48 protein-coding genes, 1 pseudogene and 1 riboswitch (1 of these 50 running past the window's edge) are annotated in these 57,671 nt (G+C 35.9%); of the genes and pseudogenes, 41 read left to right on the top strand and 8 right to left on the bottom strand.

Going from position 1 to position 57,671, the window contains the following annotated elements:
* Nucleotides 1-392, top strand: the 3' end of a protein-coding gene (locus tag QVA17_RS03900) for a Gfo/Idh/MocA family protein (protein ID WP_287386582.1). Its footprint begins 601 nt before the window's first position; 392 of the gene's 993 nt are visible here — the last part of the coding sequence; the start codon falls outside the window, past its left edge; its stop codon occupies nt 390-392.
* Between the two features lie 63 nt (nt 393-455).
* Nucleotides 456-1,844: a transglutaminase domain-containing protein gene (locus tag QVA17_RS03895; protein ID WP_287386580.1), complete on the top strand. Its 1,389-nt coding sequence runs from the start codon at nt 456-458 to the stop codon at nt 1,842-1,844.
* A gap of 68 nt (nt 1,845-1,912) precedes the next feature.
* Here QVA17_RS03895 and QVA17_RS03890 read toward each other — a convergent pair whose 3' ends face one another.
* Nucleotides 1,913-3,385 carry a sensor domain-containing diguanylate cyclase gene (locus QVA17_RS03890; RefSeq protein ID WP_287386579.1) on the bottom strand — a complete coding sequence of 491 codons (1,473 nt, stop codon included), beginning with the start codon at nt 3,383-3,385 and terminating at the stop codon, nt 1,913-1,915.
* An 815-nt stretch (nt 3,386-4,200) separates the two neighbouring features.
* Here QVA17_RS03890 and QVA17_RS03885 point away from each other — a divergent pair.
* Both QVA17_RS03885 and QVA17_RS03880 read left to right on the top strand, forming a co-directional pair.
* Nucleotides 4,201-4,374 carry a hypothetical protein gene (locus QVA17_RS03885; protein WP_155885902.1) on the top strand — a complete coding sequence of 58 codons (174 nt, stop codon included), beginning with the start codon at nt 4,201-4,203 and terminating at the stop codon, nt 4,372-4,374.
* Nucleotides 4,371-5,477, top strand: coding sequence for a cation diffusion facilitator family transporter (locus tag QVA17_RS03880; RefSeq protein ID WP_287386577.1), 1,107 nt, complete (start codon nt 4,371-4,373; stop codon nt 5,475-5,477). Before QVA17_RS03885 ends, QVA17_RS03880 begins: the two co-directional genes overlap by 4 nt.
* A gap of 72 nt (nt 5,478-5,549) precedes the next feature.
* Here the strand turns inward: QVA17_RS03880 and QVA17_RS03875 are convergent, their stop codons facing one another.
* On the bottom strand, nt 5,550-6,653 hold the full coding sequence (locus QVA17_RS03875; RefSeq protein WP_287386576.1) for a J domain-containing protein: 1,104 nt from the start codon (nt 6,651-6,653) through the stop codon (nt 5,550-5,552).
* Between the two features lie 196 nt (nt 6,654-6,849).
* On the opposite strand from QVA17_RS03875, the gene QVA17_RS03870 reads away from it, so the two are divergent.
* The gene (locus QVA17_RS03870; RefSeq protein ID WP_287386574.1) at nt 6,850-7,626 is read left to right on the top strand and encodes a hypothetical protein; all 777 of its coding nucleotides are present in this window, start codon (nt 6,850-6,852) and stop codon (nt 7,624-7,626) included.
* Nucleotides 7,627-7,642: 16 nt separating this feature from the next.
* On the opposite strand, the gene QVA17_RS03865 is transcribed toward QVA17_RS03870, so the two are convergent.
* On the bottom strand, nt 7,643-8,092 hold the full coding sequence (locus QVA17_RS03865) for a hypothetical protein (RefSeq protein ID WP_287386572.1): 450 nt from the start codon (nt 8,090-8,092) through the stop codon (nt 7,643-7,645).
* The gene (locus QVA17_RS03860) at nt 8,067-9,020 is read right to left on the bottom strand and encodes a phosphodiester glycosidase family protein (RefSeq protein WP_287386570.1); all 954 of its coding nucleotides are present in this window, start codon (nt 9,018-9,020) and stop codon (nt 8,067-8,069) included. Before QVA17_RS03860 ends, QVA17_RS03865 begins: the two co-directional genes overlap by 26 nt.
* A gap of 228 nt (nt 9,021-9,248) precedes the next feature.
* Here QVA17_RS03860 and QVA17_RS03855 point away from each other — a divergent pair, with 228 nt between their 5' ends.
* The 22 genes from QVA17_RS03855 (at nt 9,249) to QVA17_RS03750 (ending at nt 33,993) form a co-directional block, all read left to right on the top strand.
* Nucleotides 9,249-10,169: a hypothetical protein gene (locus QVA17_RS03855; protein ID WP_287386568.1), complete on the top strand. Its 921-nt coding sequence runs from the start codon at nt 9,249-9,251 to the stop codon at nt 10,167-10,169.
* A gap of 53 nt (nt 10,170-10,222) precedes the next feature.
* Nucleotides 10,223-10,624 carry a hypothetical protein gene (locus tag QVA17_RS03850; protein WP_242826335.1) on the top strand — a complete coding sequence of 134 codons (402 nt, stop codon included), beginning with the start codon at nt 10,223-10,225 and terminating at the stop codon, nt 10,622-10,624.
* Nucleotides 10,625-10,638: 14 nt separating this feature from the next.
* Nucleotides 10,639-11,673, top strand: a complete 1,035-nt coding sequence (locus QVA17_RS03845; protein WP_027430217.1) for a hypothetical protein — start codon at nt 10,639-10,641, stop codon at nt 11,671-11,673.
* Between the two features lie 85 nt (nt 11,674-11,758).
* Complete coding sequence (gene cdaA / locus QVA17_RS03840; protein WP_287386566.1) at nt 11,759-12,619, top strand: diadenylate cyclase CdaA; 861 nt, start codon at nt 11,759-11,761, stop codon at nt 12,617-12,619.
* Entirely contained in the window at nt 12,600-13,859 is a 1,260-nt protein-coding gene (locus QVA17_RS03835) for a CdaR family protein (RefSeq protein ID WP_287386565.1), read from the top strand. Before cdaA ends, QVA17_RS03835 begins: the two co-directional genes overlap by 20 nt.
* Nucleotides 13,860-13,877: 18 nt before the next feature.
* Complete coding sequence (locus QVA17_RS03830; RefSeq protein ID WP_027430220.1) at nt 13,878-14,150, top strand: HPr family phosphocarrier protein; 273 nt, start codon at nt 13,878-13,880, stop codon at nt 14,148-14,150.
* A gap of 178 nt (nt 14,151-14,328) precedes the next feature.
* The gene (locus tag QVA17_RS03825) at nt 14,329-16,059 is read left to right on the top strand and encodes a phospho-sugar mutase (protein ID WP_027430221.1); all 1,731 of its coding nucleotides are present in this window, start codon (nt 14,329-14,331) and stop codon (nt 16,057-16,059) included.
* A gap of 216 nt (nt 16,060-16,275) precedes the next feature.
* A complete protein-coding gene (locus tag QVA17_RS03820; protein WP_287386563.1) occupies nt 16,276-17,796 on the top strand; it encodes a S1C family serine protease in 1,521 nt (506 codons plus the stop codon).
* Nucleotides 17,797-17,945: 149 nt separating this feature from the next.
* Nucleotides 17,946-19,373 (top strand): ATP-dependent Clp protease ATP-binding subunit ClpX, encoded by a 1,428-nt coding sequence (gene clpX, locus QVA17_RS03815; RefSeq protein ID WP_287386561.1) that lies wholly within the window; start codon nt 17,946-17,948, stop codon nt 19,371-19,373.
* 73 nt (nt 19,374-19,446) lie between these two features.
* Nucleotides 19,447-20,253 (top strand): Cof-type HAD-IIB family hydrolase, encoded by an 807-nt coding sequence (locus tag QVA17_RS03810; RefSeq protein ID WP_103952405.1) that lies wholly within the window; start codon nt 19,447-19,449, stop codon nt 20,251-20,253.
* Between the two features lie 52 nt (nt 20,254-20,305).
* Entirely contained in the window at nt 20,306-21,055 is a 750-nt protein-coding gene (locus QVA17_RS03805; protein ID WP_027430225.1) for a CpsB/CapC family capsule biosynthesis tyrosine phosphatase, read from the top strand.
* A gap of 11 nt (nt 21,056-21,066) precedes the next feature.
* On the top strand, nt 21,067-21,807 hold the full coding sequence (locus QVA17_RS03800) for a YveK family protein (protein ID WP_287386558.1): 741 nt from the start codon (nt 21,067-21,069) through the stop codon (nt 21,805-21,807).
* A gap of 2 nt (nt 21,808-21,809) precedes the next feature.
* Nucleotides 21,810-22,508: a polysaccharide biosynthesis tyrosine autokinase gene (locus QVA17_RS03795; RefSeq protein WP_027430227.1), complete on the top strand. Its 699-nt coding sequence runs from the start codon at nt 21,810-21,812 to the stop codon at nt 22,506-22,508.
* A gap of 172 nt (nt 22,509-22,680) precedes the next feature.
* Nucleotides 22,681-24,273: an LCP family protein gene (locus QVA17_RS03790; protein WP_287386556.1), complete on the top strand. Its 1,593-nt coding sequence runs from the start codon at nt 22,681-22,683 to the stop codon at nt 24,271-24,273.
* A gap of 101 nt (nt 24,274-24,374) precedes the next feature.
* Nucleotides 24,375-25,952, top strand: coding sequence for an LCP family protein (locus QVA17_RS03785; RefSeq protein WP_287386554.1), 1,578 nt, complete (start codon nt 24,375-24,377; stop codon nt 25,950-25,952).
* Between the two features lie 513 nt (nt 25,953-26,465).
* Nucleotides 26,466-27,812 carry an NADP-specific glutamate dehydrogenase gene (gene gdhA / locus QVA17_RS03780; protein ID WP_287386552.1) on the top strand — a complete coding sequence of 449 codons (1,347 nt, stop codon included), beginning with the start codon at nt 26,466-26,468 and terminating at the stop codon, nt 27,810-27,812.
* A 243-nt stretch (nt 27,813-28,055) separates the two neighbouring features.
* Complete coding sequence (locus QVA17_RS03775) at nt 28,056-28,673, top strand: hypothetical protein (RefSeq protein ID WP_287386551.1); 618 nt, start codon at nt 28,056-28,058, stop codon at nt 28,671-28,673.
* 43 nt (nt 28,674-28,716) lie between these two features.
* Nucleotides 28,717-30,243, top strand: a complete 1,527-nt coding sequence (locus QVA17_RS03770; protein ID WP_287386549.1) for a hypothetical protein — start codon at nt 28,717-28,719, stop codon at nt 30,241-30,243.
* Between the two features lie 77 nt (nt 30,244-30,320).
* Complete coding sequence (locus tag QVA17_RS03765) at nt 30,321-31,613, top strand: bifunctional folylpolyglutamate synthase/dihydrofolate synthase (RefSeq protein WP_287386548.1); 1,293 nt, start codon at nt 30,321-30,323, stop codon at nt 31,611-31,613.
* An 18-nt stretch (nt 31,614-31,631) separates the two neighbouring features.
* Nucleotides 31,632-31,775 carry a hypothetical protein gene (locus tag QVA17_RS03760; RefSeq protein WP_169449133.1) on the top strand — a complete coding sequence of 48 codons (144 nt, stop codon included), beginning with the start codon at nt 31,632-31,634 and terminating at the stop codon, nt 31,773-31,775.
* 5 nt (nt 31,776-31,780) lie between these two features.
* Nucleotides 31,781-33,181: a tetratricopeptide repeat protein gene (locus QVA17_RS03755; RefSeq protein ID WP_287386546.1), complete on the top strand. Its 1,401-nt coding sequence runs from the start codon at nt 31,781-31,783 to the stop codon at nt 33,179-33,181.
* Between the two features lie 20 nt (nt 33,182-33,201).
* Nucleotides 33,202-33,993 (top strand): class I SAM-dependent methyltransferase, encoded by a 792-nt coding sequence (locus tag QVA17_RS03750; RefSeq protein ID WP_287386595.1) that lies wholly within the window; start codon nt 33,202-33,204, stop codon nt 33,991-33,993.
* Between the two features lie 70 nt (nt 33,994-34,063).
* On the opposite strand, the gene QVA17_RS03745 is transcribed toward QVA17_RS03750, so the two are convergent.
* Nucleotides 34,064-36,829, bottom strand: a complete 2,766-nt coding sequence (locus tag QVA17_RS03745) for a transglycosylase domain-containing protein (protein WP_287386545.1) — start codon at nt 36,827-36,829, stop codon at nt 34,064-34,066.
* Between the two features lie 252 nt (nt 36,830-37,081).
* Here QVA17_RS03745 and QVA17_RS03740 point away from each other — a divergent pair, with 252 nt between their 5' ends.
* The 8 genes from QVA17_RS03740 to QVA17_RS03705 all read left to right on the top strand — a co-directional run bounded on the left by QVA17_RS03740 (nt 37,082) and on the right by QVA17_RS03705 (nt 48,740).
* Nucleotides 37,082-37,702, top strand: a complete 621-nt coding sequence (locus QVA17_RS03740; RefSeq protein ID WP_287386543.1) for a YigZ family protein — start codon at nt 37,082-37,084, stop codon at nt 37,700-37,702.
* A gap of 407 nt (nt 37,703-38,109) precedes the next feature.
* Nucleotides 38,110-39,726: an ABC transporter substrate-binding protein gene (locus tag QVA17_RS03735; RefSeq protein WP_287386541.1), complete on the top strand. Its 1,617-nt coding sequence runs from the start codon at nt 38,110-38,112 to the stop codon at nt 39,724-39,726.
* Nucleotides 39,727-39,881: 155 nt separating this feature from the next.
* Complete coding sequence (locus QVA17_RS03730; RefSeq protein ID WP_287386539.1) at nt 39,882-41,378, top strand: ABC transporter permease subunit; 1,497 nt, start codon at nt 39,882-39,884, stop codon at nt 41,376-41,378.
* Between the two features lie 12 nt (nt 41,379-41,390).
* The gene (locus tag QVA17_RS03725; RefSeq protein ID WP_034245082.1) at nt 41,391-42,254 is read left to right on the top strand and encodes a carbohydrate ABC transporter permease; all 864 of its coding nucleotides are present in this window, start codon (nt 41,391-41,393) and stop codon (nt 42,252-42,254) included.
* Between the two features lie 168 nt (nt 42,255-42,422).
* Entirely contained in the window at nt 42,423-44,375 is a 1,953-nt protein-coding gene (locus QVA17_RS03720) for a family 43 glycosylhydrolase (protein WP_287386536.1), read from the top strand.
* A gap of 20 nt (nt 44,376-44,395) precedes the next feature.
* Entirely contained in the window at nt 44,396-45,322 is a 927-nt protein-coding gene (locus QVA17_RS03715; protein WP_287386534.1) for a hypothetical protein, read from the top strand.
* The gene (locus QVA17_RS03710) at nt 45,313-46,869 is read left to right on the top strand and encodes a glycoside hydrolase family 28 protein (RefSeq protein ID WP_074520750.1); all 1,557 of its coding nucleotides are present in this window, start codon (nt 45,313-45,315) and stop codon (nt 46,867-46,869) included. The genes QVA17_RS03715 and QVA17_RS03710 overlap by 10 nt, the downstream gene beginning before the upstream one ends.
* Nucleotides 46,870-46,949: 80 nt before the next feature.
* Nucleotides 46,950-48,740 carry an ABC transporter ATP-binding protein gene (locus QVA17_RS03705; protein WP_027430243.1) on the top strand — a complete coding sequence of 597 codons (1,791 nt, stop codon included), beginning with the start codon at nt 46,950-46,952 and terminating at the stop codon, nt 48,738-48,740.
* A 159-nt stretch (nt 48,741-48,899) separates the two neighbouring features.
* Here QVA17_RS03705 and QVA17_RS03700 read toward each other — a convergent pair whose 3' ends face one another.
* Together QVA17_RS03700 and typA are read right to left on the bottom strand one after the other, a co-directional pair.
* Complete coding sequence (locus tag QVA17_RS03700) at nt 48,900-49,211, bottom strand: helix-turn-helix domain-containing protein (protein WP_027430244.1); 312 nt, start codon at nt 49,209-49,211, stop codon at nt 48,900-48,902.
* Nucleotides 49,212-49,544: 333 nt separating this feature from the next.
* Nucleotides 49,545-51,374, bottom strand: coding sequence for a translational GTPase TypA (gene typA / locus QVA17_RS03695; RefSeq protein WP_027430245.1), 1,830 nt, complete (start codon nt 51,372-51,374; stop codon nt 49,545-49,547).
* A 397-nt stretch (nt 51,375-51,771) separates the two neighbouring features.
* Here typA and QVA17_RS03690 point away from each other — a divergent pair, with 397 nt between their 5' ends.
* The 3 genes from QVA17_RS03690 (at nt 51,772) to dapB (ending at nt 54,595) form a co-directional block, all read left to right on the top strand.
* Nucleotides 51,772-52,494, top strand: a complete 723-nt coding sequence (locus QVA17_RS03690; protein ID WP_287386528.1) for a single-stranded DNA-binding protein — start codon at nt 51,772-51,774, stop codon at nt 52,492-52,494.
* A 120-nt stretch (nt 52,495-52,614) separates the two neighbouring features.
* A riboswitch (Lysine riboswitch) is annotated at nt 52,615-52,785 on the top strand.
* Nucleotides 52,786-52,920: 135 nt separating this feature from the next.
* Nucleotides 52,921-53,805, top strand: a complete 885-nt coding sequence (dapA, locus tag QVA17_RS03685) for a 4-hydroxy-tetrahydrodipicolinate synthase (RefSeq protein ID WP_287386527.1) — start codon at nt 52,921-52,923, stop codon at nt 53,803-53,805.
* Between the two features lie 34 nt (nt 53,806-53,839).
* Nucleotides 53,840-54,595: a 4-hydroxy-tetrahydrodipicolinate reductase gene (gene dapB, locus QVA17_RS03680; RefSeq protein WP_287386526.1), complete on the top strand. Its 756-nt coding sequence runs from the start codon at nt 53,840-53,842 to the stop codon at nt 54,593-54,595.
* Here dapB and QVA17_RS03675 read toward each other — a convergent pair.
* The gene (locus QVA17_RS03675; RefSeq protein ID WP_287386524.1) at nt 54,568-55,476 is read right to left on the bottom strand and encodes a GNAT family N-acetyltransferase; all 909 of its coding nucleotides are present in this window, start codon (nt 55,474-55,476) and stop codon (nt 54,568-54,570) included. The two genes, dapB and QVA17_RS03675, sit on opposite strands and share 28 nt — an antisense overlap.
* Nucleotides 55,477-55,744: 268 nt before the next feature.
* Between QVA17_RS03675 and QVA17_RS03670 the strand changes: the two genes are divergently transcribed.
* The 3 genes and pseudogenes from QVA17_RS03670 to QVA17_RS03660 all read left to right on the top strand — a co-directional run.
* A complete protein-coding gene (locus QVA17_RS03670) occupies nt 55,745-56,623 on the top strand; it encodes a DegV family protein (protein WP_287386522.1) in 879 nt (292 codons plus the stop codon).
* 121 nt (nt 56,624-56,744) lie between these two features.
* A complete protein-coding gene (locus QVA17_RS03665) occupies nt 56,745-57,185 on the top strand; it encodes a flavodoxin family protein (protein WP_074520757.1) in 441 nt (146 codons plus the stop codon).
* Between the two features lie 150 nt (nt 57,186-57,335).
* A pseudogene (locus QVA17_RS03660) lies at nt 57,336-57,671 on the top strand (oligoendopeptidase F); the annotation flags it as partial.

The following is a 57,671-nucleotide window of genomic DNA, read 5'->3' as shown; positions in this document are numbered from 1 at the left end:
ATGTAGCTAATAAGGGCTTTAACGGCATTGATGTGTCCGGTACACTTTTACTAGTTTATAAGGATTTTGTGGCTGAACTTGTAGCATGTAAGGATTCAGACAGCGAATCATTTCTTATGGTTCAAGGTGAGGAGGGATATTTCAAGGTTCCGGATAAAGCAAATACTTTAGGTGGTCTAGACATTTTCATAGGACATGGGGAAAATATCGCGAAGGAAGAGTTTAGACCTAAGCCAGTTCATCACAGAATGGTTCAGGAATTTAAAGACTTTATTAAGGCAATTGAAGAGGATGACTACGATAAGGTTAATAAGTCTTTATCCCATTCTATTTCAGTTTGCGACATTTTAGAGCGTGCGGCTGAGTCTGCAGGCTTAAGATATGGGGATTAAGTATAAGTAAAAATGTATTGGTGGATGAGTAGGGAAAGATAGAAGCGTGAAAGTGTGATAATTATGGAGAGAGTAAAAAGAACACATGCGCTATTAGGGATAGCTATTTTTCTTCTTGTTAGTATTTCTGGAGCTACTAGAGTTTATGCAACAGAGACAACAAATATTCAAGAATCAAGCTCAACTACAGAGGAAACAGGAAGTAAAAATAATGACAAAATCAATATTAATGGCGTTTGGTACAACTCATTTGCTGAGTTTTATGAAGCTAGTGGATACATTTATATTGAGAAAAGCGATTTAATCAATGTACTAAAGAATCAATATGCAAATGGCGGAACGGTTAATGAAAGCTATTTTTATGTGGATAGCGCGGGGGAAAATTTAGTTCCATATCTAATTAATAGGTCTGGACTTTACAGCTCTTTTGCTAGTATTGCATATAAGTACACAATTAGAACAACAGCCGGAAATGCAACGGTTGGCGGCTATCAGGTTATGTGCTTTGAGACTGACACCACAACTCAAATGTATCTAACAGATAGCGAAAGAAGCGCCGTTGACGAGAAGGCTAATGCGATTCTATCAAGCTGTAGAGCGGGTTCTAATACTGAGACTGTTAAAAATGTATTTAACTGGTTTAAGAATAATGTTAGTTATGATTATTCTTGCACTAGGGGAAATGCCTATGATGCCTTGATTACAAATAACTGCGTCTGTGCAGGTTATGCATCGGCTTTCCAGTATATTATGGAAAAAGCGGGTATTCCTTGCTACTTTGTAACAGGTCTTACAAATACAGGAGTTGGTCATGCTTGGAATGCAGTTTATGTAAATAATAGCTGGTATTATGTGGATTGTACCTATGGTGCCGGTTATAAGAGTGATAGTTGGTTGTTATTTGGAACTAATATGTTATCAGATATTTACGGAATTGGCATTTCTTCAAATAGTTACGACTCAGCTCATGCAGGAACTGCAGCAGATGTAGAAGCAGCAGAGAACAAGTTTTATTCAGGACATTTAGGAGGTGTGACTACAACTAGTTCCATGGCAACTATTGTGCTTGGTAGTGATACAAATGCTAGCACCATTTCAGACACCACAACTGGAAATGTGGCAGCAGACCAGGAAACAGTAGCTACTGAGGCAGAGCTTGTAGTAACTAATGATGCAAGTGATGAAAAGTTATTAGCACAGGAAGAAAGGCTTGAATTAGAGCTAAATGATAGTTTGGTAGACCTTAAGTATAAAAGTGGCAATGCAACTACAGCTAAGGGAAAGTATGCCAAGGAAAAAAGTGCTAGCTATAACAAGCAGGCAGCAGTATCTGCCCTTATAGGTCTTTTAATATGTCTTGCATTAGGAATTGGACTGATAATCAAAAGAATTACTCAAGATAAGCTTTTCTTTAAGAGATTAAGATATAAAAGAATCTATAAGGAAAAGTAGATGTAACTAATGTAGAGGTAATAAATTTTAGCTAATTAGATAAAGGAATAATCCCATGCTAGCCATTGCTAACATGGGATCTTTTTAAGTCCTTTTTTTAAAATGTGCATTGAATCTTCATGTATTTCTCTAACGGTTCTTGTAATGATCTTAGAAATTGTAATCATTACATCGATTTCATCTTGGTTCCAAAGGCGTTTTTCCTTTGAATTAGCCCCTAGAAATCCTATAACCCTATCTTTATCATCAAAGATAAGAACCTGTAAAAATGAGGATGTATGCTTCTTTAAAAATTCTGTTCTAAGAGGCTCATTAATCTTTTTGACATCTGAGCAAAAGAAGATACATTTTTCATCGAAATTCTTAACAAAGTCTTTCTTGCTTAAAGAAAAATCTGTCTCCACTGTCATGCCTCGACTAGTATCTCTTGAATAGCAGTAGGAAGTAAGTAATCCCTTGCCATCTGGATAAAAGCAGTTAGCATAAGCACAGTCGGTTTTAAAGAAATTAACAATAAGTCTTGAAGTCTCCTCAATCTTATATTTAGGATCAATACTTTTATTGTTGATTTCTGTAATTGCTGTAATAAGAGGCAAGTAGTTAGTTGTTGAACTAGTTCTTGTCTCAGTATTAGTAAAAGCATCTCTATTATCTCTGTTATCGTAGAGATAATTAATGTTTGTTATGTCCATATACTTATGGGCTTCCATGCTTGTGTCATAAATCTTATAGGTATTCTTGCCGGAATTCTTAGCAGCATAAGCTGCCACATCCGCATGGTTATATAGCTTTTGAAATGGCATTGGCTCTGTTGTAATAGCAATGCCGGCACTAGCTGATATTCCAAAGCGGTTGCCACCATATAGCAATACATTTTTAATAAAGCTATTAACACTAGCAATCAATTCTATAATGTTAGTCATAGAATGACAACAGACTAAAAACTCGTCTCCGCCAATTCGAGAAATAAGGCTATTCTTATTAAAACTATCTGTTAAAATCTGGGAAATGTCACGTAAGACCTCATCCCCCACTAAGTGTCCGTGCGTATCATTGACTAATTTGAAATTGTCTAGATCAATCATAATTAAGGCTGTGATTGAATCCTTAGATGTATTAGCTAAAATGTCATCTAATTGCTTCTCAATTCCTGACCTGTTATAAAGGCCTGTAAGTGAGTCAGCATCTGCTCTCATTATGAATTCAATGTTGCGGCAAAAGCCTAAAATTTCATTATTCTCTTGTAAATAAAATGTCTTTACGCAAAATGTCTCGTATTTGTCCTCATGTGTAAGTAGCGATAAATTTTGTGATACTATATGCCTCTGGCTACAAGTGTCCTTTAAAAGTTTTTCAAAACCCTCTTTTGAATCTCCCTCTACCAATGGATTAGTACTTATGGTCTCTACAAAATGCTCGTAGTGTCGCTTTGCGTGAAGTCTATTATTGTAATTACCAGTAAATTCTAAGGTATCATTCGCTAAATCATAGATGAACAGTGAGTTTGCTGACATCCTTGCTAGAACTTCGAACTTATCCATAAACTAAACCTCTTTAATTGTTTCATCAACTGTATGCAATTTTACAATGAAAAAAATTTTACGTCAAATAGTAAATATAGATTGTGTATAATATTTCTGTCTCTTTTAGGCTATATGTGTGGGGATTTTGACTTGTGTTTTTTATAAAAACAATATAATAAAAATTAAGAATTAAATATAAGCTGATTTAGGGCAATAAAAAAACAAGCTGCTTACGTCCGCACTGTAAGTAACTTGCTTTTTTATTTAATGTTTAAATGAGGGGGAGGATTAGCTTATCTAATAAGCTAATCGTTGTAAGATGGTTTAAAAATGTGAGGGGGGAGGTAAACCATCTTACCAAAAAATAAATTTTTTTATGAAAAAGATTTATATAGGAAAGTTCACGTTGTTAGAAGACGAAAATGAGGGGGGAGTGTGTCTTCTAACCTCTCCTAATTAATCACTAAGTCAAGCGCTTGCTTAACTTATGCTTATATAATAATGTCCTAATGTGACGACTTTTTGTATTAAATCGTAACATTCTGTGAAAAATATAAAGAGAAAAGAAATTTCCAATAGTAAAAATAGTCTAGTAATTTAATACTTTCGTATTAGTTTTTGTGGAATAAAAACTAAAAAAATAGGACTTGCGAACTATTTTTTAAAAGCCTATCCTTTATTAGGGTGATGAATATTTATAAATATAGGGATAATATATATTCATAATCGAAACAGGATAGGCGTGAATAAAAGATGGAGTGGGAATCCATCTGAAATTGAAGAAAAGAGTTTAGAAACAATGGTATCGTTGTAGTTTTAGGGAGGTTAACGATATGGGTAGAGATGAACAGGCACAGGTAAATTGGAGAGTAGAAGACATTAAGAAGATGTTATATGAACTTAGAATTCCAGCTACAGAAAGCAATATTGATAAGGCATATAACACGGTTCTTAAACATAGAAAGCTTATACAAGCAAGAATTAAGGAGAAGAATTTTAGCGCATGAATCGTGCAACAAAGATAGTACAAACAAGTATAATTGGAATAATAGTTAATGTCATTTTAGCAGCAATCAAGGCAGTTATTGGAACAATGGTTAATTCAATTGCCATCACACTAGATGCAGTGAATAACCTATCAGATGCCCTATCTTCGGTTATAACAATTATTGGCACTAAGTTATCACAGAAAGCTGAAGACAAGAAACATCCTATGGGTTACGGAAGAGTGGAGTATTTAAGCACTACCGTAATTAGCGTAATTGTTTTATATGCAGGCGTGACATCTTTAGTAGAAGCTGTTAAAAAGATCATTGAACCACAGGCAGCCGATTACTCAGTAGTTTCCTTAGTCATAGTGGCAATTGCTGTAGTAGTTAAGATATTGTTAGGTCTTTATTTTAAGGGGGTCGGTAGCAAAGAGAAATCTGATGCCTTAATAGCATCAGGACAAGATGCCTTATTTGACGGGGTTATATCTACAGCAACACTTATTGCTGGAATTTTGTATTTAACAACAAATATAGGTATCGAGAGTTACCTTGCAGGAGTTATCTCTATTGTAATTGTTAAGTCTGGTATAGAAATGCTTAGTGATACAATCAGTAAGATTCTAGGTGAAAGGATAGAATCTGAAATTTCAAAAGAGATTAAAAGATGCGTAGCCACTGTCGACGGGGTGCAAGGCGCCTACGATTTAGTGCTTCATAATTACGGACCTGATAGAACCGTTGGCTCTATTCACATAGAAGTAGACGACAAGCTAACAGCAAGTGAAATTGATGAGATAACAAGAAAAATTGAAAGAAAGGTATACAAAGAGTTTAATGTAAATATCGTTGGGGTTGGTATTTACGCCGTAAACACAGGCGACGATGAGGCAGCTATGATAAGAGCTGATGTAAACCGCATCGTAACAGCCTTTGAATACGTAATTCAGATGCATGGATTTTACATCAAAATGGATGATTTATATATGCAATTCGATGTAATTGTTGATTTTGCTGCACCAAGTATGAAGGAGGTTTACCACGAGGTAATCAGTGCAGTACAGGAACATTATCCAGACTATAAATTACAGGTAATATTAGATAGAGATATTTCAGATTAGGTAATATTTAAGCCTTGATAAGTGGCTGCTTATCAAGGCTTTTTTTATGAAAATGCATTAAGACCGCTAAAACTACTCTTTAATAGCTTCCTCGTATTCCTTTAATACAGTGCCAATTTCCTCGCTTATTTCCTTACTTAGCTCTTCAAACTTACTAAGTTTAATTTCCTCTTCAAGGACTTCTTTTTCTATTTTCAAAAATAAGCTAATGCCCACATTGATTCTATAGGGCCTCTTTGCTCTGTTATTATTAATATCTCTAACCACAATCTTAACTCTAGCAAGCTTCCTCTCAAGGATTGGTATTACAATATAGAGCATTCTATCATCCTCAATAGTTAGATTACCAAGAGTAACGCCAGTATTTGTCTCTACTTGAAGGCGGTTATTCTTTAGCTTAGATGGATATAAATTATCGCCCAGTCTAAGGGAGTAGAGACGCTTATAATAATCATCCACCCCAACAGTAGCTAGATTTGCCTTAATCTCATAGATTCTATCCCCGTTCTCATCCTTTTGATTTGCCTTTAAAATCTTTCTTAAAGAAAAGATGGGATTCACATAGTCCTTAGCTAAGAGGTGGAAAAGTCTCATTCTAAAGAAATTCCTTGTGGATTCAAGATTAATATCCTCATTAAGCCTGTCTCCAACAGCAAGCTCTACATCCTTTAGTAAACTGTCAGATTCAAGAATAATAGAGTGAATAAAGCACTCAAAGTCCTCTTTATCAGGTTCCCATAAAAATTTTCCTCTAGCAAGCTTAATAAAGCCATCAGTTCTAATGACGCTATCCTTTGGAGATTCGAAAATGTCACGACTAGTGTAGGCATTATTAATAGTCTTGCCTCTAAAGTGGTGGCTTTCATCCTTTTTCTCATCCGCTTCACTGTAGTAGTCATATTCATAGAAGTTAGAAAAGTCCTTATCAGTAGAATAAGTCTTTCTAGCCCCAGAATTAGCACCGTAGCCCCTAGTTCCCCTTGGATGCTTTTTTTTATCCTTCTTTATAAGATCAAAAGCCTCATTTATTAACTGAGCCTTCTTAATGGAAGCCTCATCATTATCAGAGGAGTCTGGATGATGCTTAAAAATCAGCTCGCGGTATTTAGTTTTTATAACCTTGTTAGTATCATTTTCACTAACACCTAGTAATTTATAGGCCTCGTTTAAGTTCATAGCACTCCTTCTAAATTTACTCAATTTATCAGATGAATCTCAAAAATTCACCCCTAACAAGCCTATCTTATCAAAAAATCCTTTTCTAAACAATTGCCCTAAACAATTGCCCTTTCACTTTACGAAATTGGATATTTAATATATTATAATAAAAGAGTGATGTTTCGTGAAATTTATATTTGAAAGGGATAGTATAATGGTAACTTACGAATTAGAAATAGAGGGTAGAGAACTTTATATTGCAGATTGTAATAACGAGTTAAATAGCGGCCCCTTCGTGTTCTGGCCCCTTGACCCTGTGGAGGATGAGTCTTGGGAAAATGTAGCAAATCTCGTACATGAAATGACACCGGATAAGGAATTCACCCTTATAGGTTTTAAAGTAAATGCTTGGGACTATGAAATGAGCCCTTGGCCTGCCGAAGTTTTCAAAGGAAGAAAGTTTGAAGGAGGGGGAGAGTCTGTTCTTGAATGGTTGGTAAATAGCTGCATTCCAGAATTAGAGAAGAAGTTAAATGTGGCCTATATCTTAAGCGAGGCTTGGAGTATGACCGAGGATAATCCTAAAGAACAAGAAGAGTGGTATAGGGATTACTATATTGCTGGCTATTCCCTTGCGGGTCTTTTTAGCCTTTGGACTTATTTTGAATCCTGCGTATTTAGCGGGGTTGCCTCAGCTTCTGGTTCTCTTTGGTATCCGGGCTTTATTGAGTATGCTAGTAAACATGAGCTAATTGATGATACTAAGATATATCTAAGTCTAGGTAATAAAGAAGAAAAGTCAAAGAATAGGTTAATGGCAAGTGTTGGCGATATTACAAGACAGTTATCAGTTCTTTTTAACCATGCCGCAAAAGAGGGAACGCTACTAGATTTTAAGTATGAAATAGAAGAAGGCAACCACTTTAATAACCCACAATTGAGGTTAGCTAAAGGGATTGCCTGGTTGTTAGATTCTAACGTTAAGTTTTAGATATTGGAAAATGTTTTTAAGCCTCTTGGCTTAATCTTGCATTATTTATACGCACCGCTGACATTAATCTAATAATTGCCACAACTAGTGCAAGTATTAGGAATGCAACTCCTGCCATAAAGTAAGCTTCCTCTGCATCTGTGTATCTACCGGAAATGCTTACAATACCTTCTATTAAACAGCCTGATACAATCAAGGCTAGACCAGAGTTCCACATGTTAAAGGAACTGCGGGGTCTGTAGTTGTTTTTGTGGCAAACAAGTAAAATTGTTACTTCTATCAGTCCGCCAATTAAGGACACTAAGAACATGTAGCGCATGTAGTAAGAATCCTGTCCATAGCTAAAGGATATGTATATTTTATAAAAGGCAATTAAAAATAGGCTTATTAAGACATATCCAATAAGGGAATTTCTAATGTGCTTTATATTGTTATTTCTATCAATATCCGATGTAAACAATGTCACTCACCGCCCTTTCTTTTATAGTTTTTCCATTGGTTGTAGGCTTGTTTACAACTTCACCAAGAAAATACATTGTAGATGATCCGCCACCATCTAAATTGTAAGCCGTTGTACAACCGTAGTCTTGCATAATAGTTGCAAGCTCATATAAACTAAGTCCTTCGCTTTCAGAAGTTCTTCCATCAGAAACTACTAAAATATAATGACATTCATCGATTATACCTATAGCAGTTCGTGGATTTGAAGTCATGGACTGATCCACTTCCGTTGTTGTGCTGACTTGTATTTCACTATCCTCTACTAAACTAGGGCCAAAGGCGAAAAGCTGTACTACACCGGAGTCAACTAATTCCTGGGCGCTAATTTCATTTTCATAAATAATTCCAAAGCTACCGTCTTTGTAAATGACCAAATCACCGTTCTCATAGTCATCTCTTACGCTGCTTCGATAAACTGTACCGTTCTTAATAACGTAACCAGTTTTGTTGGCACCATAGTAATCACCATTGATGGCCAAAATTGCATTAACGGACTCGGCAGTGTCAGAAGTTGTGGCTGTGACATTGGTGCCGTAGGCGTTATTTGCTAGGGCTGTCTGTAGGTATTCTGGTGAGGAAACCTCTACGTCTGCAACATAAATTGTGGTATCGTACTTCTCAATAGTAGTAATAGTTACCTTGATGTTGTCGTCCTCATAACTTGTGCTTGTAGTTGTAACGTTACCCGTATTTGACGTTTCAGTAGAAGCACTTGAACTAGTAGTCGAGCTGGTATCTGAATTGTCGCTCGTATCAGTAGCTGCCGAAATGTAATGAGGTATTACAAATACATCAAGTAATGAATAAGTTGTGCATGCAATAAGTACTATTGAAAATATAATTGCATAAACGTAAGGTTTTGTAAAAAAACGTATTATCGCATTTTTCTTCATATAACCTCTTTTCTTTAATAATTATCCTCTAGTGTTTTAGTAATTCCTTGGTGTGATGTTACTATATCTTTTATTTGTGAAAAAATTTTGTTTAATCCGTGATAAAAGGATTAACTTTTGTTGGTCTGCCGCCGATAAATAATGTATAGTATAAGTAGAAGGATACGTGCGCCGTTTTGACAAAGTTTGAGGCATGTCAAATTGGCAAACTGAATAAGAGGTGCTTTTATGAGGATTAATTTTGATTTGATTAAGGAAAAATGTAGAAGTCTCCCGGTATTTATTGCACTAATAACAGGAGCCGTTACATTTGCAGCCATATTAATAATTGTAGGAGTTAGTAAAAATGCGTCAAAAGATGCAGGCAGCGACGTTAGCCTAGAGGACACTTATCTTAAGGATGCTAACAGTAGTTATCACCATAAGACTTGGGGAGATGTAGCAGGGGATACAGATAGTGCAAGCTCTCAGGCAGCAAGCGAAGTGGTTACAAATTCAGATTCAAATACAGGAAGTTCGGATTTAACTAATTCGGACTCTAGTTCTGCGTCAAGTTCTGGGGATACAGGAAACACAGCTAATAGCGGAAGCGGAAGTTCTGCTGGCACAGGAAGTAGCGGAAGTTCTAGCTCTGGTGGTAGTGGCTCAAGTGGCTCTGGCAACAGTGGCAGTACAGGAGGCAACAGCGCAGCTAGTAGCGGTTCAACAGGCGCATCATCTACAAACTATTCAGATACAGGAGCAGCCACAAGTAATGCAGTGCCTTCCTATAATGATGGAAGTTCTGCTAGTATAGCCGGTTCAAGTTCTGCTGCAGGATATGCCATTAATGCAGGCTTTCAGCAACTTTATAGCAATGGCTCACCGGTTACTAACATCTATTATTACGAGGAAAATTCAGTCTATTGCGGACAGATTGTTACATATAGTAATTACACAATCATTTACTTGATTTCAAGAACCTCAAATTTTGATGCAAGTGTGAAAAATGTATTGTCAAATCTAGTGGGAAGTTATGCAGATACTGTATGGCAAAAGTTTATTACGGCTAGAGTTTCCCAGTCTTTTTACATCGGAGAAGATAACCGTTTAGTGCGCATAGTAGTGCCTAATGTTGATGGCCATTACCAAATTGTAATATACAATTAATTTAAAATGTGTTATAGTATTAGCGAATATAAATTTTTTTGAGGTGAATGGTTTTGCTTAACGAAAATAAAGTTAAAATGATGACTAAGATGGCTATTTACGAGAAAAATGAAGGTAAGGACATGGTAAAAACTGCGAAATACTATAAGAGTGATTATGTAGCTCTTGGAGTGTTAAAGAGTTTAATTACTACTACTTTAGCTTTTATTATGATAATGATTTTATATGCATTTTGTAATGCGGAAGGCATAGTAGCCAACATCAATGATTTAGATTATGTAGCACTTGGAAAAAAGGTAGCGGCTTATTATATAGGACTTATAGTTGCTTTTTCTATTATTTCCGGCTTTGTTTATAGCTACAAGTATGAAAAGTCTAGAAAGGGTCTTAAGAAGTATTTTTCAAGACTTAACAAGCTAGACAGATTTTACAATGGACAGAAAAAGAAAAAGTAAACTAGGAGGAATATATGGCTTTTTTGTTAGAATTAAAGGATAGATTTAAAAAGTTCTATAATAAGTATGATACTTATTTTGTACCAGCAGTTAAGTTTTTAGTTGCCCTTGTGGCATTCATGATTTTAAATGTAAGTATTGGCGAGAGCTCAAAGCTTGGTAACCCAGTATTTGCTTTTGTGGCAGCAGTTATTTGTGCCTTCATTCCAAATGGAGGAACAATTCTTCTTTTATCAGTATTTATGTTAGTTCATTTATATTCGATATCAGCAGAGTTTGCATTAATTGCTCTTTGCGTAATTATCATTATGTATCTTTTATACTTTAGATTTACTCCAAAGTCAGGATACATTGTAATCATTACAGCAGTTCTTTGTATGTTAAAGCTTCCATATTTAGCTATTGTTTCAATTGGCTTATTATCAAGCTGGTTAGCATGCATTCCAGTTTCTTTTGGTGTAATTATTTACTATATCATTAGAACAGCAAGTCAGTATGAATCAGCTATTTCAGATGCTTCATTAACTGATTCTGTAGAACAGATTTCATACCTTAGCCAGAGCTTATTTGGTGATAAGGGTATGGTAACATTACTTGTAGCCTTTACTGCTACAATCATTGTGGTTTATGTAATTAGAAGACTTAAGATTGATAATTCATGGGTTTATGCAATTGCATTTGCTAGTGCAGTAGAATTTATTATTCTTGTTGTTGGCCAGATTGCTTTAAATGCTAAGCTTAATATCGTCTTAATTGTTATTGGTGTTTTACTTGGTGTGGTTGTTGCCTACATTTGTAAGATCGTATTCTTTGCTCTTGACTATAAGAGAACAGAGTATGTTCAGTATGAAGATGATGAATATTACTACTATGTTAAGGCAGTGCCAAAGATTAATGTTTCAGCAACAGATTTTAAGATTAAGACAATCGATGCTAAAAGAACTAAGGAAACAACTAATTTAGAGGATATAAGATCTCAGATGAAATCTAGTCAGAAACTAAATCAGGATGAAGATGATATCTCTATCTATGATGATAATGAAAGATAAATTGTAATTGATTCATGAATAACAAAGCGTGGTAACATGCTTTGTTATTCCTATATTTAGATAAAATTAGATTGGGGTGAATAAGATGTCTTTAGAAAAATATTTGTCGAGTCTCTACATACCAAGAATATCTTGGTCAGACATAATTGAGATTATAATTATTGCTTTCGTAATTTATAACGTATTAGTTTGGATTAAGAATACAAAGGCCTGGGCATTACTTAAAGGCATCATCATAGTAGTCGTATTTGCTCTATTTGCTTACGTACTTAATCTTAAAACCATTTTATGGATTGCAAGTAAGACTATTAGCGTTGGCATTATCGCCCTGGTAATTATTTTCCAGCCAGAATTAAGAAGAGCACTAGAACAGCTTGGTAGAAAGAGAATTGTTACTAGCTTCATTAATTTTGGTGAGAGAACTAAGAATGAAAGATTTAGCTCAGATACAGTGAATGCTATTGTTAGAGCTTGTTACGAGATGGGCGCAGTTTACACAGGTGCTTTAATTGTAATTGAGCAGGATATGATACTTGATGAATATGAAAGAACTGGTATTGAAGTTGACGGTATTGTTACAAGCCAGTTACTTATAAACATTTTCGAACATAATACGCCTCTTCACGATGGTGCAGTAATTGTGAGAGGGGACAGAGTTGTGGCAGCTACTTGTTATTTGCCACTTTCTGATAGTACTAATATTAATAAAGCTTTGGGAACTAGACATAGAGCTGGTCTTGGTATAAGCGAGGTTACAGACTGTATTACCTTAATTGTTTCTGAGGAGACAGGTAAGGTATCAGTGGCTGTAGGTGGCGAGCTTATTCATGATATTGATGAAGACTCTTTAAGAAATAAGTTAGAGTATACAAGAAATAGAAATATGGACGTAAAATCATTCAGACTATGGAGAGGAAGGCTAAGGAATGAAGGAAAAGATATTTAAGAATTTCACATTAAAAATCCTTTCTATAATCGTTGCTTTGATTCTCTGGACGGTTATAGTAAATATTTATGATCCAAGTACTAGCTACACCTTCAGTAATGTAACGGTTACACTTTTAAATACTGAGAACCTTACTGATAAGAACTACTCTTATGAAGTGGTTGAGGGCAGTAAGATTTCCGTTAGCGTTAGTGGCCCAAAGAGCATTATTACTGATATTACAGCTAGTGATATCGTTGCGACAGCAGATCTTAGTAATGTAACTGCATATTCTGATTATGTGGATATTAAGGTGTCTGTTGTAAAGGATGGCAATGTAGTGGAGGGCGTTGAGGCAACTCCAAAGACTACAGCTATTAAATTAAGTATTGAGAATAGAACTACTACTACATTTACATTGGAATCCCAGACTACAGGTAATTTAGCTTCTGGTTACGCTTTGTCAAATGTAACACTTAGCCCTACTTCAGTAGATGTTACAGGGGCTTCTTCAGTAATTGAGTCCATTGCTCACGCAGTGGTATCAATTGATTTAACAGATGTAAGCTCTAATTTGACAGGAGATTCTGCCATAACACTTTATGATGAGGATTACAATGTAGTAACAGATGATACTATAGAATTATCACAGGCTAGCGCAAGTTATTCGGCAGAGATTGGTAAGACAAAGGTTGTGCCAATTAAAGTGGAGACCACGGGAACTCCCGCAACGGGATACATTTTAGTAGGTGTAACTCAAAACCAGTCGGAGGCAACTATTGTCGGTTCTAGCGAAGATATTGAAGGTGTGGATGCAATTGTGATTCCTTCTGCTAATCTTAATATAGAAGGTTTCTCAAATAATAGAGAATATAAGTTTAACCTATCGAATTATGTAAGCAATGATGTTACAATAATATCAGATGGAACACTTATAGTTACTGTGGATATTGAGCCACAGGAATCAAAAGTAATTACAATGGATAAGTCAGCTATCGTGGTGAAAGGTTTATCTGATGACCTTAGTTTAACTTATAGTGATTCAGGCACATTTGACATAACCATAACTGGGGCAAGCGAGGTGCTAAATAGCGTGTCAGCTTCCAATATTGCTATGTCGATTGATCTTTCAGGATATCAAGAGGGTACATATAGTGTGGCAGTGACTATAACTTTGCCGACAGGTTGTAGCCTGCAGGGCTCTTATACCGTATCCGTTAGTTTGAAATCAGATACAGAGGCAACCACAGCAAGCGGCTAGATATATTTGGAGGGAATGATGGTTGAGAAGGATATTGTGATAACGAGTAAGTTAGGAATTCATCTACGCCCAGCAGGAGCAATGAGCGATGAAGCAATGAAGTATGAATCACATATCACATTTGAATATGGAGAGTATAAAAGAAGAGCGAATGCTAAAAGCATCATATCTGTTCTTGCATCAGGAGTTAATAGCGGTGACGTTATAAAACTTAGAGCTGAGGGTGAGGATGAAGAGGAAGCATTGGAAAATGTTACAAATGCTTTCGTGAAATCAATGAATGAGAATTGATAAAAATTTAATAATGGGGTATAATCGTTTTTGAGTCAGAGCCTTGGCTGAAAATGGTTATACCCTTTTTTAGTTGAGGTTAACGATATAAAAGACGACTTGGGTGTCTTATTATATTGTTCCCTGCTAGGCAGGGTAAGAGGGAAATAAATATAAAAAAAGAAAGAGGTATAAGTTAATGAGTTATTTAGAGACTTATAAGGAATGGCTCACTAATGACTATTTTAGTGACGAAGCAAAGGCCGAATTAAAGGCTATTGAAGGAGACGAGAAAGAAATCGAAGACAGATTCTATAGAGACTTAGAGTTTGGTACAGGTGGTCTTCGAGGAGTAATTGGTATTGGTACTAACAGAATGAACATTTACGTTGTTAGTAAGGCTACCCAAGGACTTGCTAATTTCATTTTAAAGGAAGGAACACAGGACAAGGGCGTTGCTATTTCTCATGATAACAGAAGAATGTCTAGAGAATTTGCAGAAGCTACAGCTCTTTGCCTTGCAGCTAATGGCATTAAGGCATATATTTATCCATCACTTCGTCCTACACCAATGCTTTCATTTGCAGTAAGAGAACTTGGTTGTACAGCAGGTGTAATGGTAACAGCTTCTCATAACCCACCAGAATACAATGGTTATAAGGTATACTGGGAAGACGGTGCTCAGATTACAGCACCTAAGGATAAGCAGATCATTGAAGAAGTTAATGCTATCAATGATTGGTCAACAGTAAAGACAATGCCTAAGGATGAAGCTGAAGCACTTGGTCTTTACAATACAATTGGTTACGATATTGATGAGAAGTACTATGCAGCACTTAAGACACAGTGCATCAACGGTGACATCATTAAGAGCGTAGCTGATGATATTAAGATTGTTTACTCACCATTTAATGGTACAGGTTCTATTCCAGTAAGAAGAATCTTAAAGGACTTAGGATTTAAGCATGTTTATGTTGTAGAAGAGCAGAAGGATCCAGATCCTAACTTCACAACACTTGAATATCCAAACCCAGAAGATCCTAAGGCTTTCACATATGCATTAAAGCTTGCTAAGGAAGTTGATGCTGATATCATTCTTGCAACAGATCCAGATGCTGATAGACTTGGTATTTACGCTAAGGATACAAAGACTGGCGAATATATGGCATTTACAGGTAATATGTCAGCTATGATTATTGCTGAATACTTACTTTCAGTTCGTAAGGAAAAGGGAATGCTTCATGACAATGGCGCATTAGTTACAACAATTGTTTCAACTAATATGGCAGCTCCAGTAGCTAAGGAATATAACTTAGAGCTTATTGAAGTATTAACAGGATTTAAGTTCATTGGTGAACAGATTAAGTTCTTTGAGCAGAACAACAACAGCCACTTCTATGAATTCGGTTTCGAAGAGTCATATGGTTGCCTTGTTGGTACACATGCTAGAGATAAGGACGCTATCGTTGCTGTTATGTCACTTGCTGAAGCAGCAGCTTACTATAAGTCAAAGGGTATCACTCTTTGGGATCAGATGATGAACATCTTTAACAAGTACGGTTACTTCAAGGAAGGCCAGAAGGCTATTACTATGAAGGGTGCTACAGGTGCTGAGAAGATTCAGGAATTAATGAATAGCTTAAGAAGCAACCCTCCTAAGAAGTTTGGTGCTTGGGATGTTAAGGAATTTAGAGATTATAAGATCGATGAGAAGACAGATATTGCTACAGGTGCTAAGTCAAAGACTGGTCTTCCAAGCTCTAACGTTCTTTACTTCGACTTAACAGATGATGCTTGGTGCTGTGCAAGACCTTCTGGTACAGAGCCAAAGATTAAGTTCTACATGGGCGTTAAGGGTACATCACTTGATGATGCTAACGCTAAGTTAGAGGAGCTTACAAAGGCTGTTATGGACATTGTTGAGGCTTAATTCAATTGTGATCGAGTCTTGACTACTAAATTAGGAATAAGATTAAACACATAATCTTAATAATAGAAACACAAATAAGACACATTTCGTTGCTATATTTAAAGCATAGCAACGATGTGTCTTTTTTAACTTAAAAAGTGGAAATGTTGCTAAAGAGATTGGATAGAGGAAGACCCAATTCATTCTAAGAACAAAGAAGATAAGGAGCTGATAAAAATGTACAACAATGACGATTCACAGTATCGTATGAGTGCTAGCGACATTAATCAATCTGACAATGCAGGACAGAACACAACTGCTAATACATCAGAGACAAGTGCTAACACAGGTTACACAAACACAACAAATAATTTTGGAGCTGATATAACTAACACATATAATCAAAACTATGGAACAGGAACTTATAATAATAACACAGCCTATGGTTTTAACTCAGCTACAGGACAAAGTACTCAGGGCTTTAACACATACAACCAGTCAAATATAAAGGTTGAGAAGCCAAAGAAGCCAAGAAAGCCTATTAAGTTTACAGGAAAGTTTTTAAAGAAGGCTGCCTGCTTTGTAATGATAGCTATTCTTTTTGGCGGTATTGCAGGATCTGTTATGTATAGCGTTAACTACTACGCTAATAAGTACATTTCAGATACAAGCTCTTCTTCCACAGAGAAAGCTTCAATAGCAACAGTTTCAACTGTATCATCAGTTTCATCAGATTCAGATACGGACCTTTCATCTGGATCAACAACAATAGATACAGAATCTATTTCAGAAGCTCTTTTACCAGCAATGGTTGAGCTTAATGGAACAACAACAGTAACAAGTTCATCAAGCTTTGGAATTGGAACACAGTCTTATGAGGCAACTAGTGCAGGTACAGGTATTATTATTGGTCAAAATGATAGTGAAATCCTTGTTGTAACTAATGCCCATGTAGTAGATGACATTGATAACTTAACTGCAGTATTTGTTGATGGTTCATCAGCTTCTGCAACAGTTAAGGGTTCAAAATCAGACCAGGATATTGCAGTAGTTGCAATTAACATCTCAGATCTTTCAAGTGACACAATTAGTGCCATTGCCATCGCTGAGTTAGATTATACTTCAGAGATTAAGGTTGGACAGCAGGTAGTAGCTATTGGTAATGCCCTTGGTGAAGGACAGTCAGTAACAACAGGTATTATCTCAGCACTTAATAGATCAATCACAGTAGATAACACAGAATTTACTGGCCTTATTATGACAAATGCAGCAATTAATTCAGGTAACTCAGGTGGTGCTTTAATTAATTCAGACGGTAAGGTTATTGCTATTAACTTTGCTAAGACAAGTAGTGATGGTGTAGAGGGTATGGCCTATGCAATTCCTATTTCAAATGTAGTTGACTTAATTAACTCACTTATGAATAAGGAAACACGTACTAAGGTATCGGAAGATGAAGCAGCATATCTTGGTATTGCAGGTGTAGATATTACAGACTACTATGCATCAGTATATGGTTATCCTACAGGCGTTCTCATTAGAACAGTTCAGTCAGATTCAGCAGCTGAAAAGGCTGGTCTTGAAAGCTATGATATTATTGTAGGCTTTGATGATAATACAATATCAAGTATGTCCGGACTACAAAGCTTGCTGCAATATTATAGTGCAGGTGAGACAGTAACGGTAGAATATTATCACCTAGAAGGTTCATCATACGTATTAAAGACAGTGGATGTAACTTTAGGTTATAAGAATTAATGGAAGTACAATTGATATATTTATAAAAAATCTTTGGAGATAATAATCTCCAAAGATTTTTTTATGCTTATTTTATGGGTTTAAAATTAACGCTATGATATAATATCAAAGGAAAAAGTTTAGATTTACGTGATATTGGAGGTTGACTCATGAGTAATGATGATTATAAAGAAGTAGATACATCTACTAGTGATAATTCTGAAACTAAGGCTGATAATAATTCTAATGATACTAATAAAAGAGGCTATGAGAAGTTCTGCGTTATCTGTAGAAGATCAGAGTCTCAGGTTAAGGGTAGAATGATAGATTTACCTAATAACATTACAGTTTGTGATGACTGCATGCAAAGAACTTTTGACCAGTTAAATAACTATCCATTACCTAATGACTATTTAAATGGTTTTGGTATGAATATGTTTACACCTAATAATGAGAATCAGACAAAGAAGGGTAAGGTTAAGAAGAAGGAAGAAAAGAAGAAGGACTTCCCTGAAATTGATTTAGCACATTTGCCTGCTCCTCATGAAATCAAGGCTAAGCTTGATGACTATGTTATTGGTCAGGACTATGCAAAGAAGGTTATGTCTGTAGCTGTTTATAATCACTATAAGAGGGTTGCAACAGATACTCAAAAAGAAATTGAGATTGAGAAGTCTAACATGCTTATGATTGGACCAACTGGTTCAGGTAAGACATATTTAGTAAAGACACTTGCAAGAATCCTTCAGGTGCCACTAGCTATTACAGATGCCACATCTCTTACAGAGGCGGGATATATTGGTGATGATATTGAATCTGTATTATCAAAGCTTTTAATGGCAGCAGATAATGATGTAGAGAAGGCAGAGAAGGGTATTGTCTTTATTGATGAGATAGATAAGATTGCAAAGAAGAAGGAAGTAAGAAGTAGAGATGTATCTGGTGAGTCAGTTCAGCAGGGCTTACTTAAGCTTCTTGAAGGTAGCGAGGTAGAGGTACCAGTAGGTGCAACTAGTAAGAATGCTATGGTGCCACTTGTAACTATGGATACAAGTAACATTTTATTCATCTGTGGCGGAGCCTTCCCAGATCTTGAAGAGATTATTAAGAACCGTCTTACAAAGTCAGCTTCAATCGGCTTTAACGCTGATTTAAAGGATAAGTATGACGAGGATACTAACATTTTATCTAAGGTAACTACAGAGGACTTAAGAGAATACGGTATGATTCCAGAATTCCTTGGTAGATTGCCAATTGTGTATAGCTTACAAAAGCTAAATGAAGAAGCTTATATTAAGATTTTAAAAGAGCCAAAGAATGCTATTCTTGCTCAGTATCAAAAGCTCCTTGCCCTTGATGAGGTAGAGCTTAAGTTTTCTGATGATGCCCTAGAAGCTATTGCTAAGAAGGCCATTAAGAAAGAAACCGGTGCTAGAGCTCTTCGTTCTATCATAGAAGAGTTCATGCTTGATATTATGTTTGAGATTCCTAAGGACAGTAATATTGGAACTGTAACTATTACAAAGGACTATATCGAGAACAAAGGAGCACCTCTTATTACAATGCGAGGTCAGGATTTACTAGAAGCAAAAATGTAAATCATATTGTAAATAATGAAATTATATGATAAATTTAAGAAAATAGGAGTTTTTCTCCAGTTAGGATTTAGTTATGAAATATAAAGCACTTGCCCTAGATTTAGATGGGACATTAACAGATAACAATAAGGAATTGCCAGAGAGAAATAAGGAGGCAATTTTTAAGGCTATTGAGAAAGGAGTAAGTGTTATCCTAGCATCAGGAAGACCCTTATTTGGTATTACGCCAATAGCCGACGCCTTAGAACTAAAGGAGAGAGGCGGTTATATACTTGCCTATAATGGTGGCCAGATTATTGACTGCAAGACAGGAGAATGCCTTCATAAGCGCATACTTCCAAGAGATTGTATGGAGGATGTGTGCAGATTTGCCAGAGACAATGGAGTTTGGGCACTTACTTATGAGGACACAACTGTGGTTTGCGAAAGTGATGACGACATTTATGTAGTTCGTGAGGCGAAATGTAATTACACAACAGTTAAGAAGGTAGATAGCCTTATTGATTACGTGGATTACGAGGTTTCTAAGTTTTTAGTAGTAGGTGAACATAAAAAACTTTTACCAGTTAGAGATGCAATTCTTGCTAAGTACGAAGGTAAGGTAGATGCCTTCTTCTCAGAGGATTACTTCCTAGAAGTGGTTCCTGCAAATGTAGCAAAGGACGAATCTCTTAAAATATTACTTGAAAAGATTGGCCTTACAACTGATGAGCTAATTGCTTGTGGAGATGGCATGAATGATATTCCAATGCTAAAGGTAGCAGCTTTATCAGTGGTTATGGAGAATGGCTATGACGAAGTAAAGAAATATGCCAATGTAATTGCACCATCCAACGAGGATTGCGGTGTTGCAGCAATTATTGAGGAGTATTTGCTTTAATTAAACCCTTAGATTACTAAGAGTAAAGACAGTTAAAGAGGGGATAAGAGGGATGTTATTATTAAAAAAGAGAATTGATTATTCGATGACAGATTTACATATCCACGTTTTACCGGAGACAGATGATGGGGCAGCAGATATTAAGACTACTGTGCAAATGCTAGAGCTTGCCCATGAAGATGGCATAAAGACACTAGTTTGTACGCCTCATTATCATCCGATAAAATGTAGATTACCACAGGCAGAGATAGAAAGAAGAGTTGGAGAAATTGAAAAAATTGCCAAACAGCTTTATGATGACTTTAAGCTATATGCTGGTAGAGAAGTTCTATATAGCCAGGATATTCCTAAGTCTATTAAGGCTAGGGGCATGACAATAAATCACTCTAGGTATGTTTTAGTTGAGTTTGACTATAGGGATAGCAGACAGACAATTAGAAACGGAGTGGTAAACATTTTAAACGAAGGACTAATTCCAATACTTGCTCATATCGAGAGATATCCAAGTATTATGCTTAATGAGGATTTAGCAGAAGAGCTAAAGAGAAAAGGTGCAATCCTACAGATTAACGCAGATGCCCTAGTTGGAGAAGAGGGCGCTGATGCAAAAAGGCTTGCGAAACATTTGCTTAAGAGAAAATTAGTAGATGTTATAGCTACCGATGCCCATACCGCAGGTAGGAGATGCCCAATTATGGGTGATGTGGTGCAATGGGTGTCTAATAAGTATGGCTATGACTATGCTAAAAAGATTTCAAAAGATAATCCTGATAGAATTATTAGGGATGAATTTATTGATTAGAGGGGTTTTAAATGGATAATAATAAAGCAGGTGAAAGAGAAATAGACCTTGGTCGTCTTTTCTCTATTCTTTGGGACAAAATAATTTTAATTATCTTTACAGGAGCCTTATTTGGTGCGGCGACTTTCCTAGCATCGAAGTTTTTTATAACTCCAGTTTATAATTCAACTACTCAACTCTATGTTCTTAATAGAGCTGATGATTCCACAACCACTTTAACAGATTTGCAAACTTCAACACAGCTTACAAAGGATTATATTATCCTTGTACAGTCAAGACCGGTTCTTGAGTATGTTGTTGAGGATTTAAGCCTTGATATGACTACTTCTGAACTCTCAGATATGATTTCTGTTACTACAATTTCAGATTCAAGAGTTTTGCAAATTTCTGTAAAGAATCCAGATCCTTATAGGGCTAAGGAAATTGCCGACTCTATTGCTCAATTTTCAGCAACACAAATCTGCGAGATTATGCATATTGAAGATGTAGAGATTATTGAAGAGGGCAATATAGCAACAATTCCTGAGTCTACAGGCATTAAGAGAAATACAATCATTGGTGTTTTACTAGGAATAATCTTTTCTTCGGGTGTAATTATTGTTAAGTCACTTTTTGATGACACAATTAAGACTAGCGAAGATGTGGAGAAATACCTTGGAATTAGTACACTTTCAATGATTCCTCTTTGTAAGGAAATGGATGATGGAAGAAGTAAGCTATCTAAGAAAAAGTCAAAGAAAAGAGGGAAGTAGATATGCAGACTATAAATATTGAGCGTTTGATTAAGTTAGACTACAGGGCAAATGAATCTTATAAAAATCTACGTACTAACATTCAGTTGTGTGGTTCTGATATTAAGACGATTATGTTTACTAGCACTACACCAGGCGAGGGAAAATCTACTGTTTCCTTTAACTTAGCAGTTTCCTTAGCAGAGGCTGGTAAAAAGGTAATCTTTATTGATGCAGACTTAAGAAAATCTGTCCTTGTAGGTAGATATAAGATTAATAAGTCTGTAAAGGGTTTGACACATTTTCTATCAGGAATTAATAAGTTTGAGGATGTGATGTATGGAACTAATGTGGACAATTTAAATGTGGTCTTTTCAGGCCCGGTTCCACCAAATCCTACAGAGCTTTTAGGCAATAAGGTCTTTAAGACACTGCTTAAGGTTTTAAGAGATCTTTATGATTATATAATTATTGATACGCCACCTATTGGTAGCGTAATTGATAGTGCTATTGTAGCTCAGGAGTGCGATGGAACTGTGGTTGTTGTAGGTTCTAATATGGTGGGCTATAAATACGCGCAAAAAGCCATAGAGCAGCTTAAAAAGACTAATACAACTATTCTAGGAGCTGTGCTTAATAAGGTTGATGTAAACGATAATAAGTACTATGGAAAATATTATGGAAAATACTACGGTAGATATTCAGATGCCGGAGAAGAGTAAGCAGCAAAAACTAGCAGTAAATATAAACATAATATGCTGTTACGAGAAATAACAAAAATATAAAAAATGACGTTAGAATCTTAATTTTTATTGCATTTTGTGGTAAATTATAGAAATGCTATTTAACTGCTAAATGGCAACGTTATGGAAATAAACTAATAAGGAGACCATCATGGCAGGAATATTTACAAATACGAAAAATGATATGCAATATCTTTTTGCAAAAAAAGATGGCTTAACAAAAAAGGAACGACGAAGAAAAAGGAGAGCATGGGGAACTGTTATAGGCTTGATTTTAGTTTTGATTCAGTTCGTACTAACAGTGCTTGTATTAAAGAATGCTATAACGCTAGACATTTTACCTTTAAGGTATATGCTTGCTATAACACTATTCTTGGTGTTTGTGCTTTTGTTTGACTTTATTACACAGTTTAGCAAAAGTAAGTTAATGGGAAAAATATTAGCGATTGCCCTTTCAGGCTTGATGCTATATAGTTACATTTTCTCAGCAAAAGTTGTAGATACTTTATCGAAGATATCCGGAGTTACAACTCGTACAGACGTCTTTGATGTGGTTGTGCTTGCAGATGACAAAGCGGAGTCTATTGCAGATACAGCAAATTATACTTACGGATATTGCAATATGATAGATGCTGATATTTATGAATCAGCAATGGGAAAATTAGAAGAGGATGATAAGATTACTCCTGAAACTAAGATTTACAGTGATTGGGATACTGTAGTTAGTTCATTAGAGAAAAATAATGACATTCAGGTAGCTTTAATCTCAGAGGATAGTTTGATTTCCTTACAAGAAAATTATGTAAATTTCTCTTCAGAAATAAAAATCTTAGGTCGTGTGGAAGTGGTATCAGAAATTGAATTAGAGAAGTCTAAGAAGGTAGATGCCGATAATCCATTTGTAGTTTATCTCTCGGGAGATGATGCATTTGGTAGAGCAGAATATACAGGACGTAGTGATGTTAATATCATAGCGGTTATAAATCCTGATACAAAGCAGGTTTTACTTGTAACAACACCAAGAGATTCCTATGTAACTATTACAACAGATGATGGAAGATCTGGTCTTGATAAGTTGACACATGCTAGTGATGCAGGACTTGATAACTCAATTATTGCCCTAGAGAATATCTATGAGGGTTTACATATTGATTATTATTTAAGAATTAATTTTACTGGTTGTATCGATGTGGTGGATGCCCTTGGTGGTATTGATGTAAATTCAAGCGTGGAATTTACTAATGGTGATGATGCTTGGTATGAAAATTTTCACTTTAACGAAGGTATTAATCACTTAAACGGTGAGCAGACACTTGCCTTTGTTAGAGAAAGACATGCCTTTGCTCGTGGAGATTTCCAGAGAGGTGAGAATCAGGAAGCAGCCATTACAGGTATTATTAATAAGGCTACATCAAAGGCAATCCTTACAAAATACGATGAGGTATTAGATGCAGCTAGTGATATGATTCTTACAAATATGCCTACATCTTTTATTACTGATCTTGTTAAGGAGCAGTTATCTGATGGTAAGAACTGGAACATCCAAAGCTATGCAGTAACAGGTACACCATCAGAGCCAGGTAAGGGTCCTACAGGTGAGGTATATCACTATAAGAATATGTCTGTTGTATATCTAGATGATTCAAGTATTGCAATGGCTAATGATTTAATGTCTAAGACAATGAATGGTGATGTGTTTAATGTAGATGAGTATGCAGAAGAGCATATTAATGATTATAAGTAGATAGACTTTATTTTTTCACGATTTTGTGCTAGATTTATAAGTGCTGTTTAACCGCGAAATGGCAAAATTATGGATAAAAAAGAAATTAAAGGAGGCCATTTATGGCAGGATTCTTTACCAGATCAAAAAATGACATGAAATATCTTTTTGCTAATAAAGATGAATTGTCAAAAAAAGAACGTAGAAGGAAGAGACGTGGTTGGGCTACTGTTATAGGAATTATCCTAGTTTTAATACAGTTGGTTTTAACAGTGTTAATGCTTAAGAATGTTTTTATATTAGATATATTACCAACGAAATATATGATAGCGCTTACAATTTTCCTTGTATGTGTGCTACTTTACGATTTTACATCGCAGTTTAGTAACTCGAAATTTATGGGAAAGATACTTGCAGTATTACTTTCTTTTGTAATGTTATATTGTTACATTTTCTCAGCAAAAGTTGTAAGCACCCTTACCAAGATTACGGGAGTATCAACAAGAACTGATATTATGGATGTAATTGTTTTATCTGATGATGAGGCAGAGTCAATTGCAGACACAGCTAAATATACATATGCTTATTCTGATATAACAGATTCTGATATTTATGAAAGCGCTGTTAATCAGTTAGAGAAGGAGAATAATATTCATCCATCTCTTAAGACTTATGATAATTGGGACACAACAATCGATGAACTTTTAGATAACTCAGATGTACAGGCAGTTTTAGTTTCTGAGGAGATGCTTACTTCCCTTGAAGAAGCAGATGATACCTTAGCATCTAATATCAAGGTAATTGGTACAGTTGAGTTGGTTACAACTATTACAGTTGAAGAGGCAGATAAGGTAAGCGCAAGCAAGCCATTTGTTATTTTTGTTTCAGGAAATGATGATTATGGAACAGTTAAGTATAACGGACATAGTGATGTTAATATCTTAGCTGTAGTTAATCCAGATACAAGACAGATTTTACTTGTATCTACACCAAGAGATTCTTACATTACTATTGAGACAGATAGTGGTAAGTCAGGACTTGATAAGTTAACACATGCAGGTAATGCAGGTGTTGATAATACAATTAAGGCATTAGAGAACCTTTATGGAATTGATGTTAATTACTATATAAGACTTAATTTCTCAGGTTGTATCGGCGTTGTAGATGCACTTGGAGGAATTACGGTTAATTCCGAGGTTGCATTTACTAATGGTGATAATGCTTGGTATGAGAACTTTACATTCAATGAGGGTGAGAATGAACTTAATGGTGAGCAGACACTTGCCTTTGTAAGAGAAAGATTGGCTTTCGGAGATGGTGATTTCCAAAGAGCACGTAATCAAATTGCAGCTATTAAGGGTATTATTAATAAGGCAACTTCAGCAACAATACTTTCTAATTATGCAACAGTACTTGATGCAATAAGTGATATGATTCTAACAGATATGCCAACATCCTTTATTACTCAATTAGTTAAGGAACAGTTATCGGATACAACAGCTTGGAATATTCAAAGCTACAGTTTATCTGGCACAACAGGTCCAGCTAATGGACAGGTTTATGGACTTTCAGGAATGTCAGTTGTATTCCTTGATGATGATAGTGTTAATACAGCTATCCAGCTTATGAGTAAGATTATGAATGGTGAGACATTTGACGTTGATGAGTATGTTGAGAGCTTATCAACAACAGCAGAGTAAGATTAATAATCTTTAGTCTGAGAGCAGATAACTTAATATATTAAGCTTTGTCATAAAGCTTTTGCTTAAGGCTCCAAGGAAAGAGGTGACTAACTCTTTTCTTGGAGCTTTCTTTATTAGTTTTGGATAGGGCTATATTTAAGAATCTAAAGGCTTGTTTATGAAAATGTGACACATTTGTTAGACAACGTTAAATATTTGTCATACAACGCTTTATATAATTAAGCTAAAGACCATATAAAAGCATAGTTCAACCAAATTAAAATTAATATTTTTCGGATTTTCTAAAATTATTTAGGTGGCACCCTAAATCAACTTGTCAAAATTAAGTTGGTAAATTATAATATGCAAGGTAGAGATATAAAAGAGTTTTAATTCTTTTATACACAGCTTTTAAAACCTATAAAAGCTATGCTAGCGCTACGTGTTAGATACATTTTTTAAGAAATGAAGGAAGCTTAAAGAATGTGACGTAGCCTACATCTATAAAAATATCTAAAGGAGTTTGAAATTATGGGATATGTAGATGAAGTTTTAGACTTAGTATCAAAGAGAGATGCTAGCCAGCCAGAATTTATTCAGGCAGTAACAGAGGTTCTTAATTCATTAAGACCAGTTGTAGAGAAGAATGAGGAGCTTTACAGAAAGAACGCTATCCTTGAAAGAATCACAGAGCCAGATCGTCAGATCATGTTTAGAGTACCTTGGGTTGATGACAATGGTCAGGTTCAGGTTAACAGAGGTTTTAGAGTACAGTTCAATAACGCTATTGGACCATACAAGGGAGGTCTTAGACTTCACCCATCAGTAAACTTAGGTATTATTAAGTTCTTAGGTTTCGAGCAGATTTTCAAGAACTCACTTACAACACTTCCTATCGGTGGTGGTAAAGGTGGTTCTGATTTCGATCCTAAGGGTAAATCAGATAGAGAAATTATGGCATTCTGCCAGAGCTTCATGACAGAGCTTGCTAAGTATATCGGTGCTGACATCGATGTTCCTGCTGGTGATATCGGAACAGGTGCTAGAGAAATCGGCTTCATGTTTGGTCAGTATAAGAGAATCAAGAACCTTTACGAAGGTGTTCTTACAGGTAAGGGTCTTACATACGGTGGTTCTCTTGCAAGAACTCAGGCTACAGGTTACGGCTTATTATACTTAACAGAAGAGTTAATTAAGTGCCATAGCGATAACATCGCTGGTAAGACAGTTGCTGTTTCTGGTTCAGGTAACGTTGCAATCTACGCTATCGAGAAGGCTCAGCAGTTAGGTGCTAAGGTTGTTACTTGCTCAGATTCAACAGGTTGGATCTATGATGAGTCAGGTATCGATGTTGAACTTCTTAAGGAAGTTAAGGAAGTTAAGAGAGCTCGTCTTACAGAATATGCTGCAGCTAAGCCATCTGCTCAGTACTTCGAAAAGAAGAACGGTGAGCACGGTGTATGGCAGTATAAGGTAGATGTTGCACTTCCATGTGCTACACAGAACGAACTTGACCTTGAAGATGCTAAGGCTTTAGTAGCTAACGGTGTTAAGTATGTTTGTGAAGGTGCTAACATGCCTACAACAATTGATGCTACAGAATACTTCCAGGCTAACGGCGTTTGCTTCGTAGGTGGTAAGGCTGCTAATGCTGGTGGTGTTGCTACTTCAGCTCTTGAAATGAGCCAGAACTCTGAAAGACTTAGCTGGACATTCGAAGAAGTTGATTCTAAGCTTAAGAACATCATGGTTGGTATCTACCACAATATCGATGAAGCTGCTAAGGAATACGGCATGGAAGGCAACTACGTAGCTGGTGCTAACATTGCTGGTTTCAAGAAGGTAGTTGAAGCAATGCTCGCTCAGGGTGTTTGCTAATCATAGATTAGAAAGTCTTAAATTATAGATTTTAGTTTTTTATAAATATTAGTTCATACGATTGTTAAGCGTATAAAAGAGATGTTTGTTTTTTGCAGATATAGCTTTTATACGCTTTTCTTTTGTCCTTTTTTGTATTAAAATTATTTAAGATAGCAATTTTGCGGGATAGAATGAATTCCTGCATTTTTTGGATACAAAGTGGAGATACATTTTACACATAATAAATAAGGAGGGGCTTATATGATAAGCAAGACTTTACAGACTAGATTAAAGAAAATGGCACTATTAGGTTTAGTTTCAATTAGTGTATTTTCATTGGCTGCCTGCGGAGGTAAGAAAAAGTCTAAGGGAACAACAAACAAGAGTACAGAAATGACAGAAGTGGATTCTGAAGGAAATGTGGTGAATCTAGGCAACCTTTACGAGGGAACAGGTTACACAATTTCTGCTCCAAGTAACTGGGCAGATGCAAAGACAAGTAATGAAAGTCTAGATTTAATGATTTATGACTCTAATATAACTGGGGATTTTGCAAGAAACCTTAATATTATTATTGAAGATTTATCAGCATATTCTTCAATGGATGCTGATAAGTATTTAGATGCTGCAAAGACTAAGCTTGTGCAGTCTGGCTATGCAGTTGAGGATGGAGAGAATAAGGATGTTAACGGAGTTTATACAACTTCTCTTATATATAGCTACACAACTAATGGCTATGTGGTGAAGGGCCAGCAGACTTACTTCTATAATGAAGGGGACAAGAAGGTCTATATTGTTACCTTTGCTTGCGCAGAAGAGGAGTTTGAAACTTATAAGGAAGCAGGAAACGAGATTGTTAATACATTTCAGTTTGACTAGAGCCTAATGGGGATTGGCTTAAAGCTTTTGAGAGGATAGAATTATGGCTAATATTGTAAAGCTTATGAATTTACTTGATGATAATGAAATAAGAATGCAGATAGCTCTTTTTGATGGGGTAAATATGTCTAGCGTGGCAAAGGAGGCGGGAAATCGCATCTTGTCTGGCCTTGCGGATGTGGCAAATGCATTTTCAGAAACCTTTACAAGTAAACAGGTGATAAATTACAAATATAAGACAAGTTCTGACGAGGTCATGGATAGGTATGTGGAGCTTTCAAAGATATCTAGAAAAGAGCTTATGGAGGACATGTATAAAAAGCTTTTGCAGGCTTACAAGGAGATTAATGGCAAGGAATATGAAGGGGATGTCGAAAGTCCGATTTTTACAAAAGCCTTGGTGGATATTGCGGCTTACGGCTTCAATATAAATCTTTATAAGCCAGTGGGCTCAAAGATTGATGAGATTGCTGCAAATTACGAGAAGCTTTTAATTAACGCATTCTATTCGCATTTGCAAAATCTATCTGAGGATGACCTAAAAGAAACTATTAAGCTATTAGACAGGGCCCTTGCTAGACTTAGCCTTGAAAATAAGCGAAAGCTTCAAGAGGCTATTATGCCCACAGCCTTTAATGCTAAGGGAATTATCCTAGCTCTAAGAAAGAGAAAGGATGTGGAGAAACTAAAGCTTAGCTTAGAATTACTTGGGGAGGATGCCTTTAAGTTTCTAGATGTGGATTTAAGTGTGGTATTCCAGACTATTAGAGGTCTTGGAAGGGTTTCTAGAATCTTGATAGCGAGACTTATTTTCAAATTAAGTAGGAACTCTGGCAGGAAGTTTTCTTATGGTAATGAAAAGCTGCCATCAGGGGCTAGTGACACGATCTTAGAGGAAGAAAAAGAAAAGGACAGACTTTTTAGAGAGAGTCTAAAGGGTGAGATTACTGTTCAAAAAAGGATAGATGAGTTAGAAAAGAAAAGAGATAGTCTTGAGGCCACAGCTCTTAAGCTAGATGAGGAGATTAAAGAGGTCATGGAGGGCTTTTATGAGGCCAAGGAAGAGTTTGATCTGCTTGATGCAAAGAAGGCTGACTATCTTGAAAAAAAACGACCTCAGCCAGAAACAAAGGTCTATTATAATAAGGTGAATGAAACAAAGCGTAAAATGGATAGAAGCTCGGATATTGCTGAGAAGAAGTCTAATAAATTGCTTCAGACAAAAGAGCAACTTGAGGAAAATAAAAAAAGTATTGAGCTTGAAAAAGAGACTTTGTCAGAGCTTAAAAAGAAGAGCTTTTCTGAGCTTAGTCTTAGGGCGGATGAGCTTATGGGGAAGTGGAGTAAGCGTTTTAATAAGCTTAAATTTGACCCAAGCATTTTCCAAAATTTAATTATCCGTTTTAGCTTTGAAGAGAGGCTTGAAATTGAGAGGATGCTTCTTGAAATTGAGCAAGAGGATAATTACTATGATTTATCTCTTGAAGAAAGGGAGATTAAGGTTTATATTTCCATAAGGGAATATGCCACTATAAAGATAGAAAATTTTCTTTGCAAGGATATTATCTAGCCTAAGCTTTCGCAGATTGAAAAAATGCGACATAAGCAAAATGATAAAACTTGTAAGAATTAGAAAGAGGACTTGTAATGCAATTTAAGGATTATGAGAGTGCGTGTAAATATTTAGACGAGCTAGGACAGTTTGCTAGTAAAACTGGAGTAGAAAGAGAGACTAGACTTCTTAAGAGTCTTAAAAATCCAGAAAATTATTTAAATGTAATTCACGTAGCTGGAACTAATGGAAAGGGTTCTTGTTGTGCCTTTCTAGCTAGCTGTTTAAAGGAGCTAAATTATAAGGTGGGGCTTTTTACTTCCCCACATTTAGTTAAGATTAATGAGCGTATTAAGATAAATAATATAGATATTTCTGATGAGGACTTTTTGGCCTGCCTAAACACTGTAATGCTTGCCGCAAAGGATGAGGAGTATGCCTACTTTGATTTACTTATGGCGGTGGCTATGGTGTATTACAAAAGGAATAATGTGGATTTTGTAGTATTAGAAACAGGCCTTGGTGGAAAACTTGATGCAACTAATGCGGTTAAAAGTCCGATTTGTTCAATAATTACGGGAGTAAGTCTTGAGCATACAGCCATTCTTGGAGACACAATTGAGAAGATTGCTACAGAAAAAGCAGGAATTATTAAGGAAAATGTGCCTCTAGTCTTTAATTCAAATGATCCGGTGGTTACAAAAGTAATTCGAAACAGATTTAATGAAGTAAATTCTAACAATAATTTCTTTAAAATCTACAGTGTGAATAAGGAGATGTATCGTATTAAGGAAATATCTTTGGCAAATATTGATTTTTTCCTTGATAATGATTATTATAAGAATGATTGTTTTTCGATAGGGTCTAATGGAATATATCAAGTTTTGAATTCTTCACTGTGTTTAACAGCGCTTGCAGTTTTAGCACGTGAGAAAGTGATAAATTTTGATCGAGAAGCATTTAAAATAGGCATTAAGAATACAAGATGGCCAGGCAGAATGGAACTAGTAAAGAAGAATGTCTTCATTGATGGAGGACATAATCCAGAGGGTATTGCTAGATTTATTGAGTCTGTTAAGGAGATTATCAAGATAAGTGATAAGAAGACTAAGTTGCTTTTTTCAGTTGTTAGTGATAAGGACTATAGCCAGATGATTCGTGAACTTGTAGAATCAGCTTGTTTTGATGAATATTACATAACAGTAGTTGGAGGCTTAAGGAAAGTTTCTAAGGAAATTATTATTGATACATTTTCAAAATATACCAATAAGGAAATTAGGTCAGTAGATAATGCCGGTGAGTTTATAAATTCCTATGATGGAGAGGAACTCCTTTTTGCAGTGGGTTCTCTTTATTTAGTGGGAGAGATAAAAGAATGTGTTAATTAAGAATTGGAGGATAAATAGATGATAGATTTTGATGAAGAAATTCAGAAGTTTCAGCCTAGTTTAGAGGTAGAGGATGCTGAAGATGCAATTTATAATAACGATATACCAGATATTACAGATTTAATGAAGAATATCATTTCAGGCGACAGAAAGGACAAGTAGTTATTATGAGATGTTTTAAATGTGGAAGTCTTCTCACAGCTAATAATACATGTCCTAAGTGTAATGAAGATGTAAGAATCTACAAAAAGACATGCCAGGCTTCAGATAAATATTATAATCTTGCACTTGAGAAGGCTAAAGTTCGTGATTTAACTGGTGCAATTGAGACATTAAAGATTGCTTTAATGATTAACAAGTATAATATTAATGCAAGAAACCTCTTAGGTTTAGTTTACTGCGAGATGGGTGAAGTTGTTGAAGCCCTTACACAGTGGGTAATTTCTAAGAATTTTGCAATCGATGACAATGTGGCTAGTGACTACATCAAAAGAATTCAGTCAAATCAGAATAGATTTGAGATGGTAACAGGTACTATTAAGAAGTTTAATCAGGCTTTAAAGTATGCCAAAGAGGATAATACTGATTTAGCTATTATTCAGTTAAAGAAGATTACACTTTCTAATCCTTCATTACTTAAGGCACAGTTGCTTCTTGCTCTTCTCTATCTTAAGAATGATGATGATCAGAGAGCACAAAAGTGCATTAACTATGTATTAAAGGTGGATAAGAATAACACAATTGCCTTAAGATATGATGCTGAACTTAAGCGCAAGCAGGCATTAAAGAAAGAGGATGTTTCTAAGTCTTTCTTACCAAAGCGTAAGAAGAATAATGTAGAGAATAAGCCTCTTAACGGCAATGATGTTATTATTCCAAGATCAACATATAAAGAGCCAAGCAATGGCGGTATTACAATTATTAACATTTTAGCAGGTGTAGTAATTGGTGCAGCTCTTATTTGGTTCCTTGTTATGCCTGCAAGAAATAAGGGCTTAACAAGTGATTACAATAAGACTTTAACTGATTATTCTGAACAGCTCTCATCAGCTAACATTGAGGTTACATCCCTTCAGACACAGGTGGATGACTTAACAGCTCAAAAGGAAGCTCTTGAGTCACAGCTCAGTGGTGTTTCAGGAACAGGCGGTTCTAATGCATTATTAGTTTCATTAATTAGTAGTGCAAATGCATACATTGACGGCGATACAACAGCAGCCGCTGAATATATCATGGATATTGATGTAAGCTCACTTCCATCTGATGAAGCTAAGGCACTTTATAATACAATAGCAAGCGCTACCTTATCTAATGCAGCTTCAAGCTTCTATCAGAGTGGTAGGTCAGCTTATCAGAGTAAAGAATACGAAACAGCAGCACAGTATTTTGTAAAGGCTTATAAGTGCGACAGTACTAACGTTTATTATGTATATTATGCAGCATTAAGTTATGCAGCATTAAATGATACAGAGAATGCTAAGACTTATTATCAGATTATTATTGATGACTTCTCAACAAGCAATAGTACATATGCGAAGGAAGCCAGCGAATATGTGTCATCACATTAATTGGAGTTTTATAAATGGCAATGACAGAAATAGAGATGCACTATAATAAATTCAACGAAGATAAGAGACTCTTATCAAGACATGGTCATGTTGAATTTGTTACAACTATGAAATATGTGCATATTTATTTAGATGAGATTTTAAAAGATGTTAGCTCAAAAAGTGACATCAAGATTATAGACATTGGAGCGGGGACAGGTGCTTATAGCGTTCCCCTAGCCAATGAAGGTTATGACTTAACAGCAGTAGAACTTGTTAAGCATAACCTAGGCCTTTTAAAGGCTAAGGGTGCAAATGTAAAGGCATATCAAGGTAACGCTCTTAAGTTAAAGCGTTTTGAGGATAACAGCTTTGATATGGCGCTTTTATTTGGACCAATGTATCATTTATTTTCAAAGGAAGATAAGTTAAAGGCTCTTAGCGAAGCTAAGAGAGTTGTAAAGCCAGGAGGATATATCTTGGTTGCCTATATTATGAATGAATATAGCGTTATAACTTATGCCTTTAAGGAAAAGCATATAATGGAATGCCTAGAAGAGGGAAGATTTGATAAGGATTATAAGACAATTTCTTCTACTAAGGATTTATATGACTATATGCGAATTGAGAACATTAATGAATTAAATGAAGAACTAGGACTTAAAAGAGAGAAGATTATTTCTCCTGATGGCCCTGCAAATTATATTAGACAATTCCTTAATGCTTTATCAGAAGAGGAGTATGAGGAATTCATTAAATACCATCTATCAACCTGTGAAAGACAGGATTTGATTGGAGCAGGTGGTCATACCCTTGATATTTTAAGAAAATAAAGAAATTAATAAGACTGGTAAGTAAAAAATTACTTACCAGTCTTTCTTTATATTAGAGATTTAATTCTAATTAATTATTGCTACTGTTAGCGCTATTGTTGCTCTTGTTTGAGCTGTTCGAACTACTTGAACTTGAAGATTTCTTAGTAGTCGTTTCTTCTGTAGAAGATTCTTCTTCAGAACTTTTTGTTTCTTGTTGAGTTTTAGTGCCTGACGAACTTGTGCTTGAGCTACTAGTACCCGTCGACGTTCCACTTGAGTCTGTCGTCGTGGCTGTATTTGAATGAATTGTACAGAAATTCGTCAATTGATCAGCTGTTATAGAGTATGCTGCATCTGCCGTTGTGTAATTTGATGCGTCATCTGATGCACCAAGTGGTGTTGTTACAGATTCCTTTAATGTAAGGATTCTAGTTGTTGTAGATGTACAACCAGCTACTGCAATTGCACCAGAGTCGTTACAAATTGTAACCTTAACATGTGTACTACATGTCTCTGTTGGAACATTGTCTTCTGAGAAGTATTCACTAATAATAGTGCTTCCTCTCTCATCCTGTGAACAAAGGTCTGATGGTAATTCACCTGATTTGCTACAAACTTCCGTCTGAACAATGCCTTCTGGCTGTTCATAGCTTCCTTCCGCATCACCGGTGTAATCATTAATTGCTGACATTATCTTGCCCCAAATTCTAGTATGGTTTACATTGTTAACCTTTGTTGAGTTATCATCGTAACCAACCCAAATTGAAGCAGCGTAGTATGGTGTGTAACCACAGAACCACTTATCTGTATCATTCTGTGTTGTACCTGTTTTACCACAAACTGGCTGACCTGAGAAGTTAGCAGCTGTTGCAGTACCGTTTGTTACAACTGAACGAAGGGCTGAAGTTAATAACCATGCTGTTGTTTCTTTTAATACTCTATGAGTATTAGATGTTGTATTATCAATTAATACATTTCCTTCACTATCAAGAACCTGTGTGTAATAAATAGGTTCTGTGTAGACTCCGCCATTAGCAATAGCTGCATAGGCTGCTGTCATATCGATATTACAAACACCTCGTGTCATACCACCAAGTGCTAATGACTGAACCACATCGTGGTTTCCATTAATTGCCTCGGATGGTGAGACAAGTGTTGAAATACCAAATTTTTCCAAATAATTATAACCTACCTGAGGAGTTATAAGTGTAAGAACTTTAACTGCAGGTACGTTTTCTGAAATAGTAATAGCTTCTCTAACCGTCATTAAGCCTCTGTAAGACTTATCGTAGTTAGTTACAAGCTTTGAATCTGAACCACTGTAGTAGTATGGAGCATCATCAATTGCTGTTGCAAGTGTGATAGCACCAGTATCAAGGGCTGGTCCGTAAGCTACTAATGGCTTAATTGAAGAACCAGGCTGTCTAGTAACATCATCTGTTGCTCTGTTAAGAGTTCTGTTACCAGTTTTATCACCTCGACCACCAACCAAGACTTTAACATATCCTGTAGATTGTTCAATCATTGAGAAGGATACCTGTGGCTGAATTACGAAATCAATTGATTCGTAAGAAAGTGTACCGCCATCTGCTAACATAGCCTCTTCATATTCCTTAATTAAGGAATTGGCTTTATCCTCACTTGTCTGTGTTAATGAAAATGAAGAATCGCCCTTAGTCTGTGTAAACCAAGTATACATCGTACTATGTGAGTAGTAGTGGTATGTGCCATCCGTCTCCTTAACTGTGAAGGATAAGTTAATTGAGAATTGCGTTGAACTTGGCCAGTTCGATGTATCGTTAATGATATCATCTGCAATCTCTTGCATATCAGTGTCTTGGGTTGTATAAATCTGTAGGCCGCCACCATAAATTAGGTTAGAAGCCTGAGTTTCTGTGTAACCATACTGCTCCATTAAATCATCTGTGAGCTGTTCAATAACCTCATCAACAAAATAAGAATAAGTTGAGCTTGATGTTGTAATTGTGAGACCCTCAAGTCTTGCATAAACATCGTCTGCAACAGCATCGTCATATTGAGCCTGTGTTATATAGCCCTGTTCTAGCATATTAGATAGAACCTGTATCTGACGAGATCTGTTCTTATCCGGATAGTTGATTGGGTTTAATCCCTGTGGATTCTTAGTGATTGATGCAATTACTGCACATTCACTTAGCGTTAATTCGGAAACATCTTTATTAAAATAGCCTTCTGCGGCTGCTTGAACTCCATAATATCCATTACCTAAGTTAATAGTATTTAGATAATTCTCTAAAATGTCGTCCTTAGACATTACCGTTTCTAGTTTAACTGCTAGATATTGTTCCTGTATTTTACGCTTTATCTTCTCGATTGTAGTTTCGTTGTATGCATTAAATACATTGTTCTTTAGCAACTGCTGTGTAATTGTTGAGGCACCTTGCGATAGACCTCCGTTAGTTACAGCAATAGCAGCAGCTCGTATAATACCTTTTACATCAATACCGTTGTGTTCATAAAAACGTTCATCTTCAATAGCAACAAAGGCTTCTTGAAGTTCAACTGGTATCTGATCAAGGGTTACATAAGTTCTGTTGGCGCCTGAAGAGGCTAAAGTTTGAATCTCTTCACCGTTACTATCATAGACTTTAGTAGCATACCCATTAGGGGATACATCAATAGTAGATATATCAGGGGCACTCTCGATAATACCCTGAAATGCACCAAAGACTAGACATGAACCACCAACAACAATAGCGATAGCAAATATAAGAAGAATCTTTACACAAAATACCCCAAGCTTAGTTTCAAGCTTAGTGGCAGATGAGTTTAGAAGCTTCTTCTTGTCAATAATGCCTCGTCCACCGTAATTCATATATTCACCTCATTTTTCTTGTACCGATTGTACATGGCATGATATTATATCAGGTGTGTGCTGGAATAGATATGAAATAGAAAGTAAACAATGTGAATTGCTTACTTAAGCTAAATATACTTCGATTGAAGTAAACTTAGCTAATCTCCCAGCGACCACATAGTTTACGTATAGATGTAGATGTGTAAACTTTAGATGTCTGACTGATATGCGTCTAAATTATATCATAAAAGAGATATAGGAGCAATTAAAATGAAACTGGTATTAGAAAAGGGAATTGGTGAAATTATCGAGAAAAAGTCTCGTTTTATAGCCCACGTTTTATATATTGATAATGAAGAGCAGGCCCAGGAGTATATTAATAAATTAAAGAAAAAATACTGGGATGCAAGACATAACTGTTATGCTTATGTATTAGGAGATAAAGGAGAAATCCAGAGATTTTCAGATGATGGAGAACCTTCAGGTACTGCAGGTAAGCCTATACTTGATTTAATTACATCAAGAGAGCTTACAAATTGTCTTGTGGTTGTAACAAGATACTTTGGTGGAATCTTACTTGGAACTGGTGGACTTGTAAGAGCTTATCAGGGTGCAACTATTGAAGGACTTAATAATAGTGTACTTGGTAATCTTATAGATGGAATTACAGGGGAAATGGACTTTGAATATGGCAATCTCTCTAAGGTGCAATACATTTGCGATAACTTTGGAATAGATATTCAAGAAACAGAATATACTGAAAAAGTGCACATGAAGTTAGTTATCGAAAATGAAAAAATTGATGATTTTGTGCAAAAACTCCAAAACGAATTCTCGGGTGAAATTCAAATTGTTAACAAAGTGCAACAAAAAATCTGTAAAAGGATATAGCAGACCAATATTTACAGTAGTAAATTATGAATAAAAAATGAAGAGTAGTAAAAAGTTACAATACAAAGGTTAAATTACAAATAAAACCCCAATTTATTTGTAAAAGTAGTGAAAAATAATCAAACATGTCAAAATGATTTGTGCACATTTTACATAAAATTAAGTTTCTGAAAACTATAATTTAAGTTGTTATTTTAAAGTTTTGATAAAGAATTAACAAAAATGAAGAAATTGTAAACATTTAAAACCCGCATAAACACTGACATTCATAAAAAATCCAAAAAAAATACAAGAAATGTTAAAAATAGCCTTGTTAAAATATAACAAAAATGATAATATAGCCATGTTGGGAATACCAACAAAAGGGGGTTGTTCCCCAAAACCAATTAAGGAGGGTTTTAAGGTTTATGAAAAAGACAATTAAAAAGCTTACTGCTGTAGGTTTAACACTTACATCAGTAATGGGTCTTGTTGCTTGTGGTGCTTCAAATTCATCAAGCGACAACTCTAAGTCTAAGTCAGTGGACTGGAGTTCAGTTGAAAAGCCAGGAACATTTTCAGTAATGGTCGATGGTACAGTTGTAAAGGATACTAACGGTGGTCAGGCATTCTATGATTATCTCGGAGAGTTAACAGGTCTTGACATCGAATGGATCCGTCCAGAACACAGTGCTTATTATGATCAGGTAGCAAGTACATTCGCATCAGGTGATATTCCTGATGTAGTTCTTCTTTCATCTGATTACTTAGCACTTTACGCTAACAATGGTTACCTTTGGGATATGACAGATGCTTGGGAAAAATCTGAAACAAAGAATTCAGGCAGACTTATCTCAGCTGCAGAGAAGATCGAAGCAGCTAACGTAGTTTTAGGTGCTGATGGCGAATATGCTATGTATGGTTACTCACCATTCCGTGGTAATGGTTGCTGTACATACATCAAGGCTTCTTGGTTAAAGGCTGCTGGTTTATCAGTAGATGATGTTAAGGATAAGACTCTCACATATTCAGAGTACTATGACATCTTAAAGAAGATGAAGGCTGCTGCTGCTTCAGATTACGTAATTTCAGCTCCAGGCTGGATCGGAACAGAAGCTCCATATACTAACTATTTACCAGAATTCTATCAGGATGCTGAATATACATTCTATAAGAATGCTGATGGTGAATATGTTGATGGTTTCTCAGAAGATGCTATGAAGGACGCTCTTCAGAGAATTCAGGACGCTGTTAAGGATGGTATCATCGATTCTGAAACAGAAGGTCAGACAACATCTCAGGCTCGTAACAAGTTCTACTCAACAGATCCTTCAACAGAATCTGGTGTATTCACATACTGGGCTGGTACATGGGCTGATACATTAGTAACTAACCTTGCTAATAAGGGTCTTGACTCAGAATTAGTTGCTATTTACCCAATCGAAGAACTTGGTACTTACACAGAAAGACTTTCAACAGCTTGGTGTATTACATCAGCAGCTGATGATGCAGGTAAGGCAGAAGGTATTTACAAGTACTTCATCGATACAATGCTCGATGGTGGCGATGTACAGATGGCTTGGGAATACGGTGCTAAGGGAACTCACTGGGATGATAAGGCAGAAACTGTAACACTTGCTACTGCTAAGGAAGGCGATGCTGTTAAGTCTTATACATATAACGAAGGTGAATTCCACTTCTTACCTTCTCCAGAAGATCCAACAACTCTTATGAAGAAGAATCACATTGATCCAGTTCTTGCTATTGCATCATTCAATGGTACAGATCCTGGTGCTAAGTCATTAACAGATAATGTTAAGGACAACTTCGAGATGTTCTCTTCTCACTCAGATGTGGCTACTCCACTTCCAATGACAGAGACTCTTGGTAACAACATCACAGATATCAACACAGCTAGAAACGAAGTTATCTCTAAGGTTGCTCTTAACCAGATGTCAGTTGAAGATGGTATGAAGTACTATAAAGATACAGTAGGTTCTAAGGTTGAAGCTGTACTTAAGTCACTTAACTCTTTAGGTGAATAATCCGAATTAGAAATAATTCAGCTAGCATAAGCTAGATTTGTGGCGACGCCACATCATAAGAATTCATGTCGGGGGTTTCCCCGATGTGGATTCTATATTTTAGTTATCAAGTACTGATGATAGCTATGAAAAAATATAGGAAAGAAGGTATAAAGATGCAGTGTAAATCTTGCAACTCAGAATTACCTAAGAACGCTAAGATTTGTCCAAAGTGTGGCGCACAGGTAAGCAAGCCAGCAGGTAACCTTAAGGTTATTTCTATTTTTGGTTTCGTAATTATGCTTATTGCTTCTATGCTACCATTCGTACAGTCTGGTGAAGAAGTTCTTGATGGTTATGTACCAAAGGCTTTTGCATTCAGTTTTATGAACATTTCAGTGCCAGTTATGTGGTACTTATTTATCTTACTTTTAGTAGTAGGTGTGCTTCTCGTTGTAGCTAAGAAAGAAATCTTCTCAATCTGCGCATCAGTTGCAGCTATGATTGTTTGGGTAATTTCTTACTTTGGCTTCACTTATGAAATCGTTGTTGGTAAGACAACAGGCGGTGGTCTTAGAAAAGAATATACAACATTAATGGATATTCTTAACAACGGATATGATGGAAATGCATATCATATTGGCGTTGGTGTATACGTAATGGTTATTGGTTTAATCGTTGCTATCGCTGGTGTATTCATCGATGTTTTAAAGCACTTCAAGAAGGATCTTGGAGTAGATTCAAAGTATTTATCTAACTCTATTAATCAGAGTTTAGGTTTAAAGCTTTACTATTATAGAGGTTTCTACCTCATGTATTTACCAGTATTAATCATGATTCTCATCTTTAACTACTGGCCAATGCTTGGATGTCGTTATGCATTCACAAGATATGTAATTGGTAATCCATATTACATTGGTTTATATCATTTCCAGACAATGTTAACAAACGATACATTCTTCTGGAGAGCATTTAGAAATACTCTTATCCTTTCTATTGTTAAGTTAATTCTTAATACAGGATTTGCAGTTATTATTTCTTTACTTCTTAATGAAATTGTTAATATGCCATTTAAGAAGACAGTACAGACTATTGTATATCTCCCTCACTTCATGTCATGGGTTGTTATCTTCTCTGTATTTAGAATGATTTTATCAGTTAATAGTTCAGGTGTAATTAACGGTTTCTTAATTAATGTAGGCCTTATTGATTCACCTATTTCATTCCTTGCAGATACTCGTTACTGGAGAGGAACTTTCTATGTAATGAACCTTTGGAAGGATACAGGTTGGGGAACAGTCCTCTTCCTTGCTACATTATCTGGTATCAGCCCTGATTTATATGAGGCTGCTCAGATTGATGGTGCTAACAGATTTAAGAGATTGATTTACATCACTCTTCCAGCACTTGCTAATACAATTATTACTGTATTCATTCTTAACCTTGCTAAGGTTATGAACCTTTTCGAATCAGTATTCGTAACTAAGAGTTCGGCTGTAGACTCAGTTGCATCTGTTTTACAGACATATGTTTATGATAAGACATTCGCTGGTGGTAACTCAGATTATGGTTATACAACAGCAGTTGGTTTATTTAAGTCATTTGTTGGTATGATTCTCGTACTTGGCTGTAACTATGCATCTAAGAAGGTCCGCGGACGTGGAATTGTATAAGGAGGCAATATAATGAGTGATGATAAGATTGTAGTTAGAAAGAAAAAGAAGAAATTCAAGGTCTTCCCACTTGTTAATGGACTTATCTTTATTTTAATTTCATTAATAATTATTATTCCTATTTGGAAGGTACTTTGTGATTCATTAGATGCTCGTTCAGCTTATGGTCTCAATTTACATCCAGTAGAATTTACACTTGGTGGTTACCAGGCTATTATCAACAGAACAAGTTTATATATGCCATTCGTAATTTCAGTAGTAACAACTATTGTTGGTACATTCTGTGGTTTATTACTTGTTACTCTTGGTGGTTATGTACTTATTCAGTGGGAAATGCCAGGAAGAAACTTCTTTGCATATATGTTGTTATTCACAATGATTTTCGATGGTGGTATGATTCCAAAGTACCTCGTTATTAAGGAATTAGGCTTAATGAACACACTTTGGGCTGTTATCTTACCTATGTCAATCAATGTTTATAACTTAGTTCTTATGAGAAACTTCTTTGAAGGTATTCCAGAATCCTTATTTGAAGCTGCTCAGATCGATGGATGCTCTCCAATGGGTATCTTCTTCAAGATCGTCCTTCCATTATCAAAGGCTGCTCTTGCTTCAATCGGTTTGATGTTCTCAGTTTCATTCTGGAACGATTATACAAACTTCAAGTTATATATTTCTAAGAACAACTTATATAACTTCCAGATCAGACTTCGTTCAATGGTTTCTGATAGTGATATTCCTAATGATTCATCAGTTTCACCTGAGACAATCTCAAGTGCAGCTACTATCGTTGCGGTATTACCATTCGCTATCATTTATCCATTCTGTCAGAAGTACTTCGTTCAGGGTGTTAATGTAGGTGCCGTTAAGGAATAATTTCCTTTAAGGAATTTTATAGGGGTCGCTATCCTTGGGGTAGCGGCCCTTTTTTTACCGAAGCAAAATTATATGTAAAACATGTCTTTAATTGACTTTAATAAGTAGAATAGAAATCTTTTGTATGATACAATGTTAAAAGATTTTGATGCAAAAGGGGTAGGCAGTATGGTCAGGTATACATTAGAAGATGCAATTTATCTAGAGAATTTACCAGCAATTAAAGAGATTCTTGAAGAAGAACCTAGCTTAATTGATGGTCTTGATAAGGATGGCATAATGATGCCATTTCTTGCAGCTAAGACAGGTAATCTAGATATTGTTAAATATATAGTTGAGTATTCTAGGGCAAGTATGAACATTTACGATGATAATCATAGAAGCATTTTGCATTATGCAAGTATGTCGGGAAATGTGCCAACTTGTCAGTATTTGGTAGAAAGAGTTGGAATGTCAATTGTTGAGGGGGATAACGACTTAGTTACACCTCTTGATATTGCCCATGACAATAAGTATTTTGATTTGGAAGAGTACTATGAATCTGTTCTTGGAGTTGGTTTGGAGCAAATGTATAAAAACCCCATAAGAACTGGCTTCTTCCCAGATCCATCAATATGTAGGGTTGGCAATGACTACTACATGGTTAATTCATCTTTTATCTATTATCCATGCATTCCAGTATCCCATTCTACAGATTTGGTGCATTGGAGAATAATAGGTTATGCCATAACTAATCCAGCTTGGGCCAATTTAGATGAGCTTGAAGGCGGAAGAGGTTATTGGGCTCCTGATATTTCTTACTATAATGGTAAATTTTACATAACCGCCACATATAGACTTAATGATGATGGAAATGTATATAGAAAGCAGATTGTGGTTAGTTCTACTAATCCAGAAGGCCCATATAGTAAGCCGGCAATTATTGATGAAGACGGAATTGATCCATCAATCTTTAATGATGATGATGGAAGAAGATATATGCTTCTTAATAGAGGTGCTAGAATCTTTGAATTAAGTGAAGATGCAACAACACAGATTTCAAAGGCTAAGTTGTTATTCTATGGGGATAATAAGAGAGCACCGGAGGGACCACATTTGCTTAAGAAAGATGGTTATTACTATCTCTTTGAAGCAGAGGGTGGAACAGGACCAGGACATAGAATTACTGTTTCAAGAAGTAAGGAACTTATGGGAACTTACACACCATGTCCTTACAATCCTATTATGAGACAGACTAATGAGTCCGCAATTATTCAGCGTTGTGGCCATGGTAAGCCGGTTCAGACACAAAATGGCGACTGGTATATGGTTTATCTTTGTGGTCGAAAGATTGGTGAGGGTTATTCACTTCTTGGTAGAGAGACAGCCCTTGATCCTATAACTTGGACTGAGGATGACTGGCCACTTGTTAATAATCTTAAAGGCCCTTCAAACCTACAGAAAAAGCCGGATTTACCAGAAACTGTCTGGGAAAATGAATATAAAGACGACTTTAAGGAGTCTTATTTAAGTACAGAGTGGCTTTTCCCAAGAGTACCAGAGATGGATGGAATAGTACTTGAAAACTCTTATGTGAAAATTAAGGGAAGTGTTTATGATCTTGATTCTATTAAGGCGAAAAACATTTTACTAAGAAGACAGACTTCCTTTAAATTTAGTGCTGATACTTGCCTTAGAATGCCGAAATTAAAGGCAGGACAGAATATGGGTATGACTTGTTATTATGATGAGAATACCTATCTTAAGTTTGGTGTTTATAGACTTGAAGATAAGAGCGAGAGATTTGTCTTAAAGGTGGAGGAGCGCATCGGGGATGATTATATTTCTTACCCAGATATCGAGCTTGACGAGACTAAATCCTTCTTGTATTTGCGAGTGGATACACATTTTCTTAAAAGAAGCTTTTCTTACAGCTATGATGGACGTCATTATACAAAATATCTACATCTTGATAATGTTTATTATTTATGCGATGAGGGTATTAAGAAGGGAAAGCGATTTACAGGTGCTATGCTTGGACTTTATGTCTATGGCGGGGAGCATCAAAAGAATCTAGATACTAGATTTGAGAAGCCATTATATGGCGAATTTGATTACTTTAATTACAATCCAGAAATGTAAATAAAAGGAGAAGAGAAGATATGGCTAATTATGATGTAAATAGCATGTATGAAGCAGCGATTAAGTTAGCAAAGTCAGTGGACTTAAAGGGTCTTGAGGCTGATGAGGCTGGAAAGTATCTTAATGCTGTTGCTTACGGCGCAAAGGATTTTGGCAAAGACTTTAAGGAGCTTTTAGAAAATGGCTTATCTGCCGCAGTGTCAGAAACAGGCCTTAACTGTGCAAAGACAGGCGATGTTGAAAACTTCCTTGCAGGAAATGCAGCTTATATGGCAGCAAGCCTTACAGGTGAAGAAAAGTACACAGACCTTGCTTGCGCTATTGCAAAGACACTTGATGAGGTTAAGAAGTCAGACAAGGGTTATTTCCTTAATAGCAATGGCAAGGAATGCTTATGTGTAACATTTAAGGCATTTTCTTTCTATATGAATTATGAAACTAAGAATGGTGGTAAGGAGCGCTACAACGACATTATCGCTCAGTATAAGGCCATTTTTTCAAATATGTTAGGAAATACTGTACTTGACTTAAAAAACGGCAATGAGAAGGAATTAAAGCCTTTAGTTTACTTCGCAGCAGCTTTAGTAGATACACTAGAACTTATGGACCAGGCTCTTTATGAGATTTGGGCTAAGCTTAGAGAATTCTACAAGGAGACTATTAAGGCAATCCTTAATTCTGCTAGATTTACACTTGGAAAGAACAAGGAATACGACTTAGTCTTTGCTTATGCAATTTTTAAGGGCTGTAGAATGAACCTTATTCATACAGAAAAGTATGAGTGCGAGGCAGCTTCACTCTTTGATTTAGTAAACGAAGATCTTGAATCTTTAATGGATGCTAGTGCAAATGTAAAATCTGCATACATTTTAGCAGCAACAGAAAGCATCAAGAATAGAGAATATCAGGATTATGGCCGTTTAAAGGGAGGCGTATTATGGAGTTAAAATTAGTTAATAAGACAGCAAGAAGCATCGTTATTGAATTAGACGATGGTGGAAAATATTACACAAAGAAGAAGTTTACAGTTTTAGTAAACGGTGAAGAATATCAGGAATCTAAGCAGGTTATTACATCAATCTATGGTTTAAAGCCTGATAAGGATTATGAAATCGCAGTTAACTACGAGGGCGAGAAGGTTGAAAAGCTCACAGTTCATACAGATTACGAATTCGTTACATTAAATGTTAGAGAATTTGGCGCTTATGGTGATGGAGAGCATGATGATACAAATGCTATTCAGTGCGCAATTATGGCTTGTCCAAAGGATTCAAGAGTATTGGTTCCAGAAGGAGTTTATAAGATTTCAAGCATTTTCCTTAAGGATAACTTAACTCTTGAGCTTGCTAAGGGTGCCGTTCTTTCAGCTTACACAGATAGAGAGAAGTTCCCAATCCTACCTGGTATGATTGAGAGCTACGATGAAGAGACTATGTATAATTTAGGCTCTTGGGAAGGTAATCCACTTGATACATTTTCAGCAATTGTTTGTGGTATAAATGTATCAAATGTTGTAATTACTGGTGAAGGTACAATCGAGGGTAACACAAGCTTTGAAAACTGGTGGAATAACTGCAAGATTCGTAACATCGCTTGGAGACCAAGATTATTCTTTATTAACCACTGTAGCAATGTGACAATGCATGGTATTACTGTTCAGAACTCACCTTCTTGGACAATTCATCCATACTTTAGTAAGCACTTAAAGTTTATTGATGTTAAGATTAAGAACCCTGCAAATTCACATAACACAGATGGTCTTGATCCAGAGAGCTGCGAAGATGTATTAGTACTTGGTACATACATTTCAGTAGGTGATGACTGTATCGCTATTAAGTCAGGTAAGATTTACATGGCTGAGAGCTTAAAGACTCCTACAAGCAACATGACGGTAAGACAGTGCTGCATGAGAGATGGCCACGGTGCTGTAACTGTAGGTTCTGAGATTGCTGCAGGTGTTAAGGATGTTCACATTAAGGATTGTCTCTTTATGAACACTGATAGAGGTTTAAGAGTTAAGACAAGACGTGGTAGAGGTAAGCTATCAGTTCTTGATGATATTAGCTTTGAAAATATTGATATGGACAACGTAATGACTCCATTTGTTGTAAACAGCTTCTATTTCTGCGATCCAGATGGTAAGACAGAATACGTTGGTTCAAAGAATCCTCTTCCAGTGGATGATAGAACTCCATCAATTAAGAGATTAAAGTTTAAGGACATTAAGGCAACAAATTGCCACGTTGCAGGCGCATATATCTGCGGTCTTCCAGAGATGAAGATTGAAGAATTAAGATTTGAAAATATTGACTTTAACTATGCTGAGAATGCAAAGTCTGGTGTAGCTGCTATGATGCTTGGTTGTGATGAGGCTAGCAAGCAGGGCTTAGTAGTAAGCAATATCAAGAAGCTTATTCTTAAAAATGTAAACATTACAGGTAATGAAGGCGAAGCAATTGTTGCAACAAATGTTGATGAAATTGAGAGAAACTAATAAGTGATTTTTTAGGCCTTGGTGTGAAAGCATCGAGGCCTAGTTTATCTAATGAATCTGCTTATTTAAGGGGGCAAAAAATGAATTTAAAAGCACCAAAAGGAATTGATGTAGAAAGTTGGTTCATTGAGTGCTACAGAAGGCATAAAGGTCATCCGCTCTTTATCCTTTTTAGACTTTATAAGGGTAATTACAACAAGTTCCTACTTGCAGTAATTTTCTTCTTTATAAAGCATGCACCAGTGTGGGTTTTACCAATCGTAACAGCCAATATTATTAACGATGTTACAGGAAACAGCCCAAATCTTCATACAAGAATTATTATTCAGGCTGTTATTATGATAGGCCTTATCTTACTTAATGTACCTATGAATTATCTCTACACAAGGTATAAATCTCTTGCCACAAGATATTGTGAAACAGGTTTACGTAAGGCCTTAGTTAGAAAACTACAGCAGCTATCCATTTCCTATCATAAGGAAACCATGGCTGGTAGATTACAATCAAAGATCATGCGAGATGTAGAAGCAGTAGAAACTCTTTCAACTCAGATGTTTCTAAGTATTCTAAATATCGCACTTAATATTACCATCGCTCTTTGTGTAACAATTTCTAAGAGTATGTTGGTTTTTAGCTTCTTTCTTATAACAACACCTATTGCTGCAGCAACTATGGTTTTCTTTAGAAATATTATGAAGAAGCGTAACAACGAATTTAGAAGAGAGATGGAAGAGACTTCTGCAAGAGTTATGGAAATGGTGGAGCTTATTCCTGTTACTAGAGCCCATGCCCTAGAAGAGGAAGAGGTTGAAAAAATCAGCGGCCAGCTATTTACTGTAGCAGAAAAAGGCTACAAGCTAGATATTATCCAGTCTTTGTTTGGTTCCGTTGGTTGGGCCATTTTCCAGATATTCCAGGTGGTTTGTCTTGCTTTTACAGGCTTTCTTGCAATTAAGGGCACAGTTCTTCCTGGTGATATCACCCTTTATCAAAGTTACTTTGCAACTATTGTCAATCAGGTATCTTCACTTATGGCCTTAGTTCCTACAATTGCTAAGGGTATTGAATCCGTTAACTCTATTGGCGAGGTATTACTTGAGGAAGACATTGAGGATAACGAAGGCAAGTATGCCCTTGAAAATGTATACGGAGAATTCGACTTTAAAGATGTTAAATTTGGATATAACAACTCCGAAAGTCATGTATTAAAAGGCCTTAACCTCCATGTTAATAAGGGTGAGACCATAGCTTTAGTGGGTGAATCGGGAGCTGGTAAATCTACAGTTTTAAACCTTGTTATTGGCTTTAATTTCGCTTCTGAGGGTATTGTTAGTGTTGATGGACATAATCTAGAAGAAATCGATTTAAGGACCTATAGAAAGCATATAGCGGTGGTTCCGCAGACTTCTATTATTTTCTCAGGAACTATAAGAGACAATATCACTTATGGTATGGAGGATGTAGATGAGGAGACTCTATCAAAGGTAGTAGATGCAGCAAACCTTCGCGAACTTATTGATAGATTGCCGGAAGGCCTTGATACAATGGTGGGAGAGCACGGTGGTAAATTATCTGGTGGTCAAAGACAGAGAATATCTATTGCTAGAGCCCTTATTAGAAATCCAGAGGTTATTGTATTTGATGAGGCTACATCAGCCCTTGATAGTATTTCTGAAAAGCTTATTCAGTCCGCTATTAATAACCTAACAAAGGATAGAACTACATTTATTGTAGCCCATAGACTCTCAACTATTAGAGATGCTGACAAAATTGCGGTTATAGCTGATGGAAAATGTATTGAGTACGGAAGCTTTGATGAACTTATGGCACTTAAGGGACATTTCTATAAGATGAAGTCATTACAAAGTTAGTCTAAGAGCCTTAATGCAGGGAAGAGTGTAGGGAAGGTTTACAGTTAAGCCTTTTTGTGACATTTTCGTAAATAAAAAAATAAGAGGTTAAATTATCTACATAGGGGGATGATAATTTAACCTCTTTTATTTATATTCACTATTTACAAGAATATGTGATTAAGCCCAAATTCTTAATGTAGAAATAAGCTTTTCCTTCTTGTCAGTATCAAGCTTCTGAACTAACTGAATAATTTCGTTGTCAAGAGCTGTCTTCTGATATTCCTTATCTACAGAACCTGCTAAGTAATCAAGTGAAACTCCTGTAAGTTCAGCATAGTATGAAAGCATTCTTAATGTCATAAGATTACGTCCATTCTCTACGTTACTGATATAACCAGGTGTTACGTCTAATGCCTTAGCAACATCTTCCTGTGTAAGACCGTGGGAAATTCTTAACTTCTTAACCTTTGCACCTAAATCGTTTTCCATGTTTGCAACCTCCAAAAAAAATAAAATAAAACGTGATGCAATGTTTCTAATAATTTTAAAACATTACCATTTAGTGTAGTACCTAAAGAATATACTACAAATCTTCTGAGTTTAAAAGTGAAAAATTTTAAACCAAATCCAATCTTTAGCTAAGAACAAATAGGGGATCTCTTAAGCTAAAGGCGCGAAAATTGGGGAATAATCGCGATTATATAATCAAATCAGAAGGGCAATAATGCCCTCTGATTTAGATATTAAAATTTGCTAAAACTAGATTTAACTTTTTATAATCTAGCATAAATAAATGTGTTTGAAAAGCAAGTAGATGAGAAATTACTTCTTGTTAGCTCTATATCTTGCTGTTGAATCAAGAATCTTCTTACGGATTCTTAAGTGAGTAGGAGTTACCTCAAGTAACTCGTCTGTATCGATATAATCAAGAGCCTGCTCTAAGCTTAATACCTTAGGTGGTACAAGTCTTAATGCTTCATCAGCACTTGATGATCGAGTATTAGTAAGATGCTTTGTCTTGCAGACATTAACTTCGATATCTTCTGTACGAGGGTTCTCACCGATAATCATACCAGCATAAACCTTCTCACCAGGTCCAACGAATAATGTACCACGATCCTGAGCATTAAATAAACCGTATGTAACTGTTTCACCATCTTCATAAGCGATTAATGAACCAGTCTTTCTATAAGAGATATCTCCCTTATATTCTTCATAACCTTCAAAGGATGAGTTAATAATACCGTTACCCTTTGTATCTGTCATGAACTCGCCTCTGTAACCGATAAGACCTCTTGCAGGAATGTTAAACTGCAATCTTGTGTAACCACCGTTAATAGGTGTCATACCAAGAAGTTCACCCTTTCTCTGGCTTAACTTCTGGATTACTGAACCAGAGAATTCATCTGGAACATCGATATAACATAATTCCATAGGCTCGAGCTTCTTACCACGCTCATCAGTCTTAAATAAAACTTCTGCCTTACTTACAGCAAATTCATAGCCTTCACGACGCATGTTCTCAATAAGAACTGAAAGATGTAATTCACCTCTACCAGAAACCTTGAATGAGTTTTCTGAACCTGGGTTTTCTTCAACTCTTAAAGAAACGTCAGTGTTAAGCTCTCTAAATAATCTATCTCTTAAATGTCTAGATGTAACGAACTTACCTTCCTTACCAGCAAGTGGAGAGTCATTAACCATGAAATCCATAGAAAGTGTTGGCTCTGAAATCTTCTGGAATGGAATAGCTACAGGGTTATCTACTGAACATAATGTATCACCGATGTGAATATCTGCAATACCTGAAACAGCAACGATTTCACCGATTGTAGCTTCGTTAACTTCTACCTTGTTAAGACCCTGGAAAGTATAGAGCTTTGTAACTCTAACTCTCTTATGAACAGAAGGGTCATGATGGTTAACAATCATAACCTCCTGATTTACCTTGATTGAACCGTTATCAATCTTACCTACACCGATTCTACCAACGAATTCGTTGTAATCGATTGTTGAAACAAGCATCTGTGTATCAGCATCTGGATCTCCTTCTGGAGCTGGGATGTTATCAACGATACACTGGAATAATGGTTCCATATCCTTCTTTTCATCATTTAAATCAGCCATAGCATAACCTGACTTAGCTGATGCGAAAATAAATGGGCAATCAAGCTGGTCTTCATTAGCGTCTAAGTCGATGAATAATTCTAAGATCTCATCGATAACTTCGTTTGGTCTAGCTTCTGGTCTATCAATCTTATTGATACAAACAATAATTGATAGTTCAAGTTCGAGTGCCTTCTGTAAAACGAACTTTGTCTGTGGCATAACGCCTTCAAAAGCATCGACAACGAGAATAACACCATTAACCATCTTTAAAACTCGTTCAACCTCACCACCGAAGTCAGCATGGCCTGGAGTATCTATAATGTTAATCTTTGTATCCTTATAAGTGATAGCAGTGTTTTTAGAAAGAATTGTAATTCCTCTTTCACGTTCAATATCGTTAGAATCCATGACACGTTCTGCTACTTCCTGATTAGCTCTAAAAGTACCACTCTGCTTTAAAAGCTCATCAACAAGAGTTGTCTTACCATGATCTACGTGGGCGATAATAGCGATATTACGAATATCTTCACGTTTTGTCCTCATTGTTTAGTCCTTTCTTTATAAATACGAAATCTAATTTATTAATTAGCAAGTAGGGCTTAAAAATTAAGCCTGTTGTAATAGCAACTTTTTAATTCTATCATAATATTTTCAAATTACAATAGTCTAAAAATAGAAAATATTGTATCTTAATTAGTACAATAGTTAAACTAAAATTTTTAAGAAAAATTGTGTATACAATATTTTTAATGTATGCTATATTTAAGTAAATTTTACATAAGAAAATTCTTAATATAAGATAGTTATTAGTAAAAAATGTATTTTGTACACAAAATCTACAAAGTTTTATTTTACACTATCTTTTAGTCAAGCAACAGAGAAAACGAAAGACTAGCTGTTGTTGATACTTTTTTGGGATAAAGGAAGGAGAAAACGAGAAATGTTAGAGAAAATCGCAGAGAATAACAAAGTCAGAATAGTAGGAAAGGTTGTTTCAGATTTCCAGTTCAGTCACGAAAGCTTTGGTGAAGGTTTCTACATTTGTAATGTAGCAGTTTCAAGACTTAGTGATATGGAAGATATTATTCCTATTATTGTTTCAGACAGATTATTTGATGTGCATTCAGATTGTAAGGGTAAGGATGTTGTTATTTTAGGTCAGTTTAGATCATATAACAGACATGAAGAGACAGGTAGAAAGTTATTATTATCTGTTTTCGTAAAGGAAATTATTTTTGTAGAAGAATTAGAAAATCATGATGAATTCAATGAATACTATGATTTATATGCAGCTGAGAAGCAGGAAGCTGTAAAGTCAGAGGAAGAGGAAACAGAAGAGCATCCACATAAGATTCCTTCTAATCAGATTTTCCTTGATGGTTTCGTTTGTAAGCCACCTGTATATAGAAAGACTCCACTTGGTAGAGAAATCGCAGATTTATTAGTAGCTGTTAACAGACAGTACGGTAAGTCAGATTACATTCCATGTATTGCTTGGGGCCGTAATGCAAAATATGCTTCAGATATTAAGATTGGTGCTAACATTCAGGTTGTTGGTAGAGTACAGTCTAGAGAGTATTCAAAGAAGATTTCTGAGGACAAAACTGAGATTAGAGTAGCATACGAAGTTTCAGTAAGTCAGATTAAGAAAATTACAGAATAAAATATATACATTTAACTAGTTGTAATTGGTTGACATCGATATTTTCAAGTGCTATATTGACACTTGTAAATAAGAAGTTATTTACAATATAATTTAATAAGTGATAGGAATTTTATTTCTATATAAGGTAGAGGTTGCGTAATTTATTAGTAGCTATTAGGAGGACCCGGAGTCCTAAGAATAAGAGTGAAAGGAAATTTCGCCGAAGTGTAGATATGCCGGAGTATCTATGCTGGGAGTATGGTCAATAACCATGCGACTGTCATCATAAGATGGAGGGCTACTTAAGGATTAATTAATATTTAGGAAGATTCTTTAGGTGCCAGTCTATTTGACTGGCATTTGTTTTGCCTTAACCTTTACCTAGGTAATGAACTAGAACTTTTTAAATATTAAGTAGCCGCAAATGGCAGAAAGAGGAAAGATATGTCAGTATTTACTGGAGCAGGTGTAGCAATTATTACACCTATGAAGGACAATGGTGAAGTTAATTATGAGAAGCTTGGAGAATTTCTCGATTTCCAGATTAACAATTCTACAGATGCTATTATTATCTGTGGTACAACTGGTGAGGCTTCAACATTAACTAACGAAGAACATATTGAAGCTATTAGATTTACAGCTGAATATGTTAACAAGAGAGTTCCTGTTATTGCAGGTACAGGTTCTAATTGCACAGAGTCAGCAATTTATTTATCTAAGGAAGCTCAAAAAGTAGGTGTAGATGGTTTATTAGTTGTAACACCTTACTACAATAAGACTACACAAAAAGGTCTTTATAAGCACTACAGTGCCATTGCTAAGTCAGTAGACTTACCAATTATTATGTACAATGTTCCAAGTAGAACAGGCTGCAATATTCAGCCAGAGACAGCTGTTAAGTTAGCTAAGGATGTTGAGAATATCGTTGCTATTAAGGCAGCTACAGGTAATCTTACACAGGAAAGTAAGATGATGGCATTAGCTGAAGGTAGACTTGATATGTATTCAGGTGAAGATGGACTTATTGTCCCACTTATGTCTATTGGAGCTAAGGGTGTTATTTCAGTATTATCTAATGTAGCACCAAAGCAGACACATGATATTTGTGCTGAGTTTATGGCAGGTAACGTTGAGAAGGCTAAGGAATTACAGTTTAAGGCTCTTAATTTAGTAGATGCATTATTCTGTGAGGTTAATCCTATTCCAGTTAAGCATGCCCTTAATTTAATGGGTTGGAATGTTGGTCCACTTCGCGCTCCTTTATGTGAAATGGAAGATGCAAATCTTAAGAGACTTGAAAGTGCCCTTAAGGAATACGTCGTACTTTAATAACTAAAGTAAAATGATATAAAAGAGGTAGTAAATGACAAGAGCAATTATGCATGGCTGTAATGGCCATATGGGTAGAGTTATTACAGGAATTTGTGATAACGATAAGGACATTGAGATAGTTGCAGGTGTTGATCCATTTGATGATGGACATAACACATACCCTGTATTTGGCTCAATTAAGGATTGTAATATTGAAGCTGATGTAATTATTGATTTTGCAGCAGCAAAGGCTATTGATGCCTTACTTGATTATGTAGAGGAAAAGAAGGTTCCAGTAGTAGTTTGTACAACTGGTTTATCTGATGAACAGATAGCAAGAATTAAGGATGTTTCAACACGTGTAGCTGTTTTAAAGTCAGCTAACATGTCCCTTGGTATTAATACAATTTTCAAGCTTTTAAAGGAAGCTGCAAAGGTATTCGCACCAGAGGGTTTTGATATTGAAATCGTTGAGAAGCATCATAATAAGAAGATTGATGCACCATCTGGTACAGCACTTGCTCTAGCTGATTCTATGAAGGAAGTCTTAGATGATGATTACTTCTATAGATATGATAGAAGTCAGCTTAGAGAGAAGAGAAATCCTAAGGAAATCGGTATTAGTGCTGTTAGAGGCGGTACAATCGTTGGCGAGCATGAAGTATTCTTTGCTGGCGAAGACGAAGTAATTGAAATTAAACATACTGCTTATTCAAAGGCAGTCTTTGCAAAGGGAGCAGTTAGCGCTGCTAAGTTCCTTAATGGCAAGGGTGCTGGCCTTTATGATATGGGCGATGTAATTGCATAGAAATTAACTTGGCTGGCTGCTTTAAAGCCAGCCTTTTTATATAGCTTACAAGCTGGAATGTTAGTGCTAGTTACATTTAGAATTAGAGGCAAGTCATAATTAGAAAAATGTTCTTCTAAACAGTCATAAAGCAAAGCATAGCCTAGTCCTAAATTTCTCTTATCTTCATCAACAAAAACTCCGTAAATTGTAGCGTAAGATTTTTCAAAACTAATATTAATCACGGCAGCAGGTTCTTCCTCGTTAAAGCAGGCATTAAGAATCTGAACATCTTCATCTTCGATGCCGTAAACCTCACTAGATTCAGAGCTTTCATCAGCTTCAAGAGCTTCACCAGAATTAGAAGCATCTTCTGCTGATAAATATAGATAATAATGTTGGTGATCTTCTGTAAAGGCGCAGTAGTGGTCGATTTTTAAGCTGTCCTTTGAAAGCGTCTCCTGATTAGTCACAAAATCCTCTTTCTTTAAAACATAGAGATACTCTGAATAAAGATAGTCAGAAACAAAGCTAGCATCCTTAAACTCATCCTCTAGTGGCATAATAAAGTTTGAGCTATTCTGCCAGTCAGAGATACATTTTCCAAGCAACTTAGTAAAACAGCCCTTGTTTCTATATTCTGGAAGGGTAAGAGCTGAGATTTCGAAAATGTTTTTGCTAGCCTCATCTAATTCAAAATCAGAAGTTACGGGCTTTTCAAAGTTAATTAAAAGGGCGCCAAGATAGCTAATGATAGTGTCACCTTCAAAGAGAGCGTAGCCTAGAAACTTAGGGTTGTACTGGTTTGAGTAGTAAGGCTCGCAGTCACTACATTTTCCTAAGAAGTCATTAAAAGCGGCTGAGATTGTTTCATCTATATAGTCTAATTTTTTGATTTCCATTATTGTTCCTCCAAAATGTCTTTTATATGAATATTTGTCGCGTTTTTTTAAAATTTAGCGGAAATTTTTACAGGCCAAATTACGACAAGTGGTTTTAAATACTAGGTATTGAGGCCTAGACCTTTCAAAACTTTTATTTACAAAATAGTTTAAATGCATTATGATTATATCATTGCCTAACAATAGGTTACAAGTTATAAGCAAGTTTGATTTCTTGGAAAAAGTTAAGCTACTTACTTGGTAGCTTATTTATATTTAAGGAGGACTTATGAGCAAAGTTGCGATTGTTACAGACAGCAATAGTGGTATTACACAAAAAGAAAGCAAAGAATTAGGAATAAGAGTAATTCCTATGCCATTTTTCATTGATGGTAAGGAATATCTTGAAGATATTACATTAACACAGGAAGAATTTTACGTAAAGCTTGAAGGAGATGCTGATATTTCTACATCTCAGCCATCAGTTGGTGAATTACAGGATACATTTGATGAGGTCTTAAAGGATTACGATGAACTTGTATTTATCCCAATGTCTAGCGGTCTTTCAGGCACATGCCAGACAGCTACAATGCTTGCTGAGGATTATGATGGAAAGGTTTGCGTTGTTAACAACCAGAGAATTTCTGTCACTATGAGACAGTCAGCTATTGATGCACTTGAGCTTGCAAAGAAGGGTTATTCAGCTAAGGAAATCAAGGAAATCCTAGAGAAGCATAAGTTTGATTCAAGTATATATATCACACTTGAGACTTTAAAGTATCTTAAGAAGGGCGGAAGAATCACACCTGCAGCTGCAGCAATTGGTACAGTTTTAAACTTAAAGCCAGTTTTACAGATTCAGGGCGAGAAGCTTGATGCTTACACTAAGACAAGAGGTAAGGAAGCTGCTAAAAAGAAGATGATTGAAGCTATGAAAAATGACTTCGAGAACCGTTTTGCTAACTTCGCAAAGGAAGGTAAGCTTCATCTTGAGGCTGCATATTCAGGAAATCCAGAAGAGGCAGCAGAGTGGAAGGAATTATTATCTAAGGAATTCCCAGGATACGACATCCACATGGATCCATTATCCCTTAGTATCTCATGTCATATCGGTAAGGGCGCACTTGCAGTAGCTGTGTCAGCTTGTTTACCTGAGCTTGAGGCATAAAACTATTTTTAACTTGCAATCAATATACATAGCATATATAATTGACTAAATTGTACGTGAATCAGGACTTATAGATTATACATTTTTAGGATTTGTGTATGGTTTATAAGGAGTTGTGTAGATGAAAATTGCAGTTAGATATTTTAGCAGAAGTAAGAATGGGAATACTAGAAAGCTAGCTAAGGCTATGTCAGAGGCCCTTGGAGTGGAAGCCCTTGATATAAGCCATCCAGTGGATAAGGACACAGACATTTTGTTTCTTGGAAACTCGGTTTATTACGAGGATGCAGATCCTAATGTGAAGTCTTTTATAGATAATCTTGAATTAGAGAAGGGGACGATTTATAATTTTTCCTCTTCCGCTATTAGAAAGTCCACTCATAGTCAGATAAAAAAATGTATAGAAGAGAGAAAGAGAAAGGGCGAGACAGGCCTAAAGCTTTCAGATAAGGAGTTCTTTTGCAAGGGTGAATTTGGTCTGATGCATAAGGACAGACCGAATAGTTGTGACCTAATGAACATTAAGGATTTTGCTAAAAATGTAGTCGCAGCCTATAATTAAGAGCATTTCCAAGCAGGTAATACTTGCTTGGATTTTTTTATTTTAAGCTTTTGTTTAGCTAATGGGAAATTATGATGAATAAAAGAATTTACTCATGAGAATACATTTGTTAAAATAGTTAAAGTCAAAGGAATGGGAAAGGAGAAAACTATGGCACTTAAGGAACGTAAGGAAATTAATGATAAATTTAAGTGGGCAGTTAATGATATATATGCTAGTGATGCTGCCTGGAAAGAGGATTTAGGGGAACTTGAAAAGTTAGCGGCTATTCCTTGCCAATATAAGGGCGAGATTGCCAAAGGCGTTGAAAATCTATACGCTGCAATTAAGGAATCAGATGAGGTAGATTATAAAGTCGAGAGAGTTTATGTCTACGCATTTATGAAATATTACGAGGACACATCAAATGCCCAGTATCAGGAGATGTCCGGAAAGGCCCAGGCTATAGCTGTAAAGATGGCAGAGAAGTACTCATTTTTAGAGCCT

The organism is Lachnospira sp. (assembly GCF_016290755.1).
Taxonomy (GTDB): Bacteria; Bacillota; Clostridia; order Lachnospirales; family Lachnospiraceae; genus Lachnospira; species Lachnospira multipara.
Note: the sequence above shows the minus strand (reverse complement) of the source record. Positions and strands in the feature narration are given on the sequence as shown.

Coding starts and splice junctions, on each gene's coding strand:
- cdaA (WP_287386566.1), top strand. CDS start 11,759: ATGTCTTTAGAAAAATATTTGTCGAGTCTCTACATACCAAGAATATCT.
- QVA17_RS03775 (WP_287386551.1), top strand. CDS start 28,056: ATGATAAGCAAGACTTTACAGACTAGATTAAAGAAAATGGCACTATTA.
- QVA17_RS03830 (WP_027430220.1), top strand. CDS start 13,878: ATGGTTGAGAAGGATATTGTGATAACGAGTAAGTTAGGAATTCATCTA.
- typA (WP_027430245.1), bottom strand. CDS start 51,374: ATGAGGACAAAACGTGAAGATATTCGTAATATCGCTATTATCGCCCAC.
- QVA17_RS03705 (WP_027430243.1), top strand. CDS start 46,950: ATGAATTTAAAAGCACCAAAAGGAATTGATGTAGAAAGTTGGTTCATT.
- QVA17_RS03855 (WP_287386568.1), top strand. CDS start 9,249: ATGAGGATTAATTTTGATTTGATTAAGGAAAAATGTAGAAGTCTCCCG.
- QVA17_RS03760 (WP_169449133.1), top strand. CDS start 31,632: ATGATAGATTTTGATGAAGAAATTCAGAAGTTTCAGCCTAGTTTAGAG.
- QVA17_RS03805 (WP_027430225.1), top strand. CDS start 20,306: ATGTTATTATTAAAAAAGAGAATTGATTATTCGATGACAGATTTACAT.
- QVA17_RS03875 (WP_287386576.1), bottom strand. CDS start 6,653: ATGAACTTAAACGAGGCCTATAAATTACTAGGTGTTAGTGAAAATGAT.
- QVA17_RS03735 (WP_287386541.1), top strand. CDS start 38,110: ATGAAAAAGACAATTAAAAAGCTTACTGCTGTAGGTTTAACACTTACA.
- dapA (WP_287386527.1), top strand. CDS start 52,921: ATGTCAGTATTTACTGGAGCAGGTGTAGCAATTATTACACCTATGAAG.
- QVA17_RS03785 (WP_287386554.1), top strand. CDS start 24,375: ATGGCAGGATTCTTTACCAGATCAAAAAATGACATGAAATATCTTTTT.
- QVA17_RS03725 (WP_034245082.1), top strand. CDS start 41,391: ATGAGTGATGATAAGATTGTAGTTAGAAAGAAAAAGAAGAAATTCAAG.
- dapB (WP_287386526.1), top strand. CDS start 53,840: ATGACAAGAGCAATTATGCATGGCTGTAATGGCCATATGGGTAGAGTT.
- QVA17_RS03895 (WP_287386580.1), top strand. CDS start 456: ATGGAGAGAGTAAAAAGAACACATGCGCTATTAGGGATAGCTATTTTT.
- QVA17_RS03755 (WP_287386546.1), top strand. CDS start 31,781: ATGAGATGTTTTAAATGTGGAAGTCTTCTCACAGCTAATAATACATGT.
- QVA17_RS03750 (WP_287386595.1), top strand. CDS start 33,202: ATGACAGAAATAGAGATGCACTATAATAAATTCAACGAAGATAAGAGA.
- QVA17_RS03820 (WP_287386563.1), top strand. CDS start 16,276: ATGTACAACAATGACGATTCACAGTATCGTATGAGTGCTAGCGACATT.
- QVA17_RS03880 (WP_287386577.1), top strand. CDS start 4,371: ATGAATCGTGCAACAAAGATAGTACAAACAAGTATAATTGGAATAATA.
- QVA17_RS03745 (WP_287386545.1), bottom strand. CDS start 36,829: ATGAATTACGGTGGACGAGGCATTATTGACAAGAAGAAGCTTCTAAAC.
- QVA17_RS03730 (WP_287386539.1), top strand. CDS start 39,882: ATGCAGTGTAAATCTTGCAACTCAGAATTACCTAAGAACGCTAAGATT.
- QVA17_RS03885 (WP_155885902.1), top strand. CDS start 4,201: ATGGGTAGAGATGAACAGGCACAGGTAAATTGGAGAGTAGAAGACATT.
- QVA17_RS03795 (WP_027430227.1), top strand. CDS start 21,810: ATGCAGACTATAAATATTGAGCGTTTGATTAAGTTAGACTACAGGGCA.
- QVA17_RS03765 (WP_287386548.1), top strand. CDS start 30,321: ATGCAATTTAAGGATTATGAGAGTGCGTGTAAATATTTAGACGAGCTA.
- QVA17_RS03690 (WP_287386528.1), top strand. CDS start 51,772: ATGTTAGAGAAAATCGCAGAGAATAACAAAGTCAGAATAGTAGGAAAG.
- QVA17_RS03665 (WP_074520757.1), top strand. CDS start 56,745: ATGAAAATTGCAGTTAGATATTTTAGCAGAAGTAAGAATGGGAATACT.
- QVA17_RS03770 (WP_287386549.1), top strand. CDS start 28,717: ATGGCTAATATTGTAAAGCTTATGAATTTACTTGATGATAATGAAATA.
- gdhA (WP_287386552.1), top strand. CDS start 26,466: ATGGGATATGTAGATGAAGTTTTAGACTTAGTATCAAAGAGAGATGCT.
- QVA17_RS03890 (WP_287386579.1), bottom strand. CDS start 3,385: ATGGATAAGTTCGAAGTTCTAGCAAGGATGTCAGCAAACTCACTGTTC.
- QVA17_RS03835 (WP_287386565.1), top strand. CDS start 12,600: ATGAAGGAAAAGATATTTAAGAATTTCACATTAAAAATCCTTTCTATA.
- QVA17_RS03800 (WP_287386558.1), top strand. CDS start 21,067: ATGGATAATAATAAAGCAGGTGAAAGAGAAATAGACCTTGGTCGTCTT.
- QVA17_RS03845 (WP_027430217.1), top strand. CDS start 10,639: ATGGCTTTTTTGTTAGAATTAAAGGATAGATTTAAAAAGTTCTATAAT.
- QVA17_RS03790 (WP_287386556.1), top strand. CDS start 22,681: ATGGCAGGAATATTTACAAATACGAAAAATGATATGCAATATCTTTTT.
- QVA17_RS03715 (WP_287386534.1), top strand. CDS start 44,396: ATGGCTAATTATGATGTAAATAGCATGTATGAAGCAGCGATTAAGTTA.
- QVA17_RS03870 (WP_287386574.1), top strand. CDS start 6,850: ATGGTAACTTACGAATTAGAAATAGAGGGTAGAGAACTTTATATTGCA.
- QVA17_RS03810 (WP_103952405.1), top strand. CDS start 19,447: ATGAAATATAAAGCACTTGCCCTAGATTTAGATGGGACATTAACAGAT.
- QVA17_RS03675 (WP_287386524.1), bottom strand. CDS start 55,476: ATGGAAATCAAAAAATTAGACTATATAGATGAAACAATCTCAGCCGCT.
- clpX (WP_287386561.1), top strand. CDS start 17,946: ATGAGTAATGATGATTATAAAGAAGTAGATACATCTACTAGTGATAAT.
- QVA17_RS03700 (WP_027430244.1), bottom strand. CDS start 49,211: ATGGAAAACGATTTAGGTGCAAAGGTTAAGAAGTTAAGAATTTCCCAC.
- QVA17_RS03710 (WP_074520750.1), top strand. CDS start 45,313: ATGGAGTTAAAATTAGTTAATAAGACAGCAAGAAGCATCGTTATTGAA.
- QVA17_RS03860 (WP_287386570.1), bottom strand. CDS start 9,020: ATGAAGAAAAATGCGATAATACGTTTTTTTACAAAACCTTACGTTTAT.
- QVA17_RS03670 (WP_287386522.1), top strand. CDS start 55,745: ATGAGCAAAGTTGCGATTGTTACAGACAGCAATAGTGGTATTACACAA.
- QVA17_RS03740 (WP_287386543.1), top strand. CDS start 37,082: ATGAAACTGGTATTAGAAAAGGGAATTGGTGAAATTATCGAGAAAAAG.
- QVA17_RS03825 (WP_027430221.1), top strand. CDS start 14,329: ATGAGTTATTTAGAGACTTATAAGGAATGGCTCACTAATGACTATTTT.
- QVA17_RS03720 (WP_287386536.1), top strand. CDS start 42,423: ATGGTCAGGTATACATTAGAAGATGCAATTTATCTAGAGAATTTACCA.